Below are 57671 nucleotides of genomic sequence, written 5' to 3'. Positions count from 1 at the left end.
GAGCGCGAGCAGCGCGGCCGCGGCGCAGCCGAAGAGAACCGAAACCCAGTCCTCGATCTGCAGCCCCGTGAAGATGTAATTGCCGAGGCTCGTCTGGCCGACGGGCGTCGACAGCGTGGCGGCGCCGATCACCCAGACGGCCGATGTCCGCACGCCCGCCATCAGCATCGGCGCCGCGAGCGGCAGCTCGACCCGAAACAGCCGCTGGCGGTCGGTGAAGCCGACGCCGCGCGCGGCCTCGATGATCGCCGGATTCAACCCGAGGACGGCCGTGACGCCGTTGCGGATGATCGGGAGCATCGAGTAAAGCGTCAACGCGAGCAGCGACGGCAGGAAGCCGAGCGCGGAGAAGCCGTCGCCGAAGACGCGCGCGGCGAGGACGGAGAGCGCGAGCAGGAGCGGGTAGAACAGCGCGAGCAGCGCGAGGCTCGGGATCGTCTGCACCAAGCTCGCGAACGCGAGCACGAGCCAGCGCACGCGCGCGCGGCGCAGCGCGAGAATCGTCAGCGGCAGGCTGATCGAGATGCCGAGCGCGAGCGCCGATGCGCTGAGCAGCACGTGCTGCCCGAGATAGTCCGGCAGCACGCGCCACGCCGCGGCGAGCTGATCGCTCACGGCGCCGCCTGCCCGCGCGCGGGCGGCGACGACGCCGGAATCGCGTCGAGCAATGCGCGCACGCGCTCGCTCTGCCGGCGCGGCATCTCCATCAGCTCGCGCACGCCTTCGTCCGGATGATCGCGGAGGAGATCGTGCGGCGAGCCGTCGGCGACGATCGTGCCGGCGCGCATGACGACGATGCGGTCGGCGAGCAGCACCGCCTCTAGGACGTCGTGCGTGACCATCAGCGTCGTGAGCCGCATGCGTTCGTGGAGGCGCCGGTACTCCCTGCCGAGCGCGTCGCGCGTGACGGGGTCGAGCGCGCCGAAGGGCTCGTCCATCAGCATGATTCGGGGGCCGGCCGCGAGCGCGCGCGCGACGCCGACCCGCTGCCGCTGACCGCCCGAGAGCTCGGCCGGCATCCGCCGCGCGTGCTCCCGGGGCAGGTCGACGAGGTCGAGCAGCTCGAGCACGCGCGCCTCGACGTCGGCCTTCGCCCATCCGGCGAGCCGCGGCGTAATGCCGATGTTCTCGCCGACGGTCATGTGCGGGAAGAGACCGATGCCCTGGAAGACGTAGCCGATCTTGCGCCGCAGGACGTGCGGCGGGAGGGCCGTGACGCGGTCGCCCGCCACACGGATCACGCCCTCGTCGGCTTCGATGAGCCGGTTGATCGTCTTCAGCGTCGTGGTCTTGCCGGAACCGGAAGCGCCGACGATCGCGAGGAACTGCCCCTCGGGCACGCTCAGCGTGACGCCGGCGACGGCCGCGGCCGCGCCGTAGCGCTTCGTCACCCCTTCGAGCTCGACGATCGCGCGCGACGTGCCGCCGCCCTCCGATGAGTCCGGCCGGGCCATGCCGCCTTTATAGCGCAACCGGGAAAATGGGGGGAAATGGTGTCTGGCGGGGAAAATGGTGTCAGACACGATTATCGGGAAAAGGTGTCTGACACCTTTTTCAGCCGAAGCGGCCGGTGATGTAGTCCTCGGTCAGCTTGTGGCGGGGGTTCGTGAAGATCTCGTCGGTGGGGCCGACCTCGATGAGCTTGCCGAGATGGAAGTACGCGGTGCGCTGCGAGACGCGGGCGGCCTGCTGCATCGAGTGCGTGACGATCACGATCGCGTAGTTGCGCTTCAGCTCGTCGATCAGGTCCTCGATGCGCGCCGTCGCGATCGGGTCGAGCGCCGAGCACGGCTCGTCCATCAGGATCACCTCGGGGCTCACGGCGATCGTCCTCGCGATGCAGAGCCGCTGCTGCTGCCCGCCGGAGAGACCCGTGCCGGGCTCCTCGAGGCGGTCCTTCACCTCCGACCAGAGACCGGCGCGCTCGAGGCTCGTCTGCACGATCCTGTCGAGCTCCGCGCGGTCCCGGGCGAGGCCGTGGATGCGCGGACCGTAGGCGACGTTGTCGTAGACCGATTTCGGAAACGGATTCGGCTTCTGAAAGACCATGCCGACGCGCGCGCGGAGCATCACGACATCCATCTGCCGCGCGTGGATGTCCTCGTCGTAGAGCTTGATCTCGCCGGTCACGCGGGCGGATTCGATCGTGTCGTTCATCCGGTTCAGGCATCGGAGGAACGTGGACTTCCCGCACCCCGACGGCCCGATCAGCGCGATGACCTCGTTCACGCCGATGTCGAGATTCACGTGCTGAATCGCGTGCTTGTCCCCGTAATACACGTTGACATCGCGCGCGGTGATGATCGGGTTCGCGGCTGTGAAGTCCCCGACGGTACGGTAGGTCGGCTCCGGCCCGGCGGCCGCGGGCGCAGCCGCTTGCCCGGACGCCGGACGCGGCGCGGTCGACGTCATGTCTTCGTTCGCCTGCCTTCGAAAGACTCGCATCGCAGTCTACTCCATTGCTGCCGGCTCGATCCGCGTCAGTAGCGCCGCTCGAAGCGCTTGCGCAGGAGGATCGCCGCGGCGTTCATCAGCAGCAAAAACGCGAGCAGCACGAGGATCGCGGCCGACGTGCGCTCGACGAAGGCGCGCTCGGGGCTGTCGGCCCAAAGGAAAATCTGCACCGGGAGCGCGCTCGCGGGATCGAGCGGCGTCTGCGGAACGTCGACGATGAATGCCACCATTCCGATCATCAGAAGCGGGGCGGACTCGCCGAGCGCACGCGCCATGCCGATGATCGTGCCGGTGAGCATTCCCGGAAGCGCGAGCGGCAGCACGTGGTGCAGCACCGTCTGCATCTTCGATGCCCCGAGACCGAGCGCGGCCTCGCGTATCGACGGCGGCACCGCCGTCAGCGCGGCGCGCGACGCGATGATGATCACCGGCAGCGTCATCAGCGTCAGCACGAGGCCGCCGACGAGCGGCGCCGAGCGCGGCAGCCCGAAGAGGTTGATGAAGAGCGCAAGCCCGAGCAGACCGAAGACGATCGACGGCACGGCCGCGAGATTGTTGATGTTGACCTCGATCAGGTCGGTCCAACGGTTGCGCGGCGCGAACTCCTCGAGATAAACGGCGGTGGCCACCCCGAGCGGGAACGACAGGAGCAGCGTCACGAGCAGCATGAAGAACGAGCCGACGGCCGCGCCCCAGATGCCGGCGAGCTCCGGGTCCCGCGAGTCGCCGGACGTGAAAAAGTAGCGGTTGAACCGGAGCGACACGCGCCCGCTCGCGTCGAGCGCCTCGACCCACTCGATCTGGCGATTCGACAGTCGGCGCAGCGCTTCCGGAAGGTCGCGGCGGGCGTAGCCCTTGACGAGCATGTCGACGTCGTCGTCCGCGAGAAGCCACAGGCTCACGGAGTCGCCAATCCGGCTCGGATCCTCGAGCGCGAAGTTGCGCAGCTCGAGGCCCGCGCCGGGGCTCAGAAGCGCGTAAAGCTCGCGCCGCTCCGAGCGCTCGGTGACACCCGGGACGAGCGCCTCGAGCGCGGCGCGGGCGAGCCGCTGGTAATTCGCCGTCTCGAGCGCGATCGGATCGCGCGTGCCTTCCGGGTCGATCACCTCGGGATCGAGCCTGACATCGAGCAGGATGCGAGTTTGGCGAAACGCGGTATGACCGTTGGCGATCAGCGTGTAGAAGAAGATGCCGAGGAACACGAGCCCGACGAGCATCGCCGCGAGCCCGAGATGCTTGAAGATCCGCTCGCGCCGGTAGCGGCGCGCGAGCCCCTCCGCAACGCGCTCCTTCGTCGCCTCGCGATTGACCGCGCCGTTCGCCTCGTCGCCCGCTGCCGGGCCCGCCTGCCGCTCGTCACTCATATTGTTCCCTGTATCGGCGCACGACCTTCAGCGCGACGACGTTCAGCGCAAGCGTCACGAGAAACAGCACGAGCCCGAGCGCGAACGCCGCGAGCGTCTTCGCGCTGTCGAATTCCTGGTCGCCGACGAGCAGCGTCACGATCTGGACGGTGACCGTCGTCACCGCCTCGAACGGATTCGCGGTCAGATTCGCCGTGAGCCCCGCGGCCATCACGACGATCATCGTCTCGCCGATCGCGCGCGACACGGCGAGCAGCAGCGCGCCGACGATGCCGGGCAGCGCGGCGGGCAGCACGACGCGCCGGATCGTCTCGGAGCGGGTCGCTCCGAGGCCGTAGGAGCCGTTGCGCAGCGCCTGCGGCACCGCGTTGATCACGTCGTCCGAGAGCGACGAGACGAAGGGAATGATCATGATGCCCATCACGAGACCCGCGCCGAGCGCGCTTTCCGACGCGACGTCGAGCCCCACGGCCTCGCCGATCCGGCGGATGTACGGCCCGACCCAGAGCGCCGCGAAATAGCCGTACACGACGGTCGGAATGCCGGCGAGCACCTCGAGCAGCGGCTTCGCGAAGCTGCGCACGCGGCGGTGCGCGTACTCGGACAGATAGATCGCCGACATCAGCCCGACGGGGGCCGCGACGAGCATCGCGATGCCGGAGATCAGCACCGTGCCGGCGAACAGCGGAATCGCGCCGAACGCGCCCGAGGAGCCGATCTGGTCGGGACGGATCGCGGTCTGCGGGCTCCAGTGGAGGCCGAACAGGAAGTCGATCGGCGAGACCTGGCGGAAGAACCGCAGCGCCTCGAACAGCACCGACAAGAAGATGCCGATCGTCGTCAGGATCGCGACGGTCGACGCCGCGACGAGCAGGTGCTCGATGACTTTCTCGACCCGGTTGCGGGCGCGGAACTGCGGGCGCACGCGCCGGAACGCGAAGCCGGCCGACGCGAGCGCGACCACGAGCATCGTGCCCGCGAGAAGCTGACGGCTCGTCTCGCGCAGCTCGGCATACCGCTCGGCGGCGGCCGTCACCGCGGGTCCCGGCTCGCGGAACACGAAGTTGCCTTCGACGAGATTGCGCACGTCGTTGAAGACGAGGCCGAGCCGGTCCTCCGGAAGCGCGCGCAGCTCCGCGGGGAGCGAATCGAAAACCGCCTGCCGCAGCACGACCGGCTCCACGACGTGCCAGATTGCGAAGAGCGCGAGCGTCGGCAGCAGGCACCAGAGCGCAACGTAGCCGCCGTAGTAGCCCGGCAGCGAGTGCGACGCCCGCCTCGGCGCGTTGATCGCCGCGGCGATTGCGCGCTGCCGGCCGAGCACGTACGACAGCGCGGTGAGAGCGACGAGCGCGATCAGGACGGTGGAGGACGTCACGGGCGGGGGAGCTCGCGGTCAGCGCACGTCGGCGACCGTGAGGATCTCGAGCGACTCGACGCGCGAGAGCATCTGGCGGCGCTCGACGTCCCGCAGCGGCACGAGGCCGAGCTCGGAGAGGTAGCCGAAGTCGCCGGCGGCCGTCTCGCCCATGAACTCGCGAAGATACCCCTCGATGCCGGGAATGACGCCCACGTGCGCCTTCTTGACATAGAAATAGAGCGGGCGCGCGATCGGATAGGTCCCGTCGGAGATCGTCTCGAACGACGGCCGGACGCCGTCGATCGAGAGCGGGCGAACGCGATCGACGTTCCGCTCGAGGAAGCTGTAGCCGAAGACACCGACGGCGGCCGGGTTCGAGTCGAGCTTCTGCACGATCAGGTTGTCGTTCTCGCCGGCCTCGATGTAGGCGCCGTCCTCGCGGATCGTGCCGCATACGGCGCGATGCGCGTCGCCGTCCAGGGCTGCGATCCAGTCGAACGCGTCGCATCCGCCCTCCATCGCAAGCTCGACGAACGCGTCGCGCGTCCCGGACGTCGGCGGCGGACCGAGCACCTCGATCTCGATGGCCGGCAGCGCCGGGTCGACGTCCGCCCACGTCCGGTAAGGATTCGGCACGAATCGCCGGCCACCCGCCGGATCGGGCACGTTCTTCGCAAGCGCGAGGTAGACGTCGCGGAGCGTCAGCGGCATCGGCTCTGCCTCGCGCGAGGCCGCGAGGACGATGCCGTCGTAGCCGATCTCGAACTCGACGACGCCGTCGACGCCGTTGCGATTGCAGCTCTCGATCTCGGATTCGGTGATCCGGCGCGAGGCGTTCGCGATATCCGGATGCTCGATGCCGAGGCCGGCGCAGAACAGCTTGATGCCGCCGCCCGTGCCGGTGGACTCGACCTTCGGCGTCTTGAAGCGCGTGGCTCTGCCGAATCGCTCGGCGACGACCGTCGCGAACGGATAGACCGTCGACGACCCGACGATGTTGATATAGTCGCGGGCGACCTGAGCCTGCGCCGTTCCGAGCGTGGCCGGGCCGGGGGCGAGAAGCGCCGCGGCAGCGAGGAGTCGAAAAGCCGGGCGCGGGCGGGCGGCGAGACGTCGCATCACGCCCGAAAGGTAGTCGAGAAATGTTACGAGATTGTTGCGAGGGGCCGGGGTGACGCACGACGTGGTCGAGCTTGCGCGCGCGCTGATCGAGCGCGCCTCCGTCACGCCCGACGACGCGGGCTGCCAGGAGCTGATCGCCGAAACGCTCGAGCCGGCCGGTTTCACGGCCGAGCGGATGCGTTTCGGGCCCGTCGACAACCTGTGGCTGCGCCGCGGGCGAGCCGCCCCGGTTCTCGTGTTCGCCGGGCATACCGACGTCGTGCCGGCGGGGCCCGACAACCTGTGGAGCGATCCGCCGTTCGGCGCCACCGTGCGCGACGGCCGGCTGATCGGGCGCGGAGCCGCGGACATGAAGGGGAGCCTCGCGGCGATGGTCAAGGCCGCCGAGCGCTTCGCGGCCGCTCACCCCGACGCGCGCGGCTCGCTCGGGCTCCTCGTCACGAGCGACGAGGAAGGCGCGGCCGACGACGGGACGGTGAAGGTCATGGAGCGGCTCGCGGCCCGCGGAGAGCTTTTCGACTACTGCGTCGTCGGCGAGCCCTCGAGCAGCGAGCGGCTCGGCGATACCGTCCGGATCGGACGCCGGGGCTCGCTGTCCGGATTGATGACGATCCGCGGCACACAGGGCCACGTCGCGTATCCGCTCGCGGCGGAGAATCCGATGCACGCGTTCGCCCGCTTCGTCGCGTCGATCACGCGGGAGCCGCTGGATCGCGGCAATGCGCATTTCCCGCCGACGACGTTTCAGATGGTGAACGTGCACGCGGACGCCGGCGCGCCGAACGTCGTGCCCGGCGAGCTCAAGTGCCGGTTCAACTTCCGCTACTCGACGGAGTGGAGCGCGGAATCGCTGTCCGCGCGCGTCGAGTCGGAGCTCCGGCGGCTCGGCATCGATTACGAGATCAAGTGGCGCGTGGCCGGGCGGCCGTTCCTGACGAAGGAAGGGCGGCTCACCGAGACGGTGCGGCAGGCGGTCGCGGAGGAGAGGGGCTTCGAGCCGGCGCTATCGACGAGCGGCGGCACGTCCGACGGTCGGTTCATCGCGCCGTACGGGATCGACGTGGTCGAGCTCGGTCCGGTCAACGCGACGATCCACAAAGTCGACGAGCACGTCGCGGTCGAGGACCTCCTGCGCCTCGAGCGCATCTACTTCCGCATCGCCGAGCTTCTGCTGACCTGAGAAAAAGGTGTCAGACACCTTTTCCGCGAAAAAGGTGTCAGACACCTTTTTTTGGGGACGCCTTTCTCGGTGCAGCGGCCGAAATCAGTCCTCACGTCGGCGGGCGTCTGTCGTCAGACTGTCGCCTTCCAACGCCTTCGCTCCGCGCATGTCCCGGATGCCCCGTGTCACCATGCCCGGCATCACGCTGCACGTCGTGCAGCGCGGCCACAATCGCGCCCGGGCGTTCTTCGACCGCGAGGACTACTTCCACTATCTCGATCTGCTCACGACCGCCGCGGCCCGATACGAGACGCGCGTTCATGCTTACGTGCTGATGACGAACCACGTCCACTTACTGCTCACCCAGGGTCGGCCGAACGGAGTTTCGCTGACGCTCCAATACGTTGCCGGCATCTACTCCCGGCGGATCAATGCCCGATACGGCCGGACCGGCAGCCTCTGGGAGGGCCGTTTCAAATCATCGCCGATCGACTCCGACCGGTACTGCCTGGCGTGCTACCGCTACATCGAGCTGAACCCGGTTCGAGCGGGCATCACGAAGCGGCCGGACGACTACCGTTGGAGCAGCTACCGGGTGAACTCGACGGGAGCCCCCTCGGTCTTGATCACGCCGCATCCCACTTACGATTCACTCGGGATCACTCCGCGCGGACGGGCGGAGCGGTATCGGGGGCTGGTCCAAGATGCCTTGCCGGAAAGCCTATTGCAGGACCTCCGCGAGAGCGTGCGGAAAGGGCTGCCGACCGGTAGCGACGACTTTCGCCGGCAGGTCGAGACTGCGCTGAAACGCCCGCTCGGGAGCGGCAGGCGAGGGCGTCCGCCGAAGCGCCGTCCGCAGAAGGGCGCAGACGAATAGGCTTCGCGCCCAAAAAAGGGTGTCAGACACCATTTTTTTCGAAAAGGTGTCTGACACCTTTTTTGCGGTCAGCGGGCGACGCGGCGCCAGTTCGCGGCGACGGCAAGCGCGCCGAGGATCACGAACCAGATCAGGACCCAGGCGGGCATGCTGAGGCCGAGGAAGGACCAGTTCACCTCGGCGCACTCGCCGGAGCCCGTGAACACCATCCGCAGCGCCTCGAGCACGGGGAACGCGTCGAAGATGTAGCCGAGCCCGGGGCCGCAGGCGGGAATCGCGTCCGGCGGCAGATTCTGCAGGTAGACGTGGCGGGCGGCGATTCCGATGCCGACCGCCGCGACGACGAGCCCGAGCCCCGCATAAGCGCGCGCGCCCAGGCCGACGGGCGCGTGCAGGGCCCCGGCGAGGAACACGAAGCCGAGCCCGATCATCGCGATGCGCTGGAAGATGCAGAGCGGGCACGGCTCGAGCCCGAGGACGTGCTGCGCATAGAGCGCGTAGCCCATCAATCCCGCGACGATCACGACGCCGAGCGCGTTCAGCAGCCGACGGTGCGTGCGCGTGGCGATCCAGCGCGGAGACGCGCCCTCCCCGACCGCCGCGATCACGAGCCGCCCTCGCGCCGCTGCGCGGCGAGCTGAACCTCGGCCTCGATGTTCTTCAAGCCGGTGTATCGCAAATCCTTCCCGTGCACCATGTAGATCACGTACTCGCCGATGTTCTTCGCATGATCGCCGATCCGCTCGAGCGAGCGCGCCACCCACATCGAGTCCATGACGCGCGATATCGTGCGCGGGTCCTCGATCATGAACGTGATGCCTTGTCGATAGATCGACTCGTATTCCTCGTCGACCGCGTCGTCCGCCTTCACGACGGCGAGCGCCGCGTTCGCGTCGAGCCGCGCGAACGCGTCGAGCGCGCCGCGCAGCATCTCCTTCACGTGCTGCGCGAGATTGCGCAGCTCCCGATAGTTCGTTGACGGCCGCTCGATGCCCGCCAAGCGCGCCGCGAGCACGCCGATCTTCTCCGCCTCGTCGCCGACCCGCTCGAGGTCGGTGATCGTCTTGATCACGGCGATGATCAGACGAAGATCCCCGGCCGCGGGGGCCCGCGTGGCCAGAATTCGGCTGCATTCCTCGTCGATCCCGACCTCCATGCGGTTGACCTTCGCGTCGTCCTCCGCCACGCGCAGGCCAAGCTCGCTGTCCGCCTCGATCAGCGCGCGCATGCCGCGGTCGAGCTGGTCTTCGACGAGGCCGCCCATCGTCAGAACGGCGTTGCGAATGCGCTCGAGATCCTCGTTGAAGCGCCGGGAGATGTGATGACCCAGGTCTTCGACTTCCATCTGGCCTCGCTCCTCCCGCAGCCGCAGCCGCGGAGATTGCGCAGAATTGGCGATTATACGACGGCTCGCTCGGACGATCGCCGCGCGTCGACCCCGCGCCGAGCCGTGCGCGCGGGCGGAAAGCGGCACGTGAAGGTGCTGCCCTCCCCTTCGCGGCTTTCGATCTCGAGCGTCGCGCCGTGCCGCTGCAGCGCGTGCTTGACGATCGCAAGGCCGAGCCCGGTGCCTCCGGTGGCGCGCGAGCGCCCCGGATCCACGCGGTAAAACCGCTCGGTGATGCGCGGTATCTGATCCTCCGGGATGCCGATGCCCGTGTCCGCGACGACGAGCACCGCGGCGCCGTCCTCGGCGCGCCACTCGACGTCGATGCGCCCGGTCCGCGGCGTGAAACGCACGGCGTTATGGATCAGGTTGTAGCAGACGGAGTGCAGCTCCGCGTCGCTGCCGAGCAGGCCGATCTCGTGATCGACGCGAAGCGCGATCGGCGGCGCGTCGCCGCGTTTCGCGAGCTCCTCGACGATCGTCTCGAGCATGCGCGCGACGTCCACGAGCTCGTGCGGCGCCTTGCGGTCGGCGGACTCGAGGCGGGTGAGCTCGATCAGATCCGTGAGGATCTGCGTCATCCGGTCCGCCTGGCGGCGCATCTCGGCGATCGGCGCGGCCCAGCTCGCGGGGAGATCCGGGTCGTCCGCGAGCGAGTCGAGATACCCGTTGATGACGGTGAGCGGCGAGCGCAGCTCGTGTGACGCGTTCGCGACGAAGTCCCGGCGCATCGTCTCGAGCTTCTTCGCGCGCGTGACGTCGCGGATGATCGCGAGGCGCTGGCTCTGGCCGTACGGGATCAGCTGCACGGCGAGCCACGTATCCGGCCGGTGCGGCGACGGAATCACGATGTCCTCGCCCTTCGAGCCGCTCAACGAGCGCACGAAGGCCGGATGCCGCACGAGGTTGTCGATGCGGTTGCCGATGTCGCGGGCCGGATCGAGGCCGAGCAGACGCGTCGCGGCGGGATTGAACCAGAGGATCTCGTGCTCCGCGTTCAGGATGATGCCGGCGTCGTTGAGCGCACCGGTGCTGTCCCACACCTCGCGCAGCAGGCGATGGTACTTCTTCTTGCGGTTGCGCGCCTTCGTCCTGATCTTGTCGATGCGGGCGAACATCTCGGCCCAGAGGCCCCGCGTCTCGAACGACGGCGCGCGCCGCTCGCCGTTCAGCACGCGGTCGAGCAAGTAGACGTTGCGCAGCACGTGCGCCACGTAAAGCGCGAGCGCCGCCGCGAGCCACCAGCTCACGCCGCCGAACCACAGGCCGAGCAGCACGGCGCAGGCGAGCCATGCTGCGAGGAACCCGAGTTGCGAAGCCCAGCGTTTCGGCAGTCTCACGCGCTGTCCGGCGAAAAGCGGTACCCGGCGCCGCGGACGGTGCGGATCAGTTTATCGTATCCGTACGGGGTCAAAGCTTGACGCAGCCGACGGACGTGCACGTCGACCGTGCGCTCCTCGATGTAGACATTCCCGCCCCATACGCGGTCGAGCACCTGCGCGCGGCTGTAGACGCGGTCCGGATGCTCCATGAAGAAGCGCAGCAGCCGGAACTCGGCGGGCGCGAGCGCGATCTCCTCGCCGCCTGCCGTGACGCGGTGCTGGGCGGTGTCGAGCTGCAAGTCCCCGACCGTCACGACCTCGTCCTCGGCCGGCGATCCTCGACGCATCACCGCGCGGATGCGCGCGACGAGCTCGCGCGGCGAGAACGGCTTCACGACGTAATCGTCGGCGCCGCCCTCGAGGCCCGCGACGCGGTCGTCCTCCTGCGCTCGCGCGGTCAGCATGATGATCGGAATCTCGCGTGTCGCCGGGTCGCGCTTCAGCTGGCGGGTGAGCTCGAGGCCGCTGACGTCCGGGAGCATCCAATCCATGACGATCACGTCCGGATAGCGGTCGACGATCGCCGCGCGCGCTTCCGCCCCGGTCGCGCCGGCGACGACCGTGTAGCCCGCGCGGCCCAAAGCGTGCGCGAGCAGGTCGCGTATCGGCTGCTCGTCCTCGACGATCAGTGCTCGTTTTCCGGTCATCCGTGGTCCGTCGACGGAGCTCGCCGCCATTAGAGTGCGGATATGTTACAGGCCGATGAATTCGCCGCGAAAACGGCGTCGCGCGCCCCGAAAAAAAGGGTCAGGCACCATGTTTCGAAAAATCGTGTCTGACACCATTTTTTGGCGAGGTCACCGGCGCCAGGCGCCCTCGTCGCGGAGGTACGTCGGCAGGGCGGCCTCGGGCGCAAGGAGGCGGCCGCGGGCGACGTCGGCGGCGGCGCGAACGAGCACGTCGCGGGCCGACGGCACGAGCTCCGCGGCGACGCGGCGGCTCCCGGCAAGCACGGGCGCAAGCTCGTCGGCGTAGGCGGCCCAGCCGTCCCCGACGGCCGACCAGCGCGCCGCCGGCGCGCCGGCTGCCGCCTTCGGCGCCTCGACCGCTTCCGGCGCGACGAGACGCTCGTCGCCGATCCGCTCGGCGCGGCCGTCGCGCACGACATAATGCGCGAGGTAGACCTCGCGCATCCGCGCGTCGACCAGAATCAGCGCGTCGTCGATCCCGAGCTCGCGCCAGGCGCGCTGCGCGAGCGCCTCGAGGCTCGAGACGGCCGCGACCTCGAGGCCCGCCGAGAGCGCGAGCCCCTGCGCGACGGCCGCCGCGATCCGCAGCCCGGTGAACGAGCCCGGGCCGCGCCCGAAGGCGATCGCGTCGAGATCGCGAAGGGCGAGGCCCGCGTCCGCGAGCAGCTCGTCGACGAGCGGCAGCACGAGGTCGGTCTGCTCGCGCGGCGAGGCGATGAGCCGCTCCGTCACCGCCGTGCCGTCGAGCAGCGCGATCGAGCCGACGCGGCTCGACGTCTCGAGCGCGAGAATTTTCATCCTACGAGCTCCGGCCGAGCGGAGCGCAGGGTTTGCGCGAACGCGATCGCCTCGTCGAGCTCGTCGATGAGCGGCATCTCCGGCAGGCTGTCGACGAACGCGCGTCCGTAAGGGCGCGTGCGGATGCGCGGGTCCCCGAGCACGATGAGCCCGCGATCGTCGAAATCGCGGATCAGCCGCCCGACGCCCTGCTTCAGCGCGAGCACGGCCTCCGGCAGCTGCGACTCGACGAACGGATCCCCGCCGTCGCGCCGGATCGCGTTCAGCCGCGCCTGCACGAGCGGGTCGCTCGGCACCGCGAACGGCAGCTTGTCGATCACGACGACGCGAAGCGCCGGGCCGCGTACGTCCACGCCCTGCCAGAAGCTACCCGTCCCGAGCAGCAACGCGGAGCCGTCGGCGCGAAACCGCTCTAGAAGCCGATTGCGCGGGCCCGTGCCCTGCACGAGCACCGGGCCCGGCGCCTCGCGCAGCTCGATCCACGCTTGCGCGGCATGCAGCGCGCGGTAGCTCGTGAAGAGAAGGAAAGCGCCGCCGCCCGCGGCCTCGACGATCGGCCACACCGCGTGCAGCAGCGCATCGACGTAGCCCTCGCGGCTCGGGTCGGGCAGCCCCTGGGGCAGGTAGAGCCGCGCGTTGCGCCGATAGTCGAACGGGCTCGGCAGCACGTGCGAGGCGGCCCGCGGCAAGCCGATCCGCTTCAGGAAGTGCGAGAAATCGTCGCCGACCGCGAGCGTTGCGGACGCGAATACCCACGCGCCGCCCTGCGCCTCGATCGAGGCCGAAAGCGATGCGCCGACGTCGAGCGGCGTCCAGTGCGCGCTGACCGCGCGCGGCGAGCGATCGAGCCAGCGCAGGCCGCGCTCGGCGTCCGCGCCGAGCACGGCCCCGAGGCGCGCGGACGCGTCGCGGCAGCGCTCCGCGAGACGCGCGAGCCCGGCGGCCGCGTCCTGGACCTCGACGAGCGCGGCTTCGAGCGCCGCGAGGCGGTCCGTCCAGGCGCCGAGCCGCTCGGCGAGCTCGGGTGAGACGCCGGCCCACGGCACGCGGCCGGCCGGCTCGCGTCCCGCGGCGATCCGCACGTCGCCCGCGGCCGCGACAAGCGCCTCGGCGCCGGCCTCGACGGCCGTGCCGGCCGCCGCCGCGCGTGCCTCCGCGACCGCGTCGCGCGCCAGCAGCTCGAGCTCGCGGCTCGACACGCCGACGCCGTAGAACTGCTGCGCGATGTCCGGCAGCAGATGCGCCTCGTCGACGACGACCGCCTCCGCCCCGGGCAGCAGCTCGCCGAAGCCCGACTCCTTGAGCGCGAGATCGGCGAGCAGCAGGTGATGATTGACGATCACGACTTGCGCCGCGAGCGCCGCCCGGCGGGCGGCGAGCACGAAGCAGCGATCGAAGAGCTCGCAGCGCCCGCCGAGGCAGTTGTCGACGGTCGACGTGATCCAGCCGCGGAGCGGATCGTCCTCCGGCAGATCCTCGAGCTCGCCGAGGTCACCGCTGCCGCCGGCATTGCTCCATACCCGAACCGTCTCCAGCGCCGCGGCGGCCTCGGCGCTCAGCGTGCCGCCGCGGAGCGCGAGCTCGAGACGATGGCGGCACAAGTAGTTGTTGCGCCCCTTCAGCAGCGCGACGTCCACCGGCCGCCCGAGCACGCGGCCGAGGAGCGGCAGATCGCGTCGATAGAGCTGATCCTGAAGCGTGCGCGTGCCGGTGGAGACGATCACGCGGCGCCCGGACAAGAGCGCGGGCACGAGGTAGGCGAAGGTCTTGCCGATCCCCGTGCCGGCCTCGATCGCGACGTGCTCGCCGGCGGCCACAGCATCGGCAACGATGCCGGCCATTCGCTCCTGAGCTTCCCGATATGTAAAGCCGGGCAGCCGCCGGGCCAGCGCGCCGGTCGGGCTGAAGACATCGGCAAGCTCGGGCATGCGCGCGACTATACCGTGAATCGTTCAAGCCACCCCGCGGCGAAAGCCGGCGCGGCGCCGGGAATCAGCGGCCGGCAGCCGCGGCAATAGGTGATCTCCGCATACCGTCCCCGGTCCGCCCCAGGGCGCCGCGGAGGGACGTGATTCGCGGGCCGGCACCCGATCCGTTTATACTTTGACGAAAACCCATCCGGCATCCTAAAGAATCATCGATGACGACAAAACTCGACTCCCTCGGCGAATGGATCGCCGAGGCGGCGAAGCTTACACAACCCGACCACGTGCACTGGTGCGACGGCTCCGAGGAGGAATACCGCAGCCTGATCGGGCAAATGCTCGAGAGCGGCACCCTGATCGAGCTGAACCAGGAGAGCTATCCGCGGTGCTACCTGCACCGCTCCGACCCTCAGGACGTCGCCCGCGTCGAGCATCTCACCTACGTCTGCACCTCGGAGCAGGAAGATGCCGGCCCGAACAACAACTGGATGCCTCCGGACGAGGCGAAAGGGCTCATGCGAGAGTGCTTCCGCGGCTGCATGCGCGGCCGCACGATGTACGTGATTCCGTACTGCATGGGGCCGATCGATTCTCCGTACGCGCGCTGCGGCGTCGAGATCACGGACAGCCCGTACGTCGTCGCGAACATGTATTTGATGACGCGGATGGGGAAACGCGCGCTCGAGCGGATCGAGCGTGACGGGACGTTCGTCAGGGGCCTCCACTCCACCGGCGAGCTCGATCCCGAGAAGCGCTACATCATGCACTTCCCCGAGGATCTTTCGATCATGAGCTACGGCTCGGGCTACGGCGGCAACGCGCTGCTCGGCAAGAAATGCCATGCGCTGCGGATCGCGAGCTGGCAGGCCCGTGACGAGGGCTGGCTCGCCGAGCACATGCTGATCGTCGGCGTCGAGAGTCCGGCCGGCGAGACCCATTACCTCGCCTGCGCGTTCCCGTCGGCCTGCGGCAAGACGAATCTCGCGATGCTGATTCCGCCGGAGAGTCACAAGGGTTGGAAGGTCTGGACGCTCGGCGACGACATCGCGTGGATGCACATGGGCGACGACGGGCGGCTGCGCGCGATCAACCCGGAGGCCGGATACTTCGGCGTCGTGCCCGGCACGAACCGCAAGACGAACCGCAACGCGTTCGACATGATCTCGCACGACACGATCTTCACGAACGTCGCGGTCACGGCTAACAACGAGCCGTGGTGGGAGGAGAAAGGCGAAGGGACGCCGGTCACGGACTGGCTCGGCAAGCCGTACGAGCCCGGCAACGGTCCGGCCGCGCACCCGAACTCGCGCTTCACCGTCTCGGCCAAGCAGAACCCGAGCTACTCGAGCCTCGCGGAGGCGCCCGAGGGTGTGCCGATCTCGGCGCGCGTCTTCGGCGGCCGCCGGCGGGAGCTTGCGCCGCTCGTCTACGAGGCGCGCGACTGGGCGCACGGCGTGCTCGTCGGCGCGAGCGTCGCGTCCGAGACCACGGCGGCCGCCACGGGCAAGGTCGGCGTCGTGCGCCGCGATCCGATGGCGATGAAGCCGTTCTGCGGCTACAACTACGGCGACTACTGGGCGCATTGGCTCAGCTTTGCCGAGCGCTCGACGCGGCTGCCGCGCGTATTTCACGTCAACTGGTTCCGCCGCGACGCGGACGGCAGGTTCCTGTGGCCCGGCTACGGCGAGAACCTGCGCGTGCTGCGCTGGATGATCGAACGCTGTGAGGGACGGGTCGGCGCCGTCGACACTCCGATCGGCCGGCTGCCGAAGGAATCCGACATCGACATCACCGGTCTCGACGTGTCGCCGCAGACCCTTCGGCAGCTCCTCGCCGTCGATCCGGAGCAGTGGCGTGTCGAGATGCGGGATCTCGGCGACTACCTCGAGACCTTCGGCCAGCGTCTCCCGGCACGGTTGCGGGAGGAGCACCGGCGCGTGGCGGAGGCGCTGGGCGGCTAGAAAAAGGTGTCAGACACCTTTTTCGGTTGGGAAGGGTGTTAGAACCGCTTTGAAGATGTGTCTGACACCTTTTTCTGCGAAAAAGGTGTCAGACACTTACTCTTCGACGACGTAGTGGACCGCGAGCGCGGTGCCGGGCTGGGCGGCGCGGCCGAGACCGATGACGCCCTCGCCGGTCAGCTGGGTGCTGTCGCGGCGAACGAAGATCTCCTCGCCCGTATCGGTGTGCACGAACGTGCCGTTCGTGCTCTCGTCGACGAGCGTGAATTTGTCGCGACTCACTTCGACACGGGCGTGCAGGCGCGAGATCAGGTTGCCCTTGACGACGAGATCGTTGTCCTCGGCGCGCCCGAGCGTGACACTCTTGCGGCCTTCGCCGACCAGAATCTCCTTGCCCTGATAGCGTAGGCTCAACCGCTTCGGCCGCGCGTTCGCCTTCCTCGTCCACGGCACCGTCGGCAGCATGCTCGTGGCTTCCTCGGGCTGCCAGAGCACCTCGAACAGGATGACCTCGTCGGCCTTGCCCCGCACGGTCGCGACGTCGATCTGCCGCGCCGCCGACTGCCACTCCGGCGACAGCCGCTCGACCGTGGACAGCGTCGTGATGATCTGCTTCGCCTTCGCCTGGCTCGTCATCCGGTTCGCGATGTGCACCGCGGACCCGAAGATGTCGCGATGCTCCTGCACGACCGGCCCGAAGTGGCAACCGATCCGGATCGAGACATGGCCTCGGTCATGGGCGAGCTCCGGCGCAGTGGAGATGCGCTCCTGCATGCGCCGGGCGGCGTTCATCGCCTCGTCGGGCGTGGGGAACGTGGACATCACCTCGTCCCCCATCGTCTTGATTACCGTGCCGCGGTTCGCCTCGGTGGCCTCTCGCATGATCTCGAGACAGCGGCCGACCATTTCTCGCGCCTGGCCGTCGCCGAGCTGCTCGTAGAGCTGCGTGCTGCCCACCACGTCGGCGAACAGGATGGCAACCTCAACTTCCCTACCCATGGCTTCCTTCGCCGCCAGCTGCGGGGCGGAGTCGGGACGATTATACGTCCGGCGATCCGCCCGTCACGTGATCCGGCGCAGCCCCCGCCTTCGGCACCGCCCGGGCGGCGCCGCCGCCTCCGGGAAACGAGAGAAGCGGCCGAGGCGCTACTTCTCGGCCACGACGTACGCGACCCAGGCGGGATCGGGCTCCCCCGTCTCGGTCTCGTAGAATTCGCCGTTGGCCTCGCCGTCCTCGTCCTCCCCTTCCCAGTAGACCCGAACCTTCGAGTAGCCCGCTTCGTCGAGCAGCTCCCGCAGCTCCGGCAGCGTCCACATGCGCCACTCGTAGCTGAAGGCGTTCTTCAGCTTCGAGCCGTCGGGGAACTTGAAGTGGATGTGGCAGACCATCCGGTGCGTGACCGGATCGAACTCGGCCTGGTCCCAGACGTAGGTGAAGTCGTCGTACTTCGTCTTCTCTTTCTGGACGGAAAACGCCTCGGATCCGCCGAACACGTCGAGCACGAACAGCCCGTCGTCGTTCAGCGCGTCGCGCGCGCGGGCGAAATAGGTGCGCAGCTGATCGCGCGTCTTGAAGCAGTAGTAGCTGAAGTTGAAAGCGCCGACGAGATCCACGCGCTCCGTTTCGACGGTCATGACATCGGCATGCAGCAGCTTCACGCGCGCTCGATCGACCTCCGGCAGACGGCCGACGCGGTTCGCCCTCCCCCATTCGAGCACGTAGTCGTCGATGTCGACGCCGATCGCCGTGCGCCGAGGACCGCTTCGCACCCACTCGCAGGCGGCGCTCGCCGTGCCGCAGAAATCCTCGCGGAAGCTGATCGGCTCGCGTCCGCGCAGCGACTTGAACGTGTCGACGAGATACTCCACCTCGCCGTCCACGGCCTGCACGGCTTCCTCGTAGAGCTCGTAGATGTCCGCCTGCTGCGCCATCGTGAGCTGCGGCTTTCGCTTCACGCCGGACTTCGCCACATTCGACCTCTCATGCCTTCGGAAGGGAAAGCGCATTTTAGCCGCAACGCGCGACGCTTTTCATGGCGGATCGACGGCACGCCGTGAGGGCCTATGCCGCGGTGACTCGATCGACGGCGCGCCGAGCGGATCGATGCCGCGGTGACTCGATCGACCGAGCGGATCGACGACGCGGTGGCCGTCGCAACGCGCCGAGCGGATCGACGCCGCGCCGTCAAGCCGCGCGCGGCTCGCGCGTCGGTGAGTCGAGCTCGGTGGCGAGCGCGACGAGCTCGCCGAGACGCGCCGAGGCCTTGCCCGCTCTCGGCCACTCGGCGAGCGTTTTGCGCCAGCGGCGCCCACCGGGACGAGCGGTGAAGAGCCCCATGAGATGCCGCAACATCGCGTTCAACGGCGTCCCCGCGCGAAGCTCGCCCTCGGCGTAAGCAACGAACGCTTCGACGGCGTGCACGCGGGTCGGCGAAGCGCCGCCGAAAATCGCCTGATCGAGGCGCGCGAGCAGCATCGGATCGTGGTATGCGGCCCGTCCGAGCATGACGCCGTCGACCTGCGCGAGCTGCGCGATCGCGGGCTCGAGCGCCGCGAGTCCGCCGTTCAGCACGATTTCGAGCGCGGCGAAGTCGCGCTTCAAACGATGCACGCGCGGATAGTCGAGCGGCGGCACATCGCGGTTCTGCTTCGGGCTCAGCCCCTTCAGCCACGCCTTGCGGGCATGCACGATCACCGTCCCGCATCCTGCCTCGGCGACGGCGCCGACGAAGTCGCAAAGGAACTCGTAGCTGTCGTGCTCGTCGACGCCGAGCCGGGTCTTCACGGTGATCGGCGCGGGCGACGCTTCGGCCATCGCGGCGACACAGGACGCGACGCGGCGCGGCTCGCGCATCAGCGCGGCGCCGAAGCATCCGGCCTGGACCCGGTCGCTCGGGCAACCGACGTTGAGGTTGATCTCGTCGTAGCCGGCCGCCGCGCCGAGCTTCGCAGCGGCCGCGAGCGCATCGGGCTCGCTTCCGCCGAGCTGCAGCGCGACCGGGTGCTCGGCCGTATCGAACCGGAGCAGCTTCGCCGCGTCGCCGCGCAGCAGCGCCGCGGCCGTGATCATCTCGGTATAGAGGCGCGCGTTCGGAGCGAGCAGCCTCAGGAAGTAACGGCAATGCCGGTCCGTGCGCTCCATCATCGGCGCCACGCAAAGACGCCGGCCGCCGAAGGCGGCCCGCTCGGTCGTGCTCGTCGTTCGGCGATCCATCGGCCGGATCTTCGCCGGTTTTTCCGGAGGTGGCCAGCCGATCGGCCCGCTCCGAATCCTCACCAGCGGATGCCGCGTCCCGTCTCCTCGATCAGGTGATCGACGACGGCCCGGTTCGCCTCCTCGGCGTCGGCTCCGTCCTCGAGCGCCTTCGCGCGCACTGCGAGCTGGCGGTGAGCGCTCGTCCCGCGCGCGAGGATCTTGCGCGCATGCTCGACCTCGGCGGTGCAGCCGAGCGTTTCGGCATCCTCGCGGACGAGCTCGAGCATTTCCTCGAGCAGCTGCGGGAACGGGATCACCTTGCCGCGCCCGAGGTCGATGAGGCCTTGATCGAAGCTGTAGCGCATCGCTCGCCAGCGGTTCTCGCGGATCAGCATCGGCGAGTACGTGCGCCAGCGCTGGTTGCCGCGGCGAAGCCGATACAGCATGCGAAGCAGCGAGACGACGAGGGCGGCGAGGCAGAGCGCGTCCTCGAGCGACGTACAGACGTCCATGACGCGGGTCTCGAGCGTCGGGTAGCGGGCGCTCGGCCGGAGGTCCCACCAGATCTTCGTCGCATTCTCGATCACGCCCGCGTCCACCATCACTCGCACGAGCTGGCGGTAATCCGCGAAGCTCTGAAAGCGCTCCGGGATGCCCGTGCGCGGCAAGCCGTCGAACACCGTGAGCCGGAACGACTTGAGCCCCGTATCGATCCCTTCCCAGAGCGGCGACGAGCAGGAGAGCGCGAGCAGATGCGGCAGGAAGTAGCGGAACTGGTTCATCAGGTCGATGCGCACCTCCTCGTCCTCGATCCCGACGTGGACGTGCATGCCGCAGATCAGGAGACGGCGGGCGGCGGCCTGCATCTCCTGGAACAGCGCGTGATAACGGGCGCGCTCCGTATGCTTCTGACTCGTCCAGACCGCGAATGGATGCGTCGACACCGCGAGCGGCGCTAGCCCGTGCTCCGCCGCGACGTCGATGACGGCGCCGCGCAGCACCGTGAGCGAGTCGCGAACCTCGGCGAGCGTCTTGCAGACCCGCGTTCCGATCTCGATCTGCGAACGCATGAACTCGGGCTTGACCTGCTGGCCCTCGATGCGCGCGCCGCACTCCTTCAGCATCGCGCGCGGCATCCGCTCGACGAGGTCGCGCGTCTCCCGGTCCACGAGGAGGTACTCCTCCTCGACGCCGAGCGTGAACGAAGGCTCCTTCATCGGCGCCCTCCCGGCCGGGCCGCAGCGCTTTCCACGGCCCCAAGCAAGCCGCCCTCCTCCGAACGACCGCTCGCGCGGCCGGGCGCGTGCGGCGCCGGCCTGGGCCGGTACAGGGCGGGATCGCGGAGCACGGTGTCGAGCGCTTCGGCGATTCGGTCCGCCCAGCGTTCCTGGCCAGTCTCGTCGCGTATCAGATCCTGGCGAATCTCGAGGCTCACGTGCGCGATGCCGCGCGGCTCGGCATGGTGATCGATCGTGAAGTCGGCCGGATGCCGCCCGGAGTAAGGCTCGTTGTCTCCGACGACGACGTCGGACGCGCCGCGAAACGCGGCCATCAGGCGTAGCGGCAGACGCGGGTCCTTGTCCCAGAGCACACCGACGTGCCAAGGCCGCTCGATGCCGTGGAGGCGCGGCGTGAAGCTGTGCACCGCGATCATTACCGGGCGCTCGTCCTCCGACGTCGATTCGTCGAGCATGCGGTCGATCGCGTCGTGGTACGGCCAGTAGATCTCGCGCGCCCGGGCTTCCTTCGCGGCGTCGTCGAGACCGAGATTGCCGGGCACGAGCACGCCGTCGCTGAGCGACGCGAACGCGCTCGCGTCCGCGAGCCCGCGGTTCAAGTCCACGACGAGGCGCGAGTAGCCGCCGAGCACGGCCTTCGCGCCGAGCCGCTCGGTGAGCCTATAGGCGACCGCGGCCGCGCCGATGTCCCAGGCGATGTGGTCGCGAAGCTGGCGCTCGCCGAGGCCGAGGTTGCGTAGCGACCGCGGCACGCGATTCGAGGCGTGATCGCAGACGAGGACGATCGGCCGCCCGGGCCGCCCGGAGCTGACGGTCGCGAACGCCGGCGGCTCGTCGGCGGCAATGAGCGGCGCGGTCGAATCGCTTCGGTTCACTGAGGCTTCCGGTCCGGCGTGAGGCCCGCTCCGCATACTCTACACGCGGCCAAGCGCCGAGAGCTTCGCGCGCCAAAAAAGGTGTCCGAAAAAAGGTGTCAGACACCTTTTCCCCACCGGAAAAAACGGTGCCTGACACGTTTTCCGGGGAAAAGGTGTCAGACACCTTTTTCGGTCAGGCGCGGCGGCGCTCGGCGCGGCGGACGGGAAGCTCGCTCACGGGCTGCGGCACGGCGATGAAGAAGCCCTGGGCGAACGAGATGCCGATCTCGCCGAGCCGCTTCAGCACGTCGCGGCCCTCCACGCGCTCGGCGACTGTCTGGATGCGCAGCGCCTTCGCCATCCGCGCGATCGCCTCGACCATGCTCTCGTCGGCCGGATCCCGCGTCACGTTGCGGATGAATTGGCCGTCGATCTTCAGGTAATCCACGGGCAGGTGCTTCAGGTACGTCAACGACGACAGGCCCGTGCCGAAGTCGTCGAGCGAGAAGCGGCAACCGCGCTCCTTCAGAGCGCGCATGAACGAGACGACGTTGCCGAGGTTCGCGATCGCGGCGGTCTCCGTGATCTCGAAGCACAACGCGCCGGGAGGAACGTTCTCCGCGTGAAGCTCGTCCAGCAGAAAGTCGACGAAGCGGCCGTCGCTCAGCGTGGTGCCCGAGAGGTTCACGGCGAGCATGTAGGGCTCGCAGGCGTCGTCTTCGCGATAGACGAGCGAGCCCATGACCTGGCTGATGACCCAGCGGTCGAGGCTCGGCATCAGGTTGTAGCGCTCCGCCGCAGGAATGAACGTCGTCGGCGGCACCAGATCGCCGCGCTCGTTGCGCATGCGCAGCAGCAGCTCGTACATCGGCACGGCCCCGCGCGTGTCGCCGATCGGGACGATCGGCTGGTAGAAGAGCTCGAACCGCTCCTCCTCCCGCGCCCGATTGATCCGCGCGACCCACTGCATCTCCTGATGGCGCTCGGCCGCGTCGCCCTCCTCGTAGACGTGAATTCGGTTGCGGCCGAGATCCTTCGCCACATAGCACGCGACGTCCGCCGCGCTCAGCACGCTGCCGACGCTCTCCGCGCTCGCGTCGACCGGCACGACGCCGATGCTGACGCCGACCTGAAGCGATCCGTCGCGCCACGTGAAGCGAAACTGCGCGATCGCTTCGCGCAGCGCGTCGGCGATCTCGACGGCGCGCTGCACGGGACAGTCGGCGAGGAGCACGGCGAACTCGTCGCCGCCGAGGCGCGCGATGACGTCGGCGGAGCGGACGCGGGCCTTCAGGATCTCGGCGAGCTGCCGCAGCAGCAAATCGCCCGCGGCATGCCCCCATGTGTCGTTCACGACCTTGAACTGATCGAGATCCATGTAGAGCAGCGCGAACGGAGGCGCGCCGTCCTGGCGCACCGCCCGCACGGCCGCCGACAAGCGCTCCTCGAACTCCCGGCGGTTGATGAAGCCCGTGAGCGAGTCGTGGCTCGCGTAATACGAGAGCTTGCGGTGCAGCTGCCGTTCGCGGCTCACGTCGTGAAACACCATGACGGCGCCGATCACGCGGCCGCTGCGGTCCTGGATCGGCGCCGCGGAGTCCTGAATCGCGATCGAGCCGCCGAGTCGATGAGTGAGCACGACGTTCGACGTCAGCGTCACCGTGCGGCCCTCCGCGAGGCAGCGGAGGACCGGCGGCTCGACGACCGCGCCGGTCTCCTCGTCCGTGAGCTGAATGATCTCCTGCACGCTCTTGCCCTGGGCGTCGCGCCGCTCCCACCCGGTGAGCTGCTCGGCCACGGGATTCAGGTACTCGATGCGGCCCGAAGCATCCGTCGTCAGCACCGCGTCGCCGATCGACTGCAACGTGACCTGCGCGCGCTCCTTCTCGCGAAAGAGCGCCTGCTCGGCGGCCTTGCGCTCGGTGACGTCGGTGACGGTGCCCTCGAGATACAGCGGCCGGCCGTCGGCGTCCTTCACGAGCCGGCAGTTCTCGACGACTACCATCGTGCCGCCGTTGCGCCGCTTCAGCCGATACTCGAAGCCGCGCACGAACCCGTCGCCGGCCGCGAGCGCCGCAAGCAGGCGCTCGCGGTCCTTCGGATCGGCGTAGAAGTCGATGATCCGCAGCGATTCCACGGGCTCGTCCTCGTCGAGGCCGAGCATTCGCATCAGGGCCGGGTTCGCGGAGATCAGGTCGCCTTCGACGGTGGTCTGAAAGACGCCGTCGACGACGTTGTCGAAAAGACCGCGGTAGCGCGCTTCGCTCTCCCGAAGCGCGGTCTCGTCGAGCTTCCGGCGGATCGCGATCCCGGCCAGCTGCGCGAGGCGCGTGACGAGATCGAGCTCCTCGGTCTTCGGGCCGCGGGGGGCCGTGCAGTAGATCGCGAGCGTGCCGTGGATGCGGTCGCCGGCCGTGACGATCGGCGTCGAGCAGCACGACGCGATGCCGAGCCCCTCGAGCGTGCCGCGCAGCTCCGCGAGGAGCGGATCTCGCGCGATGTCCGTCACGACGACCTGCCGGCCGAGCGACGCGGCCGCCCCGCAAGGTCCGGCGGCCAGCGACAGGGGCAGCTCCTCGAGGGCGTCCTTCAGCGGCGCGGGCAGCGAGCCGCACGCGGCGAGCCGCAGCCGATGCGCGCTCGTGTCGAGCCGCATCAGCGCCGCATGGAGCTCGGGGTAGAGTGTCTCCACGAGGCGGACGACGGCTTGGAGCGTGCGCTCGAGCGGCGCGTTCGCGGCAATCAGCTCGAGCACGCGCCGCTCGCCGTGGGCGAGCGTGTCGGCGCGCCGCCGGGCCGTAATGTCGATGATGCTCGCGCGGATCAACCGCTTGGTCGACGACGGCAGCCGCAGGAAGCGCACCTCGCACGGGATCTCCTCGCCGCTCGAGTCGCAGTGCAGCCACTCGAACACCGGGCTGCCGCCCTTCAGCGCCCGATCGACATACCCGCGCACGAGGCCGAACGACGGCAGACCGTCCGCCTGTCGCTCCGGGCTGATCTCCCGGGGCCCGATCTTCAGAAGCTCTTCGCGCGGCATCTTGAACAGGCGGGCCGCGTTCTCGTTCGCGTCGACGAAACGGTCCTGATCGACATCGAACACGACGATCGCCTCCGGCGCGTTCTCGACGAGCGCGCGGTAGCGCGCCTCGCTTTCGCGCAGCGCCTGCTCGTTCTGCATTCGCTCGGTGACGTCGCGCATGCAGAGCACGTAGAACGGGCGGCCGTCGCGCCGCGCGCCCGCCGCGCTCACCGTGACCTCGGCCATGAACGGCTCGCCGTCCCCGCGGCGGCCTTCGATCGGCGTCGGCCGAAGGTCCAGGAGCGTGTCCTCCGCCCGCTCCGCGAGGGCCGCGAGCGCGGCGTCCGCCGGCTCGAGCGACGGGATGAACGCCGAGATCGGCCGGCCGGGCAGGTCGGCGGGATCGATGCAAAGGAGCCGGGATGCCGCCGCGTTTGCCCGCCGCACGCGGCCCTCGCCGTCGACGGTGACGATCGCGTCCTTGACGTTATCGAGAATCGCTTGAAGCGACGTTTCGTCGCCGGTCGCCTCCGGGTCGGCCGGCGACGGACCGAAACCGGCCGGCACTGACCCGAAACCGGCCGGCGCGGGCTCCGGGGCCGCGGAGGGCTCCGGTGCAGCCGCCGCCCCGGATGCGACCGGAGCGAAAGGCGCAAACGCCTGCTCGCGGGTCACGGTGGTCTCGTCCGGCCCGACCGGCGCCGTTCGGACCTGCTCGGTCGGGTCCTCGACGTCGCCGATCTGCTGCAAGACGGCCGCGACCTCGCTGTCCTCGAGCGGCCCGCCGCCCGCCCCCGTACGGTCGGGCAGCGCCCCCGCCCGGCGGTCGGGCGGCAGCGCCTCCGGGCGGTCGGGAGACCTTTCCTCCGGGCCGTCGGGCGACGACCCGGCCTCCGTGCCGCCAGGCGGCCGCTCCGTGCCCCGAAACCGCTCGGGATCGTCCGCCGCGCCGCGCAGGACCATGGCGAGCGCGTCCCGAGCGGAGGCGTGGGCGAGCGCGGCCGCGATCCGGCGCTTCAGGCGATCGTTCAACATCGAGGGCGTCTTCCGGCCGGCGCCGGCCAGAGCTTTCGAGGCGCCCACTATAGGGAGTGGGTTTCCCGAGCCGCCGTGATTGAGCTCTCGTTTATGTCAGCTTCGGCTCGATTATGTCGTGCTGCGAGCGCTGGCGGCGGCCGCCAGCGGGCGGCGGGCGCGACCGGCAGCGGAGCGGCGCGGCCGGCGACGGACGGTGCGGCCGGCGGCGGACGGTGCGGCGGCGGAGCGCCGCGGCCAGCAGACGCTTGCCGGCGGCGGCGGGCGCCGGCGCCGCGCCCGCCGGCCGTGCACACGGAAGGCTCCGCGCAGCCCGGAGAGGCCGGAGCGCGCGCCGGGTCGCGATCACCGGGGCGAGAGCGCCCTAACGCGGATCGACGGCCGGCAGACGGATCAGCGGCTGGTCTTCCCGGCCCGAAGCGTCCGGCTCCGCGCCCTCCGCAGGCTCGACCGCCTCGGACCCCGGCCGGCCGTTCGCCTCGTCCCCGGACCGGCCGTCCGCTTTCGCGCTGCCGACCCGGATCGGGACGACGACGCTCCGGCCCTGCCGGGCGCCGTCGACGATCCCCTCGGCGAACAGGCGCAGGCGAAGCACGCCGTCGGCCAGCGGCAGCACGGTCACGACCCACTCCGCGGGCGCGTCGCGGCTCGCCGAGGCCGCCGAGAGCACGGCGTCGCGCGGGTCGATCTGCAGCCCCGAGTCGGCCGAGAGCTCGACGGTGACGTCGCCGACCACGGTCTGCGGCCGGAGCGTGACGCGCACCTCGAGCGGCACGCCGAGGACCGGCCGTCCGCCGAGCTCGTGCTCGATCCCGAAAGCGGCGACGGGCTTCCCGGCGTCCGCGAGCGGCGCGCCGGCCTTCGTCTGCGCGGCGGCCCCGCACGCGGCGAGAAGCCACGCGAGCAGGGCTGCCGTCGCCGCGACGACCGTCCGCGAGGTCATTGCGCGGTGATCTCCACCTCGAAGCAGGTCCGTCCGATCGGCGGGTGGTCGCCGTCGTCCGGCTGAGTGTTCGTCCATTCGTATACCTCCAGCACGTAATCGCCGGGGCCGAGGGAGGCCTCGAAGCGCTCGACGCACCCGGACGGCGTGTCGACGGTGCACGCCGCGTCGTCCGGGGCGTCTTCCGATCTCGCGAAGGGCCCGCTGCGATAGAGGATCATGTCCGGGTCCGCCGTCGCGCCGGCCGGCATCTTCACCGTCGTGGCCGTGATCGCGTAGTCCGCGACGTCCGGCACGGCGAGCTTCAGGAACGCCCGGGACCCGAGCTTGTTCACCGAGCCGGTGACACCCCCATAGTTGTACGCGTCGGTGCTGCACAGCGTCACGGGCAGACCCACGGCGAGGTCCTTGTAGATCGGCAGGATGTCGTCGCTCTCGACGGCGGTGGGATCGGTCGGCGTGCCGAAGTTGTCCTCGCCGCTCCCGTACGCGTCGGCGACCGGCGCGATCGCGTGGGCCTCGACGAGGGCGTTGAGGTCCTCCGCGACGGCCGGCACACGCCGCTTCAGCGCGTCGATGAACGCGAAAATGCTCGTGAGCGCCGGCGTTTCGCGGATGTCGGCCGTCATCACGTCGAAGATCGGCCCGAAGCCGAGCGCAACCGTATCCTCGGGCTCGTCCGCGCCCTGCGCGGCGTCGAACAGGTCGTAGACGATCTCCTGGACCGACTCCTCGCTGAACCAGCCGGGATTCGGATTCGGATGGCTCGCGGAGCTTTGCGGAACGAAGGGTCCCTCGACGTCGAATGCGAACCCGCTGGCCTGCCCGGGCCCCAGCACGTCGGTATAGATCTTGTCGCCGGTGATCATGGCCGAGACCGCGTTCGCGAAGCCCTCGCTGAACGCGGTCCGCATGTCGAGCTGATCGCCGCGCGTGTGCGGACCGCCGATGCTGTCGGAGCGGGCGAGCGCGTTCTCGAAGAAATGCGCCCACTCGTGAGCGATCACGTGCCGGTCGTACTCGTCGGTGTCGCTGTCCTCCGCACCGAGCAGATAGATGCCGGCGCCGGGCCGGAACAGGCTCGAGCCGATCTCGCCGGTCGCGAAGTCCGGCACGCCGTCGGCGCCGCGGCTCGGCACGTTGTCGGCGCTCCAGTGGAGCACGAGCGGCGGGAAGACCGTGTCCGGCGCGACGGAGAGAACGAACTGGGTGGCGTCGTACACGACGTCGAGGATCGCGAACGGCGCCGCGGAGCGGGTGCCCGTGTAGGCCGCGCCGTCCCACCCGGACGCCGCGTGCAGGTCGAGCGCGAGATCCGCCTCCTCCGTTGCAAATTCGGCGCTTTCGAGCACATAGAGCGCGTCGCCTTCGGTGTTGTCGACGACGCGGTAGTCCCAGGCCGGAGTGCCGGCGCGGCGCATCTCCGCGCTGACCCGGACCTTCACGCCGGCGATGTTTGGCGGAAGCTCCAAAGCATAGCGGCCGGCCTCGTCGGTCGTCGTAGAATCGAGAACGTCGCCGTCCCGAACGGCTTCGACGGTGAGGCCCCGCGCGGGGCTTTGCTCGACGCGGTCGTAGTCGAGCCCGAGACCGACGACCGGGACTTTGTCGAACGTCACGGCGCCGCTCACGACGACAGCGGTGCTCGCGCTCGCGTCCCCGCCGCCTCCGCAACCCGTCAACAGCCCGGCCGAGACCGCGAGCCACGCGAGCCAGCAGGGCAGCGGCAGCGCTCGCGCCCGCGGTGCGCTCCGTTCCATCGAGCACCCTTCTTTCGGGATCCATCGGATAACATACCGGGGTCCGTGCGTCGATGGTATCGCCCGCTTCGCGAATCCAGTGTCTCGCGCAGGCGACGTTTCGCCGAAAAAACCACTGCAAACCGAGACTCGCTGCCGATTTGGGCCGCGGATCCGAGGTGCATACTGTAAGCCGCCGGGGGAGCGGCGGTTGTCGCCAACCGGCGACGGGTACCCGTTGAGCGGACGCGAGAACTGATAGACTCGCCCCGTTTGATTATGTCGCTCCGTTAGAGAGAATGATGGGCCCGAAGACGATACTCGTGACCGGAGGTGCGGGTTATATCGGCTCGCACGTAGTTCGCCAGCTCGGCGAGGCGGGCGAAGACGTCGTCGTGTTGGACGATCTTTCCACCGGGTTCAGGCAAGCCGTGCTGTATGGCGAGCTCGTCGTCGGGAACACCGGCGACAGGGAGTGTCTGGATGACCTGTTCACGCGATTCGACATCGACACGGTCATGCACTTCGCAGCCCATACGATCGTCCCCGAATCGGTCGCCGACCCGCTCAAGTATTACCGCAACAACACGTGCGCGAGCCGCACGCTGATCGAGGCGGCGCAGCGCGCGGGTGTGCGCCATTTCGTCTTCTCGTCGACGGCGGCCGTTTACGGCATCCCGGAAGGCGGGCGCGCATCGGAGGAGAGTGCAACCGCGCCGATCAATCCGTACGGCACGTCGAAGCTGATGACCGAATGGATGCTGCGCGATGTCGCGGCGGTCACGCCGATGACGTATGTCGCGCTGCGCTACTTCAATGTCGCGGGCTGCGACCCCGAAGGAAGGATCGGGCAGTCGACGCCGAAGGCCACGCTGCTGACGAAGGTCGCGTGCGAGGCCGCGGTAGGGAAGCGGTCGCACGTCTCGATCTTCGGCACCGATTATCCGACGCCGGACGGGACCGGCGTGCGCGACTACATCCACGTCGAAGATCTCGCGGCCGCCCATCTGAAGGCGCTCGAGTACCTGCGTGCCGGCGGCGAGTCGACGACGTTGAACTGCGGCTACGGACGCGGCTACAGCGTGCGCGAGCTGATCGCCGCGGTCGAGCAGGCGGCGGGTCACGAGCTGCGCAAGCGGGAGGAGCCGAGACGCGCCGGCGATCCGCCCGTGCTCGTGGCGGAAGCCGAACGGATCCGCACGACGCTCGGCTGGACGCCCAAGTACGACGATCTCGAGCAGATCGTGTCGAGCTCGCTGAACTGGGAGCGCAAGCTCGCGGCCGGCGTGTGGGCGAGCTGAGCTCGGATTGGCGACGAACGTGACGGATAACGCCAAGTGAAAATCGGGCGACCCCGCACTCTCCTCGGGCTGACGCTCGTGGGGCTGGCGCTCGTCACGCTCCCGCTCTTGATCGCGATCGCGAACGCGGCGATCAAGCTCGGGCAGCTTGCGGCCGAGAGCGAAGCGGTGGCCGAGGAGAACGCCGCTACGCTGCTCGAATCGCAGCGTATCTCGAGCCTGCTGATGAACCTGGAGCGCTCCGCACGCCAGTACCTGCTTCTCGAGAAGGATCGGGAGTATCTCCCGATCTACGACGCGGATCAGGCGGCGCTCGAGCAGAGCATCGCGACGCTCGCGGCCCTGCCGCAGGAGGCCGCCGTCGCGGCACAGCTGCAGAATCTCTTGCAAGTGTCGAAAGAGACGCGCGCGGCGCTCACACAGGACGTGCCGGCCGACGAGACGCTCGAGATCGTCATCGAAAACTTCAGGACCTTGGCGAGCGCGGCGCGCGAGATTTCGCAGGGCATGCGCATCGCCCGCAACGCGCAGCTCGCCGCGCTTCAGGAGAGCACGCGCGACGCGCAGCAGGCGCTGATGTGGCAGTCGGCGCTGCTGATTCCCGGGACGATCGTGCTGATTCTCTTCTTCCTCGTCGTCGTGGGGCGGCCGATGCGCCAGGTGGACCGCGCGATCCGCGAGCTCGGCAGCGGCGACTTCAGCCACCCGATCACGGTCACCGGCCCCCGCGACATCGAGACGCTCGGTCGGCAGCTCGAGTGGCTGCGCCACCGGCTGAAGGAATCCACCGACGAGAAGAACAAATTCCTGCGGCACATGTCGCATGAGTTGAAGACACCGCTTGCGAACATCCGCGAGGGCACGGAGCTGCTGCTCGACGGTTCGGTCGGCCCGCTCGACACGCAGCAGCACGAGGTCACCGCCATCTTGCGCGACAACGGCGTGAAGCTTCAGAAGCTGATCGAGAATCTGTTGAACTTCAGCGCGTGGCAGACGAAGACCGCGTCGCTCGAGATCTGCGAGTTCGAGCTGAAGCCGCTCGTCTTCTCGGTGCTCAGCCAGCACCGGCTGTTGATATCGAATCAAAAGATCAAGCTCCAGCTCGAGGTAAGCGCAATCCGAGTGCGCGCGGACGAAGGCAAGCTGCGGCTCGTGCTCGAGAACCTGATCTCGAACGCGATCAAGTTCCTGCCGAACGGCGGCACGATTTACGTGGGCGCGGAGCTGAAGGGCACGGAGCTCGTGCTCGAGGTCGCGGACACCGGTCCCGGAATCATGCCGGAGGATCGGCCGCGGATCTTCGAGGCGTTCTACCAGGGGCGGCGGCTGCAGGGCGGTCCGATCGGCGGAACCGGCATCGGGCTCTCGGTGGTCGCCGAGTGCGTGCAGGCGCACGGCGGCACGGTGGAGCTGATCGACAGCGACTGGCCGGGCGCGCATTTCCAGGTCCGTCTGCCGCTGCGCCGCGCCACCGATCGTCCGCAGCTCGTCGTGAACGCGTGAGAGGAGCGTCGAGAGTGACGGGGGATCGGCGCAAGCGCGCGAGCGGTGAAAAAGGAGTCAGACACCTGAAGGTGTCAGACACTTTTTTCGCGGCGCTCGTCGCGGCCGGCGCGGCTGCGATGCTCGGCGGCTGCACGGCTGGCGGGCTGTTCGTGCGCGACGAGCCGGGCACGACGGACGCCGAGCAGTCGGAAGACGTGTTTCTGGACGGCGAAGGGCTCTCGGTGTATCTCGAGGTCATGCGTCAGCTCGTGGAGGGTGATCCGGTCACGCAGGCCGAGACCTTCCTCGAGGTCGCGGAAGCTGCGGCCGCCGCGCCGACGACGACGAACCGCTTGAAGCTCGCGCTCGCGCTCGCAACGCCCGACCATCCTTCGAGCGATCCGGCCGAAGCCCGACGCATGCTGAGCGAGCTGCTCGCCTCCGGCGCCGCGCTGCTGCCGGAGGAGCGGATGCTCGTCGCGATTCATTTGAAGGAGGTCGAGGAGCGGCTGATTCTCGACGCCGAGGCGGAGCAGCTGCGCGTGGCCGCGGCCGAGGCACGGGAGGCGGAGGACGTCGAGAACGGGCGGCGGCTCGAGGCCGCGCTCGAGGAGAACGAGAGGCTGCGGAAACAACTGCAAGAGGCGCAACAGAAGCTCGATGCGATCACGAACATCGAGCGATCGATCAGGGAACGCGAAAATGGTACAGATTCACAGTAGAGTTTTGCGGCAGGATTCAGATGCCCCTCGGGGGCGCATTTTGCTCGTCGACGACGATCCGGGGCTGCTTCGGCTCCTGAGCATTCGGCTGCGCGCCGAAGGCTACGACGTCGAAGCCGTCGAGAGCGCGAGCGCCGCGCTCGGCGTGCTGCCCCGCTACCGGCCGGACCTCGTCATCACCGATCTCCGGATGGAGAACATGGACGGTATCGGGCTGCTGAAGGAGATCCAGCGGCAGTGGCCCGGGCTCTGCGTGCTCCTGCTGACCGCTCACGGGACGATTCCCGACGCGGTCGAGGCCACGCAGAGCGGCGCATTCGGCTTTCTCACGAAGCCCGTCGACAAGCAGCAGCTTCTCGATGCCGTGGAGCGCGCGATGAAGATCTCGGGCCTACCGCGGACCGAGGACGAGTGGAACGTCGAGATCATCACGCGCAGCCCCGTCATGCAGGAATGCTTGCAGCAGGCGCGGATGGTGGCCGCGAGCGATGCGCGCGTGCTGATCACCGGCGAGTCCGGGACCGGCAAGGAGCTGATGGCGCGGGCGATCCACCGCGCGAGCGACCGCAAGGACAAGCCCTTCGTCGCGATCAACTGCAGCGCGATGGCCGAGAATCTGCTCGAATCCGAGCTGTTCGGCCACGAGAAGGGCGCGTTCACCGGCGCAACGCGCAGCCACAAGGGTCTGTTTCAGGCCGCACACGGCGGCACGCTGCTGCTCGACGAGATCGGCGACATGCCGATGCGGCTGCAGGTCAAGCTCCTCCGCGTCCTCCAGGAGCAGCAGGTGCGGCCGGTCGGCAGCACCGAGCCCGTGCCGATCGACACGCGCGTGATCTCGGCCACGCATCAAGATCTGAACGACCTGATGATCAAAGGCGCGTTTCGCGAGGATCTCTACTACCGGCTGAACGTCGTGAACATTCAGCTGCCGCCGCTTCGGCAGCGGCGCGAGGACGTGCCGCTGCTGGTAGACTACTTCCTCGAGCAGATCGCCGCCGAGTCGGGGCGGGAGCGGAAGGTCTACGCACCCGAGGCGGTGGAGCTCCTCGTCGCGAGCCAGTGGCCCGGCAACGTGCGTCAGCTCTACAACGTCGTCCGCCAGAACGTTGCGCTGTCGCCGTCCCGCGTGATCACGGCCGATCAGGTGCGAAGCGCCCTCGGCGAGCAGGCGAACTCCTTGCCTTCGTTCTCGGAAGCGCGCGACGAGTTCACGCGAAATTATCTATCGCAGCTGCTGCAAATCACCGGTGGGAACGTGAGCCAGGCGGCGCGGCTCGCGAAGCGCAACCGCACGGACTTCTACAAGCTGCTCGCCAGGCACCAGCTGAATCCGGAGCAGTTCAAGGAAGGACGCTAACGAGGCGGTCCGAACGTCGTTTTCGCGCCCCGGCGCAAGGCCGCTCGGCCTGCCGGGGCATGGCCGCCGCGCCGCGCGCGGTCAGCCCGCGTGTTCGGTCAAAACGTCCGACCGAATTTCGTACTTTTGCAGCAGGTCGTACAGCGTGGGCCGCGTGATGCCGAGAAGATCGGCGGCGCGGGAGATGTTGCCTCCGGTACGGATCAGCGCGTGGCGGATCGCCTTGCTCTCGGCGTGCTGGCGGACGACGCGTAGATTCAAGCTCGGCGCCTCGGCGCTCGACAATCCCATGTCCTCGGCCGTGACGTACTTGCCGTCCGCCATGATCACGGCGGCCTTGATCCGGTTCTCCATCTCGCGAACGTTGCCCGGCCACGGATGCGAGTCGATCGCGTCTTGCGCCTCGTCGGTGAAGCCCTTGATGCTCTTGCCCTGCTCCTTCGCGAACCGGGCGAGCAGGTGCCGCGCGAGCAAGATACGGCCCCCGTCGCGTTCCCTGAGCGGCGGTATCGAGATCGTGATCTCGCTGATGCGGTAATACAGGTCGTCGCGGAAACGGCCGGCCGCCATCTCGTCGGTCAGCTTCTTGTTCGTGGCGCAGACGACGCGGACATCGACCGGGATCTCCGCGCGGCCGCCGATCCGCTCCACGACGCGCTCCTGGAGAAAGCGCAGGAGCTTCGCCTGGAGTGCAAGCGGCATGTCGCCGATCTCGTCGAGAAAGAGCGTGCCGCCGTCCGCGACCTCGATCTTGCCGGGCGTCTGCCGCACGGCGCCCGTGAAGGCGCCCTTCTCGAATCCGAAGAGCTCGGACTCGAGCAACGTATCCGGGATTGCCGCGCAGTTGATCGCGACGAAGGGCTTCTTCGCGCGCGTGCTGAGCGCATGGATCGCGCGCGCGAGCAACTCCTTGCCCGTGCCGCTCTCGCCGAGCAACAGGGTCGTGGCGCTGGTCGGCGCGACCTTCTCGATCATCCGGCAGACCTTGAGCATGTTCTCGCTCGCCGCGATCACGCCGTTCAGAGCCGAGGCGGCGTGCCCGTCCGCGAGACGCCGGTTCTCCGCCTCGAGGTCGTAGATGTGGTACGCGCGCTTGACGATGAGCTGCAGGGTGTCGACGTCGACGGGCTTTTGATAGAAGTCGTAAGCGCCGAGCCCGACCGCCTTGACCGCGTTCTGCTGATCGCCGTGGCCGGTGACGACGACGACCTTCGTGAACGGCGCGAGCGTCAGAATCTCCTTCAACGTCGCGAACCCCTCGCCGACGCCGGCGGCATCCGGCGGCAAGCCGAGGTCCTGGAGCACGACGCCCGGCTCGTGCCGGCGCAGCTCAGCGACCGCCGAGGCACGATCCACCGCGGCGATCACGTCGTAGTCCTCGAAGCACCAGCGGAGCTGGCTCTGAATCCCCGGATCGTCCTCGACGATCAGAAGCTTGCGCGGGGCTGCGGTCATGGCGCCGAATGCTGCCATCACTTCGCCGAAAGGGGTAGCCCGCGCGTCACAAATCCTCCGAATCGAAGCGTCCGGCACCCAATGCACGGAGTGCACCCGGCCGGCACCGAATGCACCGGACGCTGCATGGAAACGTTGCCCGGCACCCCATGCACGATGTGCGCGTAAGGCACCGGCTGCACCGCTAGTCGGTGGGCTCGCCGGCGTAGAACTCGGCGATGCGGTCGGCGACGTAGTCGATCTGGGCGGCCGAGAGCTCCGGGTAGACCGGGAGCGCGAGAGTCTCCTCGGCCGCTTTCGAGGCGACCGGGCAGGCGGTGTGCGGGGTGCCGAGGTAGGCGAAGCACTGCTGGCGGTGCAGCGGGACCGGGTAATAGATCTCGGTGCCGATGCCCTGCTCCGCCAGATACGCGCGCAGCTCGTCCCGCCGCGACGCGCGGATCACGTATTGATTGAAGATGTGTCGCCGGCCCGCGACGACGCGCGGCGTTTCCACCGCGCCGGCCGCGGCCGCAAGCAGCTGCGTGTAGCGCTCGGCGTTCGCCTGGCGCGCTCGCGTCCACGCGTCGAGGTGCGCGAGCTTTACGAGAAGCACCGCCGCCTGGAGCTCGTCCAAACGGAAATTCCCGCCGATCACGGCGTGGTAGTACTTCGGCTCCCCGCCATGGACGCGCAGCACCTCGAGCTTCCGCGCGAGCTCCGCGTCGTTCGTCACGCACATGCCCGCATCGCCGAACGCGCCGAGATTCTTCGTCGGGAAGAACGAGAAGCAGCCGATGTCGCCGAGGCTGCCTGCGCGCCGTCCGTCCGGGAGCTCGGCGCCGATCGCCTGCGCCGCATCCTCGACGACCGCGAGGCCGTAACGCCGCGCGATCTCGATCAGCGCGTCCATCTCCGCCATCTGTCCGTAGAGATGCACGGGCACGATCGCCTTGACCGTTCCGCCCGTCCGCCGATGGACCACGCGGTCGCCGTGCCGCGCGCACTCGCTCGAAAGAAATTCCTCGACGGCGGCGGGGGAAAGGTTGAAGCTCTCGGCGTCGATGTCGCAAAAGACCGGTCTCGCGCCGAGCCGCGCAATGACCCCGGCCGTTGCGAAGAACGTGTAAGGCGTCGTGACGACCTCGTCGCCGGCTTCGATCCCGAGGGCCATCAACGCGACGAGCAGCGCGTCCGTGCCCGACGAGACGCCGATCCCGTAGCGCGCATGCGAATACTCCGCGACCCGGCGTTCGAGCTCCGCAACCTTCGGGCCGAGAACGAAACGCTGCGTGTCGCAGACTTCGCGGATCGCGCGCTCGACGTCGGTGCGAATCGGCAGGTATTGCGCGCGGAGATCGAGCAGCGGAACGTCGAGACGAGGCTTGGGATCGGATCCGAAGCTGCGGCGCGACATGTTTCTCTGCGTCGATCGGGCGAGGAAATCAGAGGCCGCCGACGACCGCACGCTCGATTCGCTGCGCGTGGCGTGATCCTTGCCTCCGAGGCATCGAGATCGCGCGTTCGTGGCGCTTCGCGATCGCGGTTGCGACGTTCACGGCTTCGATCGAGTGTGCGAACGAAAAGAGGGCGACGCTGCCATCACTGATGCCCGGAAACCTCCGCCGACACGCGGGACTACCCATGGCTTCCGACAGGCCCCAGCCCGGCAGCGCGCCCCCAAGAGGAAAAGGTGGGCCGTCCTAACGGTGTGGCAGGAGGATACCCGGCCCCGGCCCGTCCGCCAAGGCCGTCGAAGCAAGTCTTTTATTAACAGAGAGTTAACGTTCAGGCGGCTGAAATCGGCCGGAACTTCGCGCGGTAAGCCCCAAAATGTTGTATTTGTGCAACACTTTGGGCGCGGGGGGCGCCCGTCAATCCAGCGTGAAGCGGACGCGAACCCGGAGCCGCCGTTCGTAACGCCGTCCGTCGAGCTCGAACGGCTCGTAGCGCTGCCCCGCGATCATCTCGATCGCCGCCTCATTGAAGCGTTCGCCGGGCGTGCTTTCGACCACGGTGATGTCGCGGGCCCGACCCTCGGTATCGACGACGAAATCGACGTCGACCCACCCCTCGAGCTCGGTGCGCAGCGCCTGCGGGGGATAAACGGCGGGGGGGGACTCGAGCAGGCGCAGCGTGCCGGCCGGAGCCGGCGTCGCGAGAAATTCCGCCTGCAGGCGCTCGGCGCCGATCGTCTCCGCGAGCGCGGCGTCGACCTCGCCGAGCGCCGCGATCCACTCGTCGGCCTCGGTCCACTCGCCCGCCTCGATCGCCCCGCGCGCCCGCGACGCCACCGCATCGCGGAACCTTTGGCGAACGTCCTCGAGACCGGGCAGCGCGGCATTCTGCTCGGCCAGCGCGTCGAGGTAGCCGCGGGCACTGTCCTCGGGCGGTGCGATCAGCCGGCCGTCGGCCAGCGCCGATCGCGCGCTCGCGAGCAGCTCGGCCTGCCGAGCGACCGAGCGGTTACGGAGCGCCGCCTGGAGCTCGGCGTCGAGGACCGCCAACGCGTCGCGGTCGGCGCCGAGGCGGGATGCTTGCTCTGCCTGCGCCTGCGCGGCCTCGAGGTCGCCGCGGCCGAGCGCGAGGCGCGCCGAGGCCACGACGGCCCCGGCCAGATCCTCTTGCAGCTCGAGCACGAGCGAATCGTTGGGGCTCATCGCGGCTGCGCGCTCGAGATACGCCCGAGCGCTATCCCCTTCCGGGAGCAGGAGCTGCCCGCGCGCGAGGCGCGCCGAGGCGAGCGTCAGCAGGCTTTGGAGCTCCGGGGAGCGGGTCGCGGCGACGCCCGGCTGCGCGGCCGGGGCCGCGTCCGACACGTCGTCGAGCGCCCCGGTCTCGACCCGGGCGGTAGCATCCGCGCTACTCGCGTTCGCCGTCGCGGCCGCCTCGACCGCCGGAGCCGCCGCGGCGACGCGCGTCTCGACCGTCCCGGTGGGCGCCGCCTCGGTCGGCCCGGCCGAGCCCTCGGTGGCCCCGCCCGCCGCCGCGGTCGTTCCGTCGCCCGCCGTCCGGGACGCCCCGACGCCTGTCGCGGCGGCCGTCTCGGCCGCTCCGGTCTCCGCCGCCGAGGTTCCGGCTTCCGTCGACGCAGCCGTCCGGGCCGTGCCGGTCCCGTCCGTCGCCGCGCCGGCAACGGCGCCGCTCGATCCGCCGCCGGGCCCGACCTGGTCCGCGCGCCCGACCTCGACCGCGCCCCGGTCGCCGATCTCGCCTTCCGGGAGTGCGCCGCGGAGCGCCGCTGCCGACGTCGTTTCGGGCGCGCCCACAGTGCCGGCCCGCCCGCCGAGATTCGGCAGCCGCCATCCGGCGAGCTCGCCGACGACGACCGCGCCGAGCAGCAACGACGCGAGCGCGGTCGCAAGGAGCCATACCGGCCAAATCGTCCTTGCGCCGCGCGCGCTGCGCCGCGGCGCTTCCTCGAGGGGCAGCGCAGGACGGCGAGGCGCCATCGTGTCGCGAAGCTGCAAGTAGCGGCTGACTGCGGACTCGAGCAGCAGCCGGGTGATCCCGTGGGCCGCGGGCTTGATCAGCAAGCGGTGAATCTTGCGGTCGGACAGAAGCCCCATCAGCGACTGCGCATCGTCCCGCTTCGCCGCGACGATCACGACCAGCGGCGCCATCGCTTCGAGCTCGGCCAGCGCGTCCGCAAGGGACCCCGCGACGGCGTCGTTGTCCAGCAGGACGATGCGGGTGCGTCCCTCGTCGACCGCCTTCGTGAGCTCACGCCAACCGGGGACCGGATAGATCGGATACTGCTCGCCGCCCGCCTGCTGGACGGCCTGGAGGAGCTCCGCGTCGGCGGAGAGAACGTAGATGCTCGCGCCGTCCGCCGCGAGCAGGTCTTTGAGCGGCGTCGGCGGAAGAGTGCTGTCGAGGGACGCGAGGGATCCGGGAATCAGATCGGCGCGGCGCGACGACCCGGTGCTGCCGGCATCCGCCGACGCCCCTTCGGCGCGGGAGTCTTGGTGGTCCGCGGCCATGACCTCGCTCGTGTTCTTCGGACCGGTCTTCGCGCGCGAGCCTTCGCGCTGCGCCTTCCTTGTTGCTGTAGGGCCCGTGCGGCCTCGGCGACACACTTCCATCGTCTCACACTTGGTTGCAGGCTAAAAGCCCGCGCCTTCGGGCGCCTTGCCGAGCGCGCGAAGAGCCGCCGCGTGCTCTTCCGGCGCGTTCGCGCTCCGAAGCTTCGCCGGGTCCGCGGGCTCGACGAGGGCCACGACGCGGCTCTCGAGAACCCGGCGCGGCGACGCGCGCCCGCCGCGCATCTCGGCCGCCAGCGGCTCCCGAGCGGACGGCTCCCAGATCGTGCAGAGCGGCTCGATCGACCCGTCCTCGTGGACGAAAGCGGTCGCCGCAGCTTCCGGATCGCGCGCCGCGACGAGCTCGCGAAGGAAGCGCTCGTCCGCGAGCGGCAGATCGACCGCGAGCACGAGCCACGCCGCGTCCGGATGCCGCCGCCACGCCGCGAGCAGGCCGCCCGCGGGCCCGCGCCCCTCCTCGTCGTCGACGATCAGCGGCAGATCGGCATACGGCGCCGTGGCTGCCCGGCGCGCAGTGGTCGAGACGTAAGCCCGCCCGCAGACTCGGCCGAGCAAACGCCACGCGTGGACAGCCTGCGGCTCCGCGTGGTAAACCAGCGCGCCTTTGTCGCGTCCCATCCGCCGACTCTCGCCGCCGGCGAGGACGAGGCCGAAGAGAGGCGGAATCATCGCAGACGTCCTCGGCCGACGCAGCGGCAGCGACCGGCGTGTTCGCCTCCCGGCGCGCGCCTCTCGACGGCACATCTAATATGTATGGAACAATACGCTGCCCGGCGCGGTCGTCCAACGAACACCGCCGCACGCCGAGGACGCCTCGCGCGCGTCGCGCGGCCGCCGCCAAGACGGGCGAAGCCGCATGGCCGGCCAAACGTCGCTCTTGAATGAATGGATTCTCGATGATCGACCGCGTACGTACCCGCTTCGCCCCGAGTCCCACCGGGTTTCTTCACATCGGCAGCGTGAGAACAGCGCTCTACGCGTGGCTCTACGCGCGCCGTCACGGCGGGGACTTCATCCTGCGCATCGAGGACACGGATCGCGAGCGCTCGACGCAGGCCGCGGTCGACGCGATTCTCGAAGGGCTCGCGTGGCTCGGTCTCGACGCCGACGAGGGGCCGATCTATCAGACGCAGCGCTTCGATCGCTACCGCGAGGTCGTCGGCCGCCTGCTCGACGTGGGCCAGGCTTATCGCTGCTACTGCACCCGCGAGGAAATCGACGCGATGCGCGCGGAAGCGCAGGCGCGCGGCGAAAAGCCCCGCTACGACGGGCGCTGCCGAGCCGGCGACCGCGTTCGCCCGGACGTCGCGCCCACCGTGCGCTTCAAGAATCCCCTCGACGGCGAGGTCGTGCTCGACGATCTCGTGAAGGGGCGGATCGTCTTCGACAACGCCGAGCTCGACGACCTCGTGATCGCGCGCTCCGACGGCACGCCGACCTACAACTTCACGGTCGTCGTCGACGACATCGACATGCGGATCACGCACGTGATCCGCGGCGACGACCACGTCAACAACACGCCGCGGCAGATCAACATCTTTCGCGCGCTCGGCGCGGAGCCGCCGGCGTACGCGCACTTGCCGATGATCCACGGCCCCGACGGCGCGAAGCTCTCGAAGCGCCACGGCGCCGTCAACGTGCTCGAGTACCGCGAGATGGGTTTTCTGCCGGAGGCGATGCTGAACTATCTGGCCCGCCTCGGGTGGTCGCACGGCGATCAGGAAATCTTTTCCGTCGACGAGCTGACTCGGCTGTTCGACCTCGACAGAGTGAGCCGCTCGGCGGCGAGCTTCGATCCGGCGAAGCTCTTGTGGGTGAACCAGCAGCACATTCAGCGGGCTCCGGTCGAGCGGCTCGGCCCGTTGCTCGCGGAGCACTTGCGGCGGCAGGGGCTCGATCCGGCGAACGGCCCGCCGCTCGAGCTGACCGTCGAGGCGCTGCGCGAGCGCAGCCAGACGATGGTCGACATGGCCGAGCGCGCGCACTGCTATTACGAGGAGTACGAGGAGCTCGACGCGAAGGCCGCGCAAGCGCATTTGAAGCCGGCTGCGCGCGAGGTGCTCGTGGCGCTGCGGGAGGCGTTGGACGGTGTGCCGGAGTGGTCGGACCGCGCGACCGAGGACGCCGTCAAGGCCGTGGCGGAGCGGCTCGGGCTGAAGCTCGGCAAGGTCGCGCAGCCGCTCCGCGTCGCGATCACGGGGCAGGCCGCGTCGCCGGGCATCGGCGTCACGCTCGTCCTGGTGGGCCGTGAGCGGGCGTTGAAGCGGATCGACCGGGGGATCGCATATATCGACGGGCACGCGGCGACGGAGCGGTAGCGGAGCCGCGCGACGTCACGCAGGCACTCGTACATCTCTGGCGTCCCCAGGGGGATTCGAACCCCCGTTGCTGCCGTGAAAGGGCAGTGTCCTAGGCCTCTAGACGATGGGGACGTGTGGCGCGGCTATCGATGCGGGGGTACACGCCCCCTGGATCAGACGCGGAAGTCTAGGGAGCAGGCACCAGGGGGTCAAGCTGCCGAGGGAGGCGCCCGATCGCCGAGGCTTCCCGCAAGCCACGGTTCACAAAGCTGATTTTTCCGAGAACCCGGTCGCTTCTTGCGCGCACTGGTGCGATTTTCCAGCTCGCCGGCACGGCCTGCTCGAGCACGTTGCGGCGCATACGCGGTCTCTGCGGAGCCGTGACCGAGAGAGCAGCGCGTCGCTGACGCTGCAACAGGCAGCTGATGCTATTCACGGCATATGCTAGATTCTACATATGCCCGGCACCATCCTGATCGAGGACCGCACGCTTCTTATGGACAGCGGCGCAATCGTGCAGATCAGGATCTGGCAGTTGCCGGAGGAAACGAAAGAATGGCCCCACGGCCTCAGGTACTCCCTCTACTACGGGAGGGCCGGTGAACGGATCGTTGGATACGACAATGAGGCCGGGAATGAAGATCGCCGTCATTATCGCGGGCGGGAAAGAGCCTATCGATTCACGACCTACCGAAGTTGTCTTGCTGATTTTTGGCAGGACGTGAGGAAGGAGATCGAACGTGAAGGAAGTCGAGCTGCACGTCGAAACGCTGGATCGGTTGGTCGACGACACAATGGCGATGGCCGAAAGGATGGATCGCGGAGAACGTGAGCGGCAGGCGGCCCGAATCGCGTTCGAGAGCATGGAAACGTTCTTGAGGATTCTCACGCCCAACCGCTGGAGGCTGCTGCGCGCGCTGCGCGGATGCGGACCGTCGTCCATCCGGGCACTGGCGCGGACTCTCGGCCGGGACTACCGCGGTGTCCACGCCGACGTTATGGCACTCGTCGGTGCGGGTTTGGTCGACCGCGACGACCGGGGTGTGATTTCCGTTCCCTGGTCTCGAGTCACTGCAGAGCTGGCGCTGGATGTGTCCGCTTCCGCGTAACGCTATGATGCCTGCGCTCCCCTCTCGGCTTCAGAGCTTATGCTCCTGTGGGCGGAGGGATGGTGGAGCCAGCCGGGATCGAACCGGCGACCTCTACAATGCCATTGTAGCGCTCTCCCAGCTGAGCTATGGCCCCGTGCACCGCCGCGAGGCGAAGAAGTCTAGGGAGAGCAGAAGCGCGGGTCAACCAGGGGAGTCGCGGGTACCTCGCGATGCCCCCGGCTCGTAAGAGTCCGCCCGCTTTGATGGCGTTTACGACATCCTCTCAAGTTTCAATGTCATTCCGCTCGAAGATCGGTCGGCGCCTTCGGGAGCGCGACGGCACTACCTGTGTTCATCGGACCGATATACGACGTTGCAATCACCAGATTGTCATACCACTTGTCGTTTCGCTGGGACGACGACTGCCCTCCGTTCTCGAGTTGAATTTGATCGATCTTGAGTGACTCGACGTCTCGGAACCGAATGTTCGGCCAGTCCGCGATGAGCTCTCCGTCTTGCCAAACGGCAACGCGACCGTCTCTGCTCCCCGGAGTGTTCAACTTCACCATCACCTCGTAGCAGATCCATTCGCCGCGAGCCGGAACGACGTTCGGCCTGGGAACGAAGTTCTCTCCGAAGGATTGAGATCCGTTGCTCGTTGTTCCGTCCGGATACCAATGCTCCCCGTACACATCATCCTGCTCGGGATGGTAAACGTAAGCGTGTGTGTAGCCTGGCTCCTGTTCTGAGAATATCGTAGAGTTTTCAATATTCACCAAAAAGAAATCGGTACCATCCGGTCTACTACCGGGCCCCGAGTAGTTGCCCGTTATGCGCAATCCGTTGTGGGCAAAGCTGATTCCCTGATAGTCCTCCTGAAAGCGTGCGTATACCCGCATGAACAGCACATCGGAGGGACTAATGTTCCTTACGAGAGCATTCGAGACTTCGCCGCCGCTCGCCGGCATTCTGATTCTCAAGGCCTTCGAACCGCCGAAATGGACGGATTCGTCGAGAGCGAAGTTCGACTGCTGATAGTATCCGTAGTAGTCGCCCTCGCTTACGAATTGGTTTGGCGAGTCATATTCGAATCCATCGGCGAACAAGACCTCATCGTCCGAAGTGATGCCGGCGTCGTTCGGGTAGGACGCAGCAATGCCGGCATTCCCCTCCGGGAGCGGAGGCAGACTCTGTGAATAAGCCGCCATGCTAAAGAGGGAACCCACGATAAACGTGATCCCCGCCGCATGAACTCGACACGTCATCATATATCTACCCTCTTCCTTCGCCTTTGTAGCACTCTTTGGAATCCGCTGCCGACGCAGCTGGATTTTCGGTCCAGTGATTCAGAGCCGTACCCTTCGAGCAATCGCGGGATCACTTCGTCTGCCCTTCAATTTGTGAGTATCGGGCATCGAAGGCACTTACGGCCCCCCCATGCTCGTGAGTTGTGACGCATTTCGCGTAGCGATGCAATTTGTCGCTAATCGAGGACGGCCAGGAAGCCGAAAAGGTCAAGATCCGAGCAATGAAAAGACTCCGAAGGACCGGCGGCGGATGCGGGTCAAAGGCCGAACACTGCCAACCTCCACAAGAAGATAAGTCGGAAATCTCTGCGGAAGGATAAGCGGAGCAACGAGTCGATCCGCCTCCCACCCGCGGCATCCGTATCGCGCACTCGTCGAAGTAGTACCGCCGGATTCGCAAACACAAAATCCGACCCTCGTCACGCCCTCGCATCGACAAACATGATCAAATCCGCATCTCGATTAAAGACGTTCCAGCAAGTTGGGGGAGCGATCTCAGCGTCACCGCTGTGCCCGTCGGGCATCGTCTTGCCACGCGTGTACGGCGCGAGCTCGTTGCGGGATCGTGCTACCCGGCTGCACGTCATAGCTGGTTGCCAATCGTCGTAGATGCACGCGAGTCGCGTTCCCTCATGGTATCGTTGCGCGGAAACTCGGCTGGTACTCCGAGGTACTCAAATAAGGATCAACATCGATGGCCATCACCGAGTCGGTATCTCTCGGCCGCAACGTAAAAATATTTCACCCGTCCCTTGTCAACCTCTACGGCTGCACGATTGGAGAAGACTCGAAAATCGGCGCATTCGTGGAGATACAGAAGAACGCGTTCGTCGGGGCACGCTGCAAGATCTCTTCGCATACGTTCATTTGCGAAGGCGTCCGCATCGCAGATGAGGTCTTCATCGGCCACGGCGTCATGTTCACAAACGATATCTACCCACGGGCCACGAACGAGGACGGCTCCGCGCAGACGGAAGCCGACTGGAATGTCGTAGAGACACGCGTCGAGCGACGTGCGTCGATCGGATCGAACGCAACGATCCTTGCCGGCATCACGATAGGTGAAGGAGCGCTCGTCGGAGCAGGCGCTGTGGTCACTCGCGATGTCCCGCCATACGCCATCGTCGCCGGCGTCCCGGCACGCGTGATCGGCGATACTCGTCATAGCCAAAACGAACGGAAGAGAACATGATCAACATCGGTGTTATCGGTTATGGGTATTGGGGCCCGAATTTGGTTCGAAACTTCGCTGAAGTGGACGGCGCAAACGTTGCAGCAGTGGCAGACCTCGATACCCGAAAGCTAGAGTTGGTCAACAAGCGATACCCCACTGCCGTCACGACGACGCGCTTTCAGGATCTGCTCGAGGACACGTCCATCGACGCAATAGCCGTAGCCACACCGGTGCATACGCACTTCGAGCTGGGCATGGCAGCTCTCAAGGCGGGCAAGCACCTGTGGCTGGAAAAGCCTATGGCGGAAACCTCGTTTCAGGCCAACAAGCTCGTTGAAGAAGCCGCGAAGCGAAAGCGCGTGCTGCTCGTGGATCACACGTTCATTTATACCGGCGCAATTCGCAAGATGGGCGAGATCGTGCGCAGTGACGAGCTGGGGAAGATCTTTTACTACGACTCGATCCGCATCAACCTTGGCCTCTTCCAACGGGATGTAAACGTCATCTCGGACCTCGCGGTACACGATTTCGCAATCCTCGACTATCTGCTGCACGAGCACCCGATCGCCGTTTCCGCAAGCGGCGGCAACCATTTTCCAGGCACCCCGGAGAATCTCGCCTACATCTCGCTGTTTTATGAGAGCGGCACTATCGCTCACTGCAATGTAAGCTGGCTGGCGCCGGTGAAGGTCCGCCAAATCTTGCTGGGCGGCAGCGAAAAGATGATCGTGTACAACGATCTAGAGCCGAGCGAGAAGATCCGCGTTTACGATTCCGGCGTCAACTTCACCGACGACCCGGAACGTATTCACGAGATGCGTGTGGGATACCGCACGGGAGACATGTGGGCGCCCAAGCTGCCCACTACGGAAGCTCTCCGCGTCGAAGGCGAACACTTCATAGAATGCATCCGGAACGATACGACACCCGAGACTGACGGTGAGCTCGGCCTGCGGGTCGTCGAAATCATCGAGGCGGCTACCAGCTCTATGCGGGGTCGCGGTGAGACCGTGTACATCCAGAAGAGGAAGGCATCGTGATCCCATTCCTGGACCTCAAAGCCCAATACGCCAGCATCAAATCGGAGGTCGACGCAGCAATTCAGGGCGTGCTGGACACGGCCGGCTACATCTTGGGTCCGGAAGTAGCGAAGTTCGAGGAGGAATTCGCGACTTACTGCGGAGCTCAGTTCGGAATCGGCGTGAATTCCGGGACGAGCGCTCTGCACCTCTCGTTGCTCGCTGCGGGAATCGGACCCGGCGACGAGGTCATTACGGTGCCTTTCACATTCGTGGCTACCGTAGCTGCCATCGAGTATGCGGGCGCCCGACCTGTCTTCGTCGACATCGATCCAGACACCTACAACATGGATCCGGCTCGCCTCGAAGCCGCCATAACACCACGGACGCGAGCCGTGATTCCCGTGCACCTGCATGGCCTGATGGCAGAAATGGATCCGATTCTGGCGGTGGCCCGCGAGCACGGCCTAGTCGTCATCGAGGACGCTTGTCAGGCACACGGCGCGGAATATCGGGGTAGGCGTGCAGGAAGCTTCGGCGACCTGGCCGCCTTCAGCTTCTACCCCGGGAAGAATCTAGGCGCGTACGGCGAAGGTGGTATGGTGGTGACCAACGATCCGGAGCTGGCCAAGCGAGTGCGAATGCTCCGGGACTGGGGTGCGGAAAAGAAATACCACCATGTGTTGAAAGGTTACAACTACCGCCTCGAGGGGATCCAGGGCGCAGTATTGCGAGTGAAGCTGCGGCATCTCGAAGCGTGGACCGAAGGGCGGCGTAGGGCTGCGGCACATTACGATCGCTTGCTGGACGGGACAGGGGTCGTCGTTCCGCAAGCGAAGCCATACCAGCGGCACGTCTACCACGTGTACGCAATCCGTTCGCCGAATAGGGAAGCCTGGCAGGCGGCGATGAATGCGAAAGGCATTCAGACCGGTATTCACTACCCGTTCCCGGTGCACCTGCTCGACGCGTACTCGAATCTCGGTTATAGGGCCGGCGACTTTCCGCACTCGGAGCGTGCGGCCGACGAGGTGCTCTCCCTTCCGATGTTTCCGGAGCTCACGTCCGAACAGTGCGAAATAGTCGCCGGGGTTGTAGCGGAGCTCGCTGCTGCCGACTTCGCAGCGGCATCATAAACGTCGCGAGGTGCCACCGCGGTCTTAACGTTCGCGAGCATCAGCGCCGGCTTTACCCTCCGACGATTGCGCCCTGGAGCCGCATCGTCACGGCGAAATTTGCGACACAGTTCACGGAGATGGGCTGCGCGCAGGCGCTATCCCATGCTCGCAGAGGCAGCAATCACTGTCGCCAAAGTTCTACATATGGACATATCGCGCATCTCCTCGCCTAATAGTGCTTGGTGCTCGGTTTACTGATACGAGCGTTGCGTCGCCCGCGGCGCTGCCGGCTTGGGCCACAAGTCGTTAATCCGAAGCGGCGCGCACTGTGCTCGTTCCGATGTGACGCCTAACATAATCGGCAACGACCAAGTAGAGGTGGACTGGATCGTCGGTCTTCTTCAGAAGATACCGTATGACATCAAACACCTGACCGGAGAGAGCGATCTATGAATCGTGCGATTTACGTAAGCAGCCTGGCGGCTGCGAGTTGGTTGGGATTTGCTGCCCCTTCATGGAGCGATACGATCACGGCCGGCAGCTGCTCGCAGTCCGACGTCCAGGCCGCTATCGATAGCTCGGCGGATGGCGACGATGTCATCGTGCCGAATGGGAGTTGCACCTGGACTTCCAACGTGTCTATCCGTGGCAAAGGAATACATCTGCACAGCGCGTCCGTGGGCGGCGTTACGATTACGCACAGCGCCGGAAGTCGAGATCTCCTCATCGTGCTTGCCGACCAAAGTCATAACGTGGAGATCAGCGGATTTCGTTTCCTACCGGGCTCAGTTTCGAATCCCGCCCATTACATATTGGTCGAGGGAATCGGCAAACCCGTTCTGGTTCACGATCTTTACATGCGTATTGAAGACTTCGGTGTGTCCTGCATTCGGTGGGGCGCGCGTGGAGGCGTGATATGGAACAACGTGTTCGAGTCACGCGATCGCGGAGGAGCCGGCAGCGGATGTCTGCCCATCAAGGCGGAAAGCAACGAGTTCGACGTTTCGTGGACAACGCCTTCGACTTTCGGCACCGATGATGTGGGCGGTGACCAGAACGTCTACATCGAGGACAACACCTTTCGAGCGATCATCTATCAAGCAATCGATCCCGACGGAAATGCGCGCGTTGTAATCCGCCATAACACGTTCGACAACTCGGCCATGGCCTCGCATGGGGCGGACACGGGCCCGGATGGCATGCGGCATGCGGAGGTCTACGACAACAGGTTTATCTTCACCGCGAGCGGATCGGAGTATGACTTTCCGCTGGCGCTGAACAATTTCATGTACATTCGAGGCGGCTCGTGGGTAATTACCGACAACGAGATTGACGACATCCGTTCCCAGCTCTGGGGCGACAAGGACGAGATCATGGTGACCGTTCAGAATCTGCGCCGCCGATCAGGTCCTTATCCGTGCTGGACGACGTACCCGGTTCCGAGGCAGTTTGGCCAAGGCTACGACACCGCCCCGACCCTCGAACCGGCGTACATCTGGAATAACACCGGTGACGGACAGCTGACACCGCAGCTCTCGGACTACGATCCGGATCAATGCGGAAACAATTTGCACACCGATGACTTCGTCCAGGAAGGACGGGACTATTTCCTCGAAGCGAAGCCGGGGTATCGCAAATACCCCTATCCTCATCCGCTCAGAGATGATAGGCCCGCGCCTAAAGCGCCGAGTGGGCTCCAGGTCAACTGAGTGCTAGCTGAAACGGCTTTTCTCAAGACGGTGAAAGAAGCGTGACTTCATCGGCACCCGATTTCTCGGGTGCCGGCCGGTATTGCGCATCTTTCGCGGATGTCAATCCTACCTCCGAGCGAGAAGATCGGCCGATCCCGAAGTAGAGAATTCCGGTCGCCTCTACCTCGTATCGCTGCCAAAGGTTCCGTCCGTCGAGAACGCATTCGACTCCCGCGCGTCGCCAAGCCGCAAAGTCGGGCGCTGCGAACTCTTTATGCGCCGTGTTGAGCACCACGAGCTGCGCCCCCTCCACACCGCCCGGTTCGAAGCCCGCGGATCGGATCTCCTCATCCGTGTAATACGGATCCTCCAGCGTAATATTTGCACCAACCCTGTTCAAATGATCTCGCATTGAATACGCCGGGCTCAATGTATCGACCTTCACCCCAGGGCGAAACGCGAGGCCCAGCAGGTGAACTCGTTTACCTTTTAGCGGCTTCCACGCTTCGGCAACCCGCTCCAGTTGCCTCGCGGGCTGGTTATCGTTGATCTCGCGTGCCGCCTCCGAGATACGCTGGCTCATCCCCAGCCGCCGTGACGCTTTGGTAAGGAAGTACGGATACACAGGAGTGCAGTGACCTCCGACGCCGATGCCGGGAAGGAGCAGGCTCGATTCGCCGTCGCTATTCGCGGCCTTGCGAATCCGCTCGAAATCGACCCCGGCGAGCTCGCAAAACGCCGCCAACTCGTTTGCGAGAGCGATGTTCACATCTCGATAGAGCATGCCGACGAGCTTGGCCGTCTCAGCCGCTTCGAGGGTCCCAACGTCCTCTACCGGAGCCCCAAGATATTTGGCATATAAGGCGATCGCTGACTGGCGCGAAGCGGCATCGATACCACCCACGACTTTGGGGGTCGATTCCAGCCGGGAAAGCACCAAGTTAGCCTTGACCCGCTCGGGACTGTATGCAACCTGAAAGTCCGCCCCGGCCTTCATGCCGCTGTTTTCCTCGAGCACGGGGACCAGATGGCGGCGTGTACCTCCTACACTGACGGTCGTCTCGTAAACGACGAGAGCACCGCGCCTGAGCCCCCTGCCCACGGCTGCAGATGCTGCCCGCAGAATGTTGAAATCGATGTCACGATCACGGGTCAAATGCGCTGGAACTATCACGACAATCGCATCCGATTGCGCTGCCGCGGCAGTAGTGTCGGTGGTCGCTTGAAGGCGTCCCTGTTGGTGAAGGACCGCCATGAGCCCCGCCAAGCCGGGCTCCTCATAAGGGCAATCCCCTGCGTTGATGCGGCCAACGAGATCGGGTCTTACGTCGCTGACGATGACTGACGCGCCATGCTTGCCGAAAACGCAGGCTAGCGGGAGGCCCATGCGCCCCCCGCCGACAACGGTGATCTTCATACGCCCTCTTTGTGATTCCGTAGTTATTCGAAATGCTATGGAGCGGGAGCGCTCCTGCCCGCCCTCGTCACGCTTCCAGAAGCCGCCCGACAAGGCCTGTGTATACCTTCTTGTGCTCCGTCCATCTGTGGGCGCGTCCGAAGCGTTCTGTCGCCTGCTCCGCCAAGCTCACCCGCATGCAGGGATCCCGGTATAGCGCGAGAATAGCCTCCGCGAGCGAATCGGGATTCTCCGCTTCGAAGAACTTGACCATTCGCTCGTCGAAATAACGCCTAATGGTTCCGGTTCGCGGAACTATACAAGGGATTCCCATGCTGACGTACTCCAACAGCTTCGTCGGAAGCATTATGTCAGTACCCGCCGCTACACGCAGCGGTATCAGCCCAACATCTGCATCTCTTATCATGCGCGGGATATCTTCAACCGGCACGAATCCTTCGCTGAACGTAACGACCTGCTGCAGTCCGTGCTCGTCACGAAGCCGGATCAGGGCATCACGCTCCTCTCCGGCTCCAATGATCCTCATCTCGATCTCCGGGATCCTCCGTGCCACGGCGGCTATCGCGAGAATTGCCACGTCGAGCCCCAAGCGCCGGGCCAACGTGCCGTGGTATACCAGCACGAACTTGGATCCTTTCGGCTTCGTAGCAGTAGATGCTCGAGCCGCAAAGATGCGCTCGTCCGGCAAGTTCATGAGAACGTGAATTTTCGCGCGAGGAATCCCTCGGTCCGAAAGGATATCTCGCAGTCTATCCTCGACCGTCAACACGGCCGTGGCGAATCTGCCCGCGAGCCGCTCCTGCAGTTTCAGCGCGCGTACGAGCCAATGGCGATCTGCAAAGCGAAATTTCTCCACGAACAGCTCGGGCATCAGATCGTGGATGTCGTGAATCACCGGACGACCACTGAGGCGCTGCCACCAGGCGGCGAACACCAGGAAATCCGGCATGTTATTGATGTGCACCAGGTCATAACGAAACGGGTGCCGGAGTAGATGCAGAGACAGACACGCAAAGAAGAGCAAATAGTCGAGTACGTAGATCGCGACCGAGGTACGAGAATCGTTCAGACGGGGCATCTTGATGACCTCGACCCCGGCTATCGTCTCACGGTTCGGTTGCTCGGGCTGGCGGCTGGCGATGAAGACCACTTTGTAACCAAGCTCGACGAGCGCTTCAGCCTCTCGACGTACCCGCGGGTCTCGCCGATAGTTGGTATACGCCGCCATCAGGATTGTCGCCATGAACTTCGCTCCCGGTGCTTCTAACGTCACACAGCGGCCCCAGAGGACGCGACTGCCGTTCGCTTCGTGAAGCTCGAATATTGTCTGGCGTTGTCACGCCAGTAGGCGTTGATCGTTCTCCCATCCGTACCAAGCCCGTTCGTACTTCGCACGTAGTCAATCAGCTTCCAAAACAGCGTGTCATACCCGGGATCACGAGCTCCTCCGAAGACAATCGGGTGCCAAACCACGGAGACGAATCCTCTCTTTCGCTTCAGCCGCGCGAGCTCGGATTCGAGAAACTCCCAGGCGCGGCCCGCCTTCAGCCCCATGTAGCTGCGCAGCGTAACGTCCATATAGAACAGCGCTATCTCCACGACGTCGTACGGCCGGTCGTCCGCCAGCGAGTACGGAAAATACGGGTAGGAAAAACCTGCTCGCGCACCGGCGCGATCAGGGAACCCCATCGACATGTCATACTCGATGCCCGCTCGCTCCTGAGCCCCGAAGAGCGCGTCGTACCCGAACGACAGGAAATGCTGCCGAGATCCGAGCGGTCGCCCAAGCGTGCGCGTCAGCAACTCGACCTCCCGTATGTACCACTCGGGCACTTCAGTGGAACGGTAGCTCCCGTGTAAACAAACCTCGAAGCCCGCCTCGACGATTCTGCGCAAATACGCCAGTACGGCCTCGTCCTCGATCCTGTAGTTCACATCGTTTGGATGCATATGTCCGACAGCTACTTGGAACGAAGACATGACACCCGATTGCCTCTCTACGTCGATGATATGAGGCACGCAACCATATACATCACGACCGCGAAGAACGCCGCCAACCCAACCCTTCGCGGCTCGTAATGCCTCGAACACATCGCGTTCCCTGATCAAATGACGAAGAAGGGTCTTTGCGCCTTGTCTGGCGGTATCGAGGAATCCACTTGGAACAAAGTCGATGTCGTGCGAAAGCACGACGCCGTATTCGGAGCTCCCCGGCCACACCGGATCAGGCCATGGTTCGACGCCGGCGCGCCAGCAGGCGATATCGAGAGCCTCCATCAGCCGGTCTAGATACTGATCGACGATATCCTGCGGGACGCCGCGCCGTCGGAATACGCTCCGTGAATAGAGGGCACGCGAGTCCGTTTCCTCTTGGGCCCGCCTCTCCGACCACGACGATAGAAAGTAAAATGCGTTCGCGATGAGATCGAAGGAGATCGTCGCCTCCGATTCCGGCGCATCAACGCATTCCGGGGAAACCACAGCCAGCTCGCCATGAAAAGACGCCTGCTCGTCCTCCCGTTGGCGAGAGAAATCCCAAGCTTCGGCAAAGTGAGCGATGGCAACACACCGCCGCTCCCGGGCGTCGCAAAGCTCCTCCTTCGGCGCGTAGAGCAGCCACGGACCATCGGATGGCGGATCTTCGGCGTAGACAACCGGGATCCTCCTCGCCATGAGCAGGGTGTCGAAGACGTACCGCGCCCGGTGCACCAGAGCGTCATTGCATCTAAGAACGATCGGGAGCCGTCGCATCACGCTTTCCGATTCGTAGAGCCGGGACTACAAGCGTCCCCGATTCTGTGAGATGCACGCAAGCTCGCTGTTCGCATATCGGGTATGCTTAGCCGCAATTCCTCGAGTAGATATGTCTGGAGCCCAGATGGGCGGAATCGTCACCGCGCTTCGCAAGGTCCTCGAGCCAATCGGCGTGTACCATCGATTGCGAGCATCGCGTATCTACGACGCGTATTGGCGTATAGCAGAGCCTGAGATACTGCACGCGCGCGACCGTGAGGTCGAATTCTATCGTTCTCTGCTGCGCGGTCTCACTGAAGGTGACCTGATCTACGACATCGGGGCTAACCACGGCTACAAGACCGACATCTTCTTGCGGTTGGGCGCTCGCGTCGTCGCAGTCGACCCCGACCCGGCTAACCATGCAATCCTTACTCAGAAATTTCGCAGCCTCCGATTGGTAAGAAGACCCGTCACTATCGTTCAGAAGGCTGTCAGCCGCGAGAAAGGCCACATGACACTGTGGATCGACGAGCCGGGGTCCGCAAAGAACACCTTGAGCCCCAAATGGGTGGATACGCTGCGGCACGACTCCGACCGGTTCGGGCACACGCTCACCTTCAACGCTCAACGCGAGGTCGAGACAACGACGATCGCCGACATGATCGAAGTTTACGGCCGCCCTTTTTTCATCAAGATCGACGTCGAGGGGCACGAGCTCGATGTCATTCTCGGGATGCGAGAGCCGGTACCGTACCTTTCCTTCGAGGTAAATCTCCCCGAGTTCCTCAGCGAAGGCCTCGAATGCGTCAAGGCGTTGGATCGGCTCGGCCCGAATTCTCTATTCAATTATTCTCCGAGTGTAGAGACGGGCCTGGCATTGCCTCAGTGGCTTCCTGCCGCGCCGTTCAGTGAGGCGGTGTCTGCGTGCGGGACGTCGTCGATCGAAGTCTTTTGCGCCACTCGCCTCTTGGCGGATTGACCCAGCGGGAAACGTGCGCGCGTCCACCGTGTACGGCTGCGCGTCTGATTGTCGTGAGCTGACCCGCTATTCTTCGCCCTGCCCTCTTCCTCTCGCCTTCGAGCAGAGCGGAATGCGGATAGTTAACGGCAATCAGATGAAAAATCGTCCATATGAAGTGAACTCCTTTGAATGCGGCTTCGGTATAGTTGTAGAACACTATAACGACCAGAAAGGCGAGTCTCAGGCGCGCCATGTCCGAGTCTTCGAGAAACTGCGAGCAAATGTTCCTAAACGTCGAGATCAGCAGGCCTCCCAGTAAAAATACGCCGATCAATCCGAGGTTGAGATAAGTTTCGATATAGCCGTTGTGGGCTTGATTCGGTTGCCACCACCACTTCGCCCAAAGCACCTCCAAGCGGCTACCTAGCCAAAAGCTCTCGAATCCTGTACCCAGCAATACGTTCGGCTGCAGGGCGATCACGTCCGCCCACACCTTGGTGCGATCGGTAAGCGTCGGGTCACGATTCAGCAATTGAATCACGGTGTCGTAAACGTCAAATGTCGCCTCGATAAGAATGCAGGCGAGCACCGTGACGACGACGTATGTCCCCACAAAGCGCTTGTTCACTAGACGCGAACCCATAGCAAGCACGATCCCCACGCCTATCACCAGCGTTGCAAGGGACGTCGCACTGTCGGCCATGTGGAGCAGCCAAAGCGCCATGCCGATGAGCCCTGCGGAGAGCAGAATTTCACTGCGTCTTTCCCAGTTGTCTTCGAGTTTTCGAGCGATCAGCAGATACCAGAAAAAGAAGAGGCCAAAAACCATGCTGAGGTAGCCGAGGTAGTTCTTGTTTATCCCGACGCCCTTGTTGAAAGCCTCGCCGGTCCACGGATCGAAACCTCGCCCGTATTCCGGGTAGTACTTGATAAACAGAACGGAGACCGGCAGAAGGAGGAATGCGCATCGCTTCATTACCACGACGAGCGCCTTCTTCGGATTCGGATCCGTGAGGATCACCAGCGCGACAAGAGGATGGCCCAGCACCTTGATCCATCGCTTGAAGGCGATGAAGGGAAAGTCCGACCAGAGAACGGAGATGAGACCGAACGCCAGGAATGCAACCATCCACCCGTTCCAGCGCACGACATCCGCGACCTTGACACCCCGTCGTACGAGAACGGCCACCGACATGACCATGCACGCCAAGAAGAAGGCGGCATCGATCGGACTCCCGTCGGTCACGTTGAATTCTTGCGGTTGACCGAGGGCCAGCCACTGTGAAACGAATCGTGAGCCGGTTATCACCAGCCAAGCGACGGGAATCCATAAGGCCGGGCTCGGCGAGTCGTCCTTTCGAGATTCCCGAATGAACAGCCCGGCGATGAATACCGTGGTCAGGAGGCTGGCTAATGCCGGCGACATGGCAGCGATCCGGTCACTCGATTGCTTCCCGAGCTCTCTCCGAGCTCAATGCGGAATCGAACCCATAAGCCAGCTCGACCTCATTATGACTCGTTCGTCGCACTCGATTTGCCACGTCCACTGACGCGTCTCATGCTGGATCGCGAACGGTACTTCCTATCAGGCGACGCTGCACAGCTTCCAGCGTAAGAATCGCATGTATTTCACGCAGGTAATTTCGCCGTCCTTTTTGGTGGTCCGGTAGAATACGATCCAACGTTGCCCCGTTCCACCAAGACATTCGCCTCGTACTCGGGTCGCTCAGGACGCTAGCCACGTAGCCCGCGAGCTCCTGCTTGAACCAGTTCCTGTAGGGTAGGAACTTGTGTACTCCCAGCAACCTGGTATGGGAAAGCAGTCGAAAACCCGGCTCGAGCTTCGTTAGAGGCGGCGCCAGCCCTTCCTTGTGCAAATAGTCGAGCTTGAACGTCACCTCCGAAAGAAGCCTGCTCCAGGGCCGAGGCCGAAGCTTCGAATCCGGCAAAACTCCGCGATCCGTCGGAATCCGGCCGAGGACGTGATTATGCCGCGCGACCAGCTCTGCACAGGCCGACGGCGAATTCCGCTCGGCGGCGGGAGCGCGCACCGCGAGCTGCACGACGGCATTGCTCATAAACGGGGTACGCAGCGTTACCTGGGAGCGTGCCGCCGCGGGAATGCCGTAGTGAATCGACGGAATCTCGTGAAATGCTGCAAAGATGACCGGATGCGTCTCGGGCGCAACATCGCGCTCGCGAAGCGATGCAAGCCGCGATTGCAGACAAGGATCGAGAACGTCTTCGGCGAGGTTGATCGGCTTGAACGTCGACATACCTCGGAGAATCTCGCTACCGAAGTTCCCGGTCATTCGAACGGGTGCAAGTTGCTTTGCTTTTGCGTTCAGATAGATCTCATGCGCTCCCAATGCCCCGGCGTAGCCATCGGTAACGAATACAGTCCGGTCCACGTAATGGCCATAGTCCGCCAAGAAATCCGGTCCGACACGTAGCAAATGATGCTCGAGTCCACACGCCTGCGCTACCCGCTTCCCGAGTCGCGCGTCGAGTGTTTCACCCTCGACTCCCACGAACGTGTAACAGATCGGGGTGCGGGTGGTCTCCGGCAGGAGAGCCATGACCATGCGGGTATCAAGACCGCCGGTTATTGAAATTCCGATGGAAGCTTGCGAGCTTACGCAGCGTTTTACTGCACTCTGCAATGCGTCGGAGAGCTCCTCTCTAAACTGCTCGGCCGTCAGCTCTGGCAGCTCTCGCCACGCATTCGGATCGAAATAGAGGCGCCTCGCCAACGGAAGGTGGCCATCGAAAGCCCAAATGGAGCCGGGTTGCATTACGCGGAGATCGCGAAACAGCGTTCGATCCGGTAAGGCCGCGCCGTAAATGAGAAATTGCACCACTCCGTCATCGTCGAAAGCTCTCAACTGTGGCAGTACGCTCAGTAGGGCCTTCGCCTCGCTCGCGAAATAGAGAGCGCTGCTGGTCTCGTGATAGTAAATGCGCTCCGCTCCGAAGCGGTCGTTGAATAGCACGGCGCGACCCTGTAACGGATCGATCAGCATGCCGGCGAAGGAACCGTCGATGGCCGTAACGAACTCGTCTCCGTCGCGGTCGTAGCCTTTCAGCAGCGCGCGGCCACCGCACTCGCCGGCGAATATCAGAGCGCGATCGCCGCGATCGTCGAACGTGATTCGCGCGGCCGCTTCCCTTTCATCGTGAGCCGTCCATCCCGCATAAACGCCGAGCTCGGGAGCAGCGTGAGTGCCTGCGACATAGCTTTGCTCGTGCATCATTGTTGCGAGCATAGTCTTGATCTGCCGCTGATATGCCTCGGACGGGCCTCGGCCTATGATCCCCACGATTCCCGGCACTAGATACTCCCGGTCTCACAACTCCTGACATAGGGTAGCTCGAAAATTTCGAGCTTGCCGTCGCTTGGCACTCATCCCGAGCAGTGTGGTGTTGGCGCCTCCATAGGTCGACGGGCTATACTCCCGCCGCTTCTCGTCCCCTACAAATAACGGAACATGGACGTACCGATAGAGTTCGAGCGCAGGTTTTGGAACGAATGGAACAAGTGTCGCGAGCAGGATCAAGGCGACGTATCCAAGGACCAAATGGAGATGTTGCACCGATGGCTCGAAGGCAGGAGCGGGCTCAGGATACTGGACGCAGGTTGCGGGAGCGGCTGGACGGCAAAAGCTCTACTCCAATACGGTTCCGTCGTCGGCACCGACCTTGCCGATGAAGCGATCACGCGCGCTCGGGCGAGAGTCCCGGAGGCGACGTTCATCGCGGGCGACTTCATGAAGCTGGACCTCGGCGAAAGGTTCGACGTAGTCGTGTGCTTGGAGGTCTTGTCGCACGTCGCGGATCAGCAGGCATTCATAGAACGTCTGGCAAAGACCCTCAAGCCTGGAGGTGAGCTTCTGCTCGCAACGCAGAATCGCCGAGTATTGGAGCGCAGCTCCCACATCGCCCCCGTGCAGCCGGGCCAAAGGAGACGCTGGCTGGACAGGGCCGAGCTCCTGGAAATGTTG

General features: G+C 66.2%; 46 protein-coding genes and 2 tRNA genes (1 of these 48 running past the window's edge). 16 read left to right on the top strand and 32 right to left on the bottom strand.

Annotated features, from left to right (window positions below; all coding sequences use genetic code 11):
* From VF329_07615 to VF329_07590, 6 genes are all read right to left on the bottom strand, one after another.
* Window positions 1-615, bottom strand: partial view of a glycine betaine ABC transporter substrate-binding protein gene (locus VF329_07615; GenBank protein HEX7080863.1) — the 5' portion only. 990 nt of this gene lie to the left of the window's left edge; the window shows 615 of its 1605 coding nt (coding positions 1-615); it begins with the start codon at window positions 613-615; the stop codon falls past the left edge of the window.
* Complete coding sequence (locus VF329_07610) at window positions 612-1454, bottom strand: ABC transporter ATP-binding protein (GenBank protein HEX7080862.1); 843 nt, start codon at window positions 1452-1454, stop codon at window positions 612-614. The genes VF329_07615 and VF329_07610 overlap by 4 nt, the downstream gene beginning before the upstream one ends.
* Before the next feature lie 100 nt (window positions 1455-1554).
* On the bottom strand, window positions 1555-2412 hold the full coding sequence (pstB, locus tag VF329_07605; protein ID HEX7080861.1) for a phosphate ABC transporter ATP-binding protein PstB: 858 nt from the start codon (window positions 2410-2412) through the stop codon (window positions 1555-1557).
* Window positions 2413-2480: 68 nt separating this feature from the next.
* Entirely contained in the window at window positions 2481-3818 is a 1338-nt protein-coding gene (gene pstA, locus VF329_07600; GenBank protein ID HEX7080860.1) for a phosphate ABC transporter permease PstA, read from the bottom strand.
* A complete protein-coding gene (gene pstC, locus VF329_07595; GenBank protein HEX7080859.1) occupies window positions 3811-5196 on the bottom strand; it encodes a phosphate ABC transporter permease subunit PstC in 1386 nt (461 codons plus the stop codon). The genes pstA and pstC overlap by 8 nt, the downstream gene beginning before the upstream one ends.
* Before the next feature lie 18 nt (window positions 5197-5214).
* Window positions 5215-6297 (bottom strand): PstS family phosphate ABC transporter substrate-binding protein, encoded by a 1083-nt coding sequence (locus tag VF329_07590; protein ID HEX7080858.1) that lies wholly within the window; start codon window positions 6295-6297, stop codon window positions 5215-5217.
* A gap of 52 nt (window positions 6298-6349) precedes the next feature.
* On the opposite strand from VF329_07590, the gene dapE reads away from it, so the two are divergent.
* Both dapE and VF329_07580 read left to right on the top strand, forming a co-directional pair.
* A complete protein-coding gene (dapE, locus tag VF329_07585) occupies window positions 6350-7480 on the top strand; it encodes a succinyl-diaminopimelate desuccinylase (protein HEX7080857.1) in 1131 nt (376 codons plus the stop codon).
* A gap of 157 nt (window positions 7481-7637) precedes the next feature.
* Entirely contained in the window at window positions 7638-8339 is a 702-nt protein-coding gene (locus VF329_07580; GenBank protein HEX7080856.1) for a transposase, read from the top strand.
* A 68-nt stretch (window positions 8340-8407) separates the two neighbouring features.
* Here VF329_07580 and VF329_07575 read toward each other — a convergent pair whose 3' ends face one another.
* From VF329_07575 to VF329_07550, 6 genes are all read right to left on the bottom strand, one after another.
* Entirely contained in the window at window positions 8408-8947 is a 540-nt protein-coding gene (locus tag VF329_07575) for a disulfide bond formation protein B (protein HEX7080855.1), read from the bottom strand.
* Window positions 8944-9684, bottom strand: a complete 741-nt coding sequence (gene phoU, locus VF329_07570; protein HEX7080854.1) for a phosphate signaling complex protein PhoU — start codon at window positions 9682-9684, stop codon at window positions 8944-8946. Before phoU ends, VF329_07575 begins: the two co-directional genes overlap by 4 nt.
* Window positions 9685-9737: 53 nt before the next feature.
* Window positions 9738-11066 carry a phosphate regulon sensor histidine kinase PhoR gene (gene phoR / locus VF329_07565; protein HEX7080853.1) on the bottom strand — a complete coding sequence of 443 codons (1329 nt, stop codon included), beginning with the start codon at window positions 11064-11066 and terminating at the stop codon, window positions 9738-9740.
* Window positions 11063-11755, bottom strand: coding sequence for a phosphate regulon transcriptional regulator PhoB (gene phoB, locus VF329_07560; GenBank protein ID HEX7080852.1), 693 nt, complete (start codon window positions 11753-11755; stop codon window positions 11063-11065). Before phoB ends, phoR begins: the two co-directional genes overlap by 4 nt.
* A gap of 150 nt (window positions 11756-11905) precedes the next feature.
* The gene (gene tsaB, locus VF329_07555) at window positions 11906-12595 is read right to left on the bottom strand and encodes a tRNA (adenosine(37)-N6)-threonylcarbamoyltransferase complex dimerization subunit type 1 TsaB (GenBank protein HEX7080851.1); all 690 of its coding nucleotides are present in this window, start codon (window positions 12593-12595) and stop codon (window positions 11906-11908) included.
* Entirely contained in the window at window positions 12592-14523 is a 1932-nt protein-coding gene (locus tag VF329_07550; protein HEX7080850.1) for an ATP-dependent DNA helicase, read from the bottom strand. Before VF329_07550 ends, tsaB begins: the two co-directional genes overlap by 4 nt.
* Before the next feature lie 212 nt (window positions 14524-14735).
* Here VF329_07550 and VF329_07545 point away from each other — a divergent pair, with 212 nt between their 5' ends.
* On the top strand, window positions 14736-16481 hold the full coding sequence (locus VF329_07545; protein ID HEX7080849.1) for a phosphoenolpyruvate carboxykinase (GTP): 1746 nt from the start codon (window positions 14736-14738) through the stop codon (window positions 16479-16481).
* 96 nt (window positions 16482-16577) lie between these two features.
* On the opposite strand, the gene VF329_07540 is transcribed toward VF329_07545, so the two are convergent.
* From VF329_07540 to VF329_07505, 8 genes are all read right to left on the bottom strand, one after another.
* Entirely contained in the window at window positions 16578-17480 is a 903-nt protein-coding gene (locus VF329_07540; GenBank protein HEX7080848.1) for an adenylate/guanylate cyclase domain-containing protein, read from the bottom strand.
* A gap of 147 nt (window positions 17481-17627) precedes the next feature.
* Window positions 17628-18437 carry a class I SAM-dependent methyltransferase gene (locus VF329_07535; protein ID HEX7080847.1) on the bottom strand — a complete coding sequence of 270 codons (810 nt, stop codon included), beginning with the start codon at window positions 18435-18437 and terminating at the stop codon, window positions 17628-17630.
* Between the two features lie 229 nt (window positions 18438-18666).
* Window positions 18667-19695, bottom strand: coding sequence for a tRNA dihydrouridine(20/20a) synthase DusA (gene dusA / locus VF329_07530; GenBank protein ID HEX7080846.1), 1029 nt, complete (start codon window positions 19693-19695; stop codon window positions 18667-18669).
* 59 nt (window positions 19696-19754) lie between these two features.
* Entirely contained in the window at window positions 19755-20894 is a 1140-nt protein-coding gene (locus VF329_07525) for a carboxylate-amine ligase (GenBank protein HEX7080845.1), read from the bottom strand.
* The gene (locus VF329_07520; protein ID HEX7080844.1) at window positions 20891-21790 is read right to left on the bottom strand and encodes an N-formylglutamate amidohydrolase; all 900 of its coding nucleotides are present in this window, start codon (window positions 21788-21790) and stop codon (window positions 20891-20893) included. The genes VF329_07525 and VF329_07520 overlap by 4 nt, the downstream gene beginning before the upstream one ends.
* 175 nt (window positions 21791-21965) lie before the next feature.
* Window positions 21966-25829 (bottom strand): EAL domain-containing protein, encoded by a 3864-nt coding sequence (locus VF329_07515; protein ID HEX7080843.1) that lies wholly within the window; start codon window positions 25827-25829, stop codon window positions 21966-21968.
* A 364-nt stretch (window positions 25830-26193) separates the two neighbouring features.
* A complete protein-coding gene (locus tag VF329_07510) occupies window positions 26194-26772 on the bottom strand; it encodes a hypothetical protein (protein HEX7080842.1) in 579 nt (192 codons plus the stop codon).
* Complete coding sequence (locus VF329_07505; protein HEX7080841.1) at window positions 26769-28532, bottom strand: hypothetical protein; 1764 nt, start codon at window positions 28530-28532, stop codon at window positions 26769-26771. The genes VF329_07510 and VF329_07505 overlap by 4 nt, the downstream gene beginning before the upstream one ends.
* A gap of 281 nt (window positions 28533-28813) precedes the next feature.
* On the opposite strand from VF329_07505, the gene galE reads away from it, so the two are divergent.
* The 4 genes from galE (at window position 28814) to VF329_07485 (ending at window position 33379) form a co-directional block, all read left to right on the top strand.
* Entirely contained in the window at window positions 28814-29812 is a 999-nt protein-coding gene (galE, locus tag VF329_07500) for a UDP-glucose 4-epimerase GalE (protein ID HEX7080840.1), read from the top strand.
* A 36-nt stretch (window positions 29813-29848) separates the two neighbouring features.
* Window positions 29849-31315 (top strand): ATP-binding protein, encoded by a 1467-nt coding sequence (locus VF329_07495; protein HEX7080839.1) that lies wholly within the window; start codon window positions 29849-29851, stop codon window positions 31313-31315.
* Between the two features lie 71 nt (window positions 31316-31386).
* The gene (locus VF329_07490; protein ID HEX7080838.1) at window positions 31387-32019 is read left to right on the top strand and encodes a hypothetical protein; all 633 of its coding nucleotides are present in this window, start codon (window positions 31387-31389) and stop codon (window positions 32017-32019) included.
* A 40-nt stretch (window positions 32020-32059) separates the two neighbouring features.
* Entirely contained in the window at window positions 32060-33379 is a 1320-nt protein-coding gene (locus tag VF329_07485) for a sigma 54-interacting transcriptional regulator (GenBank protein HEX7080837.1), read from the top strand.
* Between the two features lie 81 nt (window positions 33380-33460).
* Here VF329_07485 and prsR read toward each other — a convergent pair whose 3' ends face one another.
* The 4 genes from prsR to VF329_07465 all read right to left on the bottom strand — a co-directional run bounded on the left by prsR (window position 33461) and on the right by VF329_07465 (window position 39525).
* A complete protein-coding gene (gene prsR / locus VF329_07480) occupies window positions 33461-34834 on the bottom strand; it encodes a PEP-CTERM-box response regulator transcription factor (protein ID HEX7080836.1) in 1374 nt (457 codons plus the stop codon).
* 184 nt (window positions 34835-35018) lie between these two features.
* A complete protein-coding gene (locus VF329_07475; protein ID HEX7080835.1) occupies window positions 35019-36230 on the bottom strand; it encodes a DegT/DnrJ/EryC1/StrS family aminotransferase in 1212 nt (403 codons plus the stop codon).
* A gap of 457 nt (window positions 36231-36687) precedes the next feature.
* Window positions 36688-38898: an energy transducer TonB gene (locus VF329_07470; protein HEX7080834.1), complete on the bottom strand. Its 2211-nt coding sequence runs from the start codon at window positions 38896-38898 to the stop codon at window positions 36688-36690.
* 21 nt (window positions 38899-38919) lie between these two features.
* Window positions 38920-39525 (bottom strand): NTP transferase domain-containing protein, encoded by a 606-nt coding sequence (locus tag VF329_07465; GenBank protein HEX7080833.1) that lies wholly within the window; start codon window positions 39523-39525, stop codon window positions 38920-38922.
* Window positions 39526-39752: 227 nt separating this feature from the next.
* On the opposite strand from VF329_07465, the gene gltX reads away from it, so the two are divergent.
* The gene (gltX, locus tag VF329_07460) at window positions 39753-41174 is read left to right on the top strand and encodes a glutamate--tRNA ligase (GenBank protein ID HEX7080832.1); all 1422 of its coding nucleotides are present in this window, start codon (window positions 39753-39755) and stop codon (window positions 41172-41174) included.
* Window positions 41175-41212: 38 nt separating this feature from the next.
* On the opposite strand, the gene VF329_07455 is transcribed toward gltX, so the two are convergent.
* Window positions 41213-41288, bottom strand: a tRNA-Glu gene (locus VF329_07455).
* A gap of 325 nt (window positions 41289-41613) precedes the next feature.
* Here VF329_07455 and VF329_07450 point away from each other — a divergent pair.
* Entirely contained in the window at window positions 41614-41988 is a 375-nt protein-coding gene (locus tag VF329_07450) for a DUF6516 family protein (protein HEX7080831.1), read from the top strand.
* A complete protein-coding gene (locus VF329_07445) occupies window positions 41897-42265 on the top strand; it encodes a hypothetical protein (protein HEX7080830.1) in 369 nt (122 codons plus the stop codon). Before VF329_07450 ends, VF329_07445 begins: the two co-directional genes overlap by 92 nt.
* A gap of 60 nt (window positions 42266-42325) precedes the next feature.
* Here the strand turns inward: VF329_07445 and VF329_07440 are convergent.
* Both VF329_07440 and VF329_07435 read right to left on the bottom strand, forming a co-directional pair.
* Window positions 42326-42401: transfer RNA gene (locus tag VF329_07440), tRNA-Ala, on the bottom strand.
* A 142-nt stretch (window positions 42402-42543) separates the two neighbouring features.
* Window positions 42544-43473: a hypothetical protein gene (locus VF329_07435; GenBank protein ID HEX7080829.1), complete on the bottom strand. Its 930-nt coding sequence runs from the start codon at window positions 43471-43473 to the stop codon at window positions 42544-42546.
* 775 nt (window positions 43474-44248) lie between these two features.
* On the opposite strand from VF329_07435, the gene VF329_07430 reads away from it, so the two are divergent.
* The 4 genes from VF329_07430 (at window position 44249) to VF329_07415 (ending at window position 48574) form a co-directional block, all read left to right on the top strand.
* Entirely contained in the window at window positions 44249-44746 is a 498-nt protein-coding gene (locus VF329_07430) for an acyltransferase (GenBank protein ID HEX7080828.1), read from the top strand.
* Window positions 44743-45768, top strand: a complete 1026-nt coding sequence (locus tag VF329_07425) for a Gfo/Idh/MocA family oxidoreductase (GenBank protein ID HEX7080827.1) — start codon at window positions 44743-44745, stop codon at window positions 45766-45768. Before VF329_07430 ends, VF329_07425 begins: the two co-directional genes overlap by 4 nt.
* Window positions 45765-46883, top strand: coding sequence for a DegT/DnrJ/EryC1/StrS family aminotransferase (locus tag VF329_07420; protein ID HEX7080826.1), 1119 nt, complete (start codon window positions 45765-45767; stop codon window positions 46881-46883). The genes VF329_07425 and VF329_07420 overlap by 4 nt, the downstream gene beginning before the upstream one ends.
* Window positions 46884-47314: 431 nt before the next feature.
* Entirely contained in the window at window positions 47315-48574 is a 1260-nt protein-coding gene (locus VF329_07415; protein ID HEX7080825.1) for a hypothetical protein, read from the top strand.
* Window positions 48575-48596: 22 nt separating this feature from the next.
* Here the strand turns inward: VF329_07415 and VF329_07410 are convergent, their stop codons facing one another.
* From VF329_07410 to VF329_07400, 3 genes are all read right to left on the bottom strand, one after another.
* Complete coding sequence (locus VF329_07410; protein HEX7080824.1) at window positions 48597-49973, bottom strand: nucleotide sugar dehydrogenase; 1377 nt, start codon at window positions 49971-49973, stop codon at window positions 48597-48599.
* A gap of 67 nt (window positions 49974-50040) precedes the next feature.
* Window positions 50041-51216 carry a glycosyltransferase family 4 protein gene (locus tag VF329_07405; protein ID HEX7080823.1) on the bottom strand — a complete coding sequence of 392 codons (1176 nt, stop codon included), beginning with the start codon at window positions 51214-51216 and terminating at the stop codon, window positions 50041-50043.
* 26 nt (window positions 51217-51242) lie between these two features.
* Window positions 51243-52724 (bottom strand): polysaccharide deacetylase family protein, encoded by a 1482-nt coding sequence (locus VF329_07400; protein ID HEX7080822.1) that lies wholly within the window; start codon window positions 52722-52724, stop codon window positions 51243-51245.
* A 127-nt stretch (window positions 52725-52851) separates the two neighbouring features.
* Here VF329_07400 and VF329_07395 point away from each other — a divergent pair, with 127 nt between their 5' ends.
* Window positions 52852-53688, top strand: coding sequence for an FkbM family methyltransferase (locus VF329_07395; protein HEX7080821.1), 837 nt, complete (start codon window positions 52852-52854; stop codon window positions 53686-53688).
* On the opposite strand, the gene VF329_07390 is transcribed toward VF329_07395, so the two are convergent.
* Both VF329_07390 and VF329_07385 read right to left on the bottom strand, forming a co-directional pair.
* A complete protein-coding gene (locus tag VF329_07390; GenBank protein HEX7080820.1) occupies window positions 53615-55096 on the bottom strand; it encodes an O-antigen ligase family protein in 1482 nt (493 codons plus the stop codon). The genes VF329_07395 and VF329_07390 overlap by 74 nt on opposite strands.
* A gap of 130 nt (window positions 55097-55226) precedes the next feature.
* Entirely contained in the window at window positions 55227-57002 is a 1776-nt protein-coding gene (locus tag VF329_07385; protein HEX7080819.1) for an asparagine synthase-related protein, read from the bottom strand.
* A gap of 156 nt (window positions 57003-57158) precedes the next feature.
* On the opposite strand from VF329_07385, the gene VF329_07380 reads away from it, so the two are divergent.
* On the top strand, window positions 57159-57671 hold a 513-nt coding region (locus tag VF329_07380), incomplete at its 3' end, for a class I SAM-dependent methyltransferase (protein ID HEX7080818.1).

Source organism: Gammaproteobacteria bacterium (assembly GCA_036381015.1).
Classification (GTDB): domain Bacteria; phylum Pseudomonadota; class Gammaproteobacteria; order Steroidobacterales; family Rariloculaceae; genus ZC4RG20.
The sequence above is the reverse complement of the archived record's forward strand: the minus strand, read 5'-3'. Positions and strand labels throughout refer to the sequence as shown.

Coding starts and splice junctions, on each gene's coding strand:
- VF329_07610 (HEX7080862.1), bottom strand. CDS start 1,454: ATGGCCCGGCCGGACTCATCGGAGGGCGGCGGCACGTCGCGCGCGATC.
- pstB (HEX7080861.1), bottom strand. CDS start 2,412: ATGACGTCGACCGCGCCGCGTCCGGCGTCCGGGCAAGCGGCTGCGCCC.
- pstA (HEX7080860.1), bottom strand. CDS start 3,818: ATGAGTGACGAGCGGCAGGCGGGCCCGGCAGCGGGCGACGAGGCGAAC.
- VF329_07590 (HEX7080858.1), bottom strand. CDS start 6,297: ATGCGACGTCTCGCCGCCCGCCCGCGCCCGGCTTTTCGACTCCTCGCT.
- VF329_07580 (HEX7080856.1), top strand. CDS start 7,638: ATGCCCCGTGTCACCATGCCCGGCATCACGCTGCACGTCGTGCAGCGC.
- phoU (HEX7080854.1), bottom strand. CDS start 9,684: ATGGAAGTCGAAGACCTGGGTCATCACATCTCCCGGCGCTTCAACGAG.
- phoB (HEX7080852.1), bottom strand. CDS start 11,755: ATGACCGGAAAACGAGCACTGATCGTCGAGGACGAGCAGCCGATACGC.
- tsaB (HEX7080851.1), bottom strand. CDS start 12,595: ATGAAAATTCTCGCGCTCGAGACGTCGAGCCGCGTCGGCTCGATCGCG.
- VF329_07550 (HEX7080850.1), bottom strand. CDS start 14,523: ATGCCCGAGCTTGCCGATGTCTTCAGCCCGACCGGCGCGCTGGCCCGG.
- VF329_07545 (HEX7080849.1), top strand. CDS start 14,736: ATGACGACAAAACTCGACTCCCTCGGCGAATGGATCGCCGAGGCGGCG.
- VF329_07540 (HEX7080848.1), bottom strand. CDS start 17,480: ATGGGTAGGGAAGTTGAGGTTGCCATCCTGTTCGCCGACGTGGTGGGC.
- dusA (HEX7080846.1), bottom strand. CDS start 19,695: ATGGATCGCCGAACGACGAGCACGACCGAGCGGGCCGCCTTCGGCGGC.
- VF329_07525 (HEX7080845.1), bottom strand. CDS start 20,894: ATGAAGGAGCCTTCGTTCACGCTCGGCGTCGAGGAGGAGTACCTCCTC.
- VF329_07515 (HEX7080843.1), bottom strand. CDS start 25,829: ATGTTGAACGATCGCCTGAAGCGCCGGATCGCGGCCGCGCTCGCCCAC.
- VF329_07510 (HEX7080842.1), bottom strand. CDS start 26,772: ATGACCTCGCGGACGGTCGTCGCGGCGACGGCAGCCCTGCTCGCGTGG.
- VF329_07505 (HEX7080841.1), bottom strand. CDS start 28,532: ATGGAACGGAGCGCACCGCGGGCGCGAGCGCTGCCGCTGCCCTGCTGG.
- galE (HEX7080840.1), top strand. CDS start 28,814: ATGGGCCCGAAGACGATACTCGTGACCGGAGGTGCGGGTTATATCGGC.
- prsR (HEX7080836.1), bottom strand. CDS start 34,834: ATGACCGCAGCCCCGCGCAAGCTTCTGATCGTCGAGGACGATCCGGGG.
- VF329_07475 (HEX7080835.1), bottom strand. CDS start 36,230: ATGTCGCGCCGCAGCTTCGGATCCGATCCCAAGCCTCGTCTCGACGTT.
- VF329_07470 (HEX7080834.1), bottom strand. CDS start 38,898: ATGGAAGTGTGTCGCCGAGGCCGCACGGGCCCTACAGCAACAAGGAAG.
- VF329_07465 (HEX7080833.1), bottom strand. CDS start 39,525: ATGATTCCGCCTCTCTTCGGCCTCGTCCTCGCCGGCGGCGAGAGTCGG.
- gltX (HEX7080832.1), top strand. CDS start 39,753: ATGATCGACCGCGTACGTACCCGCTTCGCCCCGAGTCCCACCGGGTTT.
- VF329_07450 (HEX7080831.1), top strand. CDS start 41,614: ATGCCCGGCACCATCCTGATCGAGGACCGCACGCTTCTTATGGACAGC.
- VF329_07430 (HEX7080828.1), top strand. CDS start 44,249: ATGGCCATCACCGAGTCGGTATCTCTCGGCCGCAACGTAAAAATATTT.
- VF329_07425 (HEX7080827.1), top strand. CDS start 44,743: ATGATCAACATCGGTGTTATCGGTTATGGGTATTGGGGCCCGAATTTG.
- VF329_07415 (HEX7080825.1), top strand. CDS start 47,315: ATGAATCGTGCGATTTACGTAAGCAGCCTGGCGGCTGCGAGTTGGTTG.
- VF329_07410 (HEX7080824.1), bottom strand. CDS start 49,973: ATGAAGATCACCGTTGTCGGCGGGGGGCGCATGGGCCTCCCGCTAGCC.
- VF329_07405 (HEX7080823.1), bottom strand. CDS start 51,216: ATGGCGACAATCCTGATGGCGGCGTATACCAACTATCGGCGAGACCCG.
- VF329_07400 (HEX7080822.1), bottom strand. CDS start 52,724: ATGCGACGGCTCCCGATCGTTCTTAGATGCAATGACGCTCTGGTGCAC.
- VF329_07395 (HEX7080821.1), top strand. CDS start 52,852: ATGGGCGGAATCGTCACCGCGCTTCGCAAGGTCCTCGAGCCAATCGGC.
- VF329_07390 (HEX7080820.1), bottom strand. CDS start 55,096: ATGTCGCCGGCATTAGCCAGCCTCCTGACCACGGTATTCATCGCCGGG.